We start from the raw sequence: 57,671 nt of genomic DNA, 5'->3' as shown, positions 1-57,671 counted from the left end.
GAATGGTTCAGCAATTAGGATCTGTTGCTGGGAATGTTGTGATTAAAGATCAAGAAACTTTAAATCTGTTTAACCAAGCTTATGGTATTGGATCTGAAGTAGGATTAATGTTGCCATTTAGTCGAAGCCATGAAACAGAAGCCGATGAAATCGGTCTATATTTAATGGCCATTGCAGGCTATGAGCCGATGGAAGCGGCGAACTTATGGAGACGTATGAGCGCACAAAGTGGAGGACAAGCACCACCTGAATTTTTGAGCACGCACCCTGCCAATGAAACACGTATCAGAAACATTGAAGCACACGCTGCTAAAGCAAAAGAAGAAGCCAGAAAATTTGGAGTGACTACTTTTAAAAGTTAATCCATCTCTGTTTTAAAATAAATATCTATTTTTAAAAGCTGTTCTATTCCAAAATTGGAGCGAACAGCTTTTTTTATGTGAAATATTAAAAACAGAATTAAGACCGCTTCGCTTTCAGAATATTGAATCAAGACAGGATCCGATAAATGTTATAGGTTTTAGCTTTTATGGCGACTATTGGAATTTGAGTATAAAAAATAAAAATAAATAATAATTCATAATGGAACCACTTCAAAAAGGAAGCAAAAAATTACTGAATGCCTGGGCGTTTTATGATTGGGCAAATTCAGTATATACGCTGACCATTGCGTCTTCAATTTTTCCGATTTTTTATTCGTCGTTGTTCATTGCTGAAATTAAAAAAGTGGATGCTTTCGGTTTTGAATTTAAAAGCACGGCCCTTATTACCTTTGTGACTGCTTTCACATTTTTGATCGTCGCAATTTCATCGCCTATTTTGTCAGGTATTGCCGATTATGTTGGCAATAAGAAAAGTTTTATGAAGTTTTTCTGCTATTTAGGCGGACTTGGTTGCATTGGATTATATTGGTTTAGCCTCGAGAACATCCATCTTAGCTTGCTGTTTTACTTTATGGGCTTGCTGGGTTATTGGGGTAGTTTGGTTTTTTACAATTCTTATCTTCCGGATATTGCCTTTCCTGAACAACAAGACCGAATTAGCGCCAAAGGCTTTTCAATGGGATATTTTGGAAGCGTGCTTTTATTGATCTTTAATTTGACAATGGTCATGATGCCTGAGTTTTTTGGCTTTGATGTTTCTGTAGCTCCAGATATTTTAGCAACGGGATCAGCAGCCGAAATTGAATTGGCAACAGAAGCAGCTAAAAATGCGGCATCTGTTGAAGCTATGAAAGTGTCCTTTATAACGGTAGGTGTGTGGTGGATTTTATTTAGTCAGTACACTTTTTATATTTTGCCTAAAGGCGTTTCTAATGGGCATAAGGTTACTAAATCCATTGTATTCAACGGCCTAAAAGAGTTGCGAAACGTTTGGTTAGGCTTGACTTCTAATTTAAGGTTGAAACGTTATCTCGCTGCCTTTTTCGTTTTTAGTATGGCGGTGCAAACCATTATGTTGGTGGCCGTTTATTTTGGAGAAGAAGAAATTGCTTGGGTTGATAGTGGTCAAAAAACCATAGGTTTAATTATTAGTATTTTGATCATTCAATTAGTAGCTATTATTGGTGCGGTTTTAACTTCAAAAGCATCGGCTAAGTTTGGAAACATCAATACCTTGATCGCCATCAATATGATCTGGATGGGCTTATGTTTTTATGCCTATTTTATGATTACGCCCATGGACTTTTATATTGCAGCCATTTTCGTTGGTTTTGTGATGGGAGGCGTCCAATCGTTGGCGCGTTCCACCTATTCCAAGTTTTTACCAGAAACAAAGGATACGACTTCCTATTTTAGTTTTTATGATGTCGCCGAAAAAATAGGAATCGTTATTGGCATGGTCATTTTTGCGACTATAGATCAAATTTCGGGTAGTATGCGCAATGCGATTTTATTCTTGTTTGTGTTCTTTTTAGCGGGTATTATATTACTGTTTAGAGTGCCCAAATCAGAGTAACCATTAATAGTCAACTCTGTTTGTGGAATTCTTTTAATCACTAAGCTATGATTTGAAATCTATGATTTAGACTACTTACAATTAGTTGCTTATACTTCCTGAACCCGCCACTTTGGAGTCTTCAGTTTTTGGGTTGCCTCTGTATTTAATATCGCCCGAACCTGTCACACGTGCTTTTAGGTGACCATTGCAAACCACTTTTGCATCTCCTGAACCTGTCACAGAAACATCGACATCAGTAGCATCCAAGTTAAAGCCTTTGTATTCTCCAGAACCAGAAACGCTTACGTTTAACGTGTTAGTCTTTCCTTTTAAATCCAATTCGCCAGAACCATTAACACCAGCTTCTATTGAAGTGACATCTAGGTTTAATTTTACATCGCCAGATCCTGTTACTGAAACTTTGAAACGCGTGGTCGAAATAATGCCTTCATTCCAAACATCTCCTGAACCAGCAAGTGATACAGCACTGATGTCTTCAAAAGGAACCGTAATTTTAATGGTTTTGTTTCTGGAAGTTTGCAAACTGATATTATTTTCTGTTTTAATAGTCAAATTACCATTTTTGACTTCGGTAATAATATAGGGTAATAGATTTTCTTCACCTTCAATTTTAATCTGACCTTCTTTTCCAGAAACTAAAACATAGTCGAAAGATCCTGCAAAATTCACGGTATTATAATCGGAAGTGGTTCTGGTTACGGAAGTGATATTACCATTTCCTTTAATTCTCTTTTGTGCTTGAATAGTGCTTGCAACCAATAATGCTGCAATTAAAACGATTGATTTTTTCATAATAGAGTTTTTTGTCATTTCCGCGAAGGCGGAAATCTTATTTAATTTTAGTCATTTCCGCGTAGACGGAAATCTGTTATTAATTTCTTTTGAAGGTTACACTGCCGTAATCAGAAGTAATTTTAATGAGGTTGTTAGTGTTGGAGTTTCCATAATATCCTTGATAATACTTGTCAGAGGATTGTGTTTTTTGCTTGGTGAATTGAAAGTCTTCAGCACCTCTAAGCGAAGCGTATTCCAATGTGATGTCAAACCTAAATTGGTATCCAGAATCGTAACCGATAGTTACACCAGTATAATCGGAGTCAATAGAGACATTACCAGCATTGGCAGTCATTCGATCAATTTTTATGGAACCATAATCGGCGTTGACTTGGATATTCTTGTAAACCTCTCCGAAACGTGCCGTAAGATAATCGCCTTTACCTTTTACATTATTTGCTTTGTCAATAGTTATGGAGCCATAATCACAGGTATAGCTGACTTCTTCAGCAATTTCTACGACTGACCTTGTGTAATCGGCATTGATTTCCAGGTTTTTTGTTTTTGCAACGGTAAATCCGCTATAATCGGCATTGATTTTTCCACTTTTAATGAATTCAAAATAGCTGTTGTTGGTATAATCAAATGAAATGTAATTATTGTCTGCCAACAATTCTTTGGTCGTAATCTTGCCATAATCACAGCTTATTTTTGCTTGGCCTTCCAATCGATCCAAATTAATGCTTCCGTAATCATTGTTCAAATCGACACTATTGGTTATGGGCAACTTTATTAGGTAATTGATTTCCATATTGACATTGCTGTTTTTACCCCAATTCCACCAAGTGTTGGAATTCTTTTTATTGAATACCGTTTTTGCAGAAACCAGGCTGGATGACGCTTGAAAATCGACCGTGATATCATTCAGTTTTTCTTCTACTTTTTCTAAACTATTACCGTTGGTTTTGATTTTCACTTCAATACTAATCGTGTTTCCCGAATAGGTAATAATATTAATGTTGCCATAACTGTTGTTGATTTTTAATAACGCCTCACGGTTTACGGAGAATTCTTTTTTAATGGTTTTTTCTTTCGTGTGTTTGCCCTGCCATCCAGATTCTGCAAAAGTTAAATGGGAGAGAAGAAGGAATATAACGAGAAAATTGAATTTGATTTTCATGGGTTTTAATTTAAAGGGTCATTTGATTTTGTTTTACTTCTTTGAGTTGCTTTATGTCCTCAATTGTTTTTAAGACGTTTTCCAACAGCTCGATGCGGCTTTGGAAATTACTGATCATGGCATAAATGACGCGTTTGTCATTACCGCTATCTTTTAGGTCAATTTTAAGTCGTTCATAATTTTTTTCTAAGAGTTCCATTTGCTTCAAAGCATCTGAAACCATCATTTCATTCTCTGGACTGCGCTGATCTCTTATTTTGTTCAATTCAGAGGTAATCGCCGCAGTAAAAAAGTCTTTGGTTTGTGATAATTCTGGAGACACACTTGCCAAGCCGTTCTCTTGAGGTTTGTTATGTATGAAAAAGAACAAACCAAAGCATAAAACGATGGATGCTGCAATGGCCAAGAATGGCTTGTAAAAGGTGCGCTTTGGCTTTTTATCACTCACATTGCTGTTAGACTTTAGCCTGCCTAAAAACCGTTGCTCATGTTCATCTTCTGGCATTTCGTTGTCAAATTCATTTTCTAAATTCTTGAAAAGTCTATCTAAGTTGTCTTCTTTCATTTTTTTTCGATTTTTAAAATCCGTCGACAAGCGTTAATTTTTGTCTCAAACTGTCTTTGGCTCTGGAGATCATGGTTCGGCAATTGGCATAACTAATATTCATAATGTCTCCAATTTCTTCATAATCATAGCCTTCAATTAAAAACAGAGTCAAGCCGATCCGGTAATTATCTTTTAAACTTTTCATGCACTGCATGATTTGGGCGGCTCTGAGATTGTTCCATTCATAATCTTCTTCAACACCTTGTTCGTCTTCCACTCTATAAACGACATCATCTAAAGGCACATCTTTGTTTTTTTCATTTTTATGATAATCGTAAATACTATGATTGACGACAATCCGCTTTAACCATGGCCCAAACATCGCCATGTCTTTCAATGTGTCCAGCTTCGTAAAAGCCTTCAAAAATGATTCTTGCATGACGTCTTCGGCCTTAAAACTGTCTTTGACAATTCTAAAACTCGTGTTGTACATGGCTTTGTAATACCTGTTATAAACCTCCATTTGTGCACGTTGGTTACCAGATTTACATTGCTCAAGCAAGACTTCAATATGATGGTGGGTTAGTGACAAAAAACAATTACTTTGATATAAAGATGAAGTTATTTAAACTTTGTTACAGTTTGTAAAAAAATAAAGACAAAAGATACAAGAATATAGAGAAAAGAGTGATGTCAGCAGATAATCGAAGACAGATGACGGAAGACAGATGACCGAAGACAGATGACGGAAGACAGATGACCGAAGACAGATGACCGAAGACAGATGACCGAAGACAGAGGACCGAAGACAGAGGACTGCTGACTGAGACCTGCCGATTGAATACTAAGTCCCACAAACCAATTATGGCATAACTATTGAAAACATAGGATAGGAACCTTGATGATTTGTGAGTTAACCTTCTGGTTGTCAATGTTTGTTTTGATTTTATAGTAACGTTAAAAATAACATTGTGTTAATTTGATGACATAATGACCTTAAATATAATATGAAAGAATCTAATTTTTTAAGTCTTGACAGTTTGTCATTTCAAGAGTTTGATGAAAACTCGGAGTTAATTCCATTGATGACACCCGAAGATGAAGAGCAAATAAATAACGAAGAATTACCAGCAACCTTACCTATTTTACCATTGCGAAATACGGTATTATTTCCAGGGGTTGTCATTCCAATCACTGCCGGAAGAGATAAATCCATTAAGTTGATTAATGAAGCCAATAAGGGCAGCAAAGTCATTGGCGTTGTTTCTCAAAAAGATGGCAGTATCGAAGATCCTGAAGGTAAAGATATTTACACAACGGGTACAGTGGCCAGAATACTTCGTGTCCTTAAAATGCCTGATGGCAATACGACCATTATCATTCAAGGGAAAAAACGATTTGAAATTGATCAGGTCATCACAGAGGAACCTTATATTACAGCAACCGTTAAAGATGTTGAAGAGGCGAAACCTGCTGAAGACAATGAAGAGTTTTCAGCGATTATTGAATCTATAAAAGATTTGGCGCTACAAATTATCAAGGAAAGTCCAAACATTCCATCAGAGGCGAGTTTTGCAATCAAAAATATTGAGAGCAATTCCTTTTTAGTGAACTTTGTATCGTCAAACATGAACCTTTCTGTTGATGAAAAGCAAAAGTTATTAGAAATCAGCAACTTGAAGGAGCGCGCATTGGCGACCTTAAAGTTTATGAACGTCGAATTCCAAAAATTAGCTCTTAAAAACGATATCCAGTCTAAGGTTCAGAGTGATATGAACCAGCAGCAGCGCGAATATTTCTTGCATCAACAAATGAAAACCATTCAAGAAGAATTGGGTGGCGTATCTTACGATGAAGAGATTGATGAAATGAAAGCGCTTTCAAAAACCAAGAAATGGGATGACAAAGTTGATTCACATTTTCAAAAGGAATTGATGAAATTGCAACGGATGAATCCGCAAGTTGCCGAATATTCTATTCAAAGGAATTATCTTGATTTGTTTTTGGAATTGCCATGGAATAAATTCAGCAAGGATAAATTCGATTTAAAAAGAGCACAACGCATCTTAGATCGTGACCATTATGGGTTGGATGATGTAAAGAAAAGAATCATCGAATATCTTGCCGTATTGAAATTGCGCAACGATATGAAATCGCCGATCCTTTGTTTATACGGACCTCCGGGAGTAGGGAAGACGTCTTTAGGAAAATCGATCGCAGAGGCTTTAGGTCGAGAATACATAAGAATGTCCTTAGGTGGTTTGCGTGACGAAGCAGAAATCCGCGGACACAGAAAAACTTATATTGGAGCCATGCCAGGACGTATCCTGCAAAGTTTGAAAAAAGCTGGCACTTCGAATCCTGTGTTTGTATTGGATGAGATTGATAAATTATCCAACAGTAATCAAGGTGATCCATCTTCTGCGATGTTGGAAGTATTGGATCCTGAGCAAAATTCAGATTTTCACGATAACTTTTTGGAGATGGGCTATGACCTTTCCAAAGTCATGTTTATTGCAACGGCAAATAGTTTGAGCAACATTCAGCCAGCTTTATTGGATCGTATGGAAATCATTGATGTGACAGGGTATACCATTGAAGAAAAGGTAGAAATTGCCAAACGTCATTTATTGCCAAAACAATTGAAGGAGCATGGTTTAACCGAAGGGGACTTGAAAATAGCCAAACCACAATTGGAGAAAATTGTGGAAGGGTATACCAGAGAATCTGGCGTGAGAGGACTTGAAAAGCAATTGGCTAAAATGGTGCGCTATGCGGCCAAAAACATTGCCATGGATGAAGTCTACGATAAAAAGGTATCTAATGAAGTTATTATTGAAGTATTGGGTTCTCCACGAATGGAGCGCGACAAATACGAAAATAACAATGTGGCGGGTGTAGTGACAGGGTTGGCCTGGACACGAGTAGGCGGCGATATTCTATTTATTGAATCCATTCTGTCCAAAGGAAAAGGAACCTTGACCATAACAGGCAATTTAGGAACGGTTATGAAAGAATCGGCCACCATTGCCATGGAATTCATCAAATCCAATGCTGCCGAATATGGGATCGACCCCGAAGTTTTCGAGAAATACAATGTACACATTCACGTGCCAGAAGGTGCAACTCCAAAAGATGGGCCAAGCGCTGGTGTCACGATGTTGACCTCATTGGTATCCTTGTTTACACAACGTAAAGTGAAAAATAGTTTAGCCATGACAGGCGAAATTACGTTACGTGGTAAAGTATTGCCAGTTGGTGGTATTAAGGAGAAAATATTGGCAGCCAAACGTGCCCGCATCACAGAAATCTTACTTTCTGAAGATAATAGACGTGACATTGAGGAAATCAAACCTGAGTATTTGAAAGGGTTAAAATTCCATTATGTAACAGATATGAGTGATGTTATTAAAGAAGCACTTTTGGACGAAAAAGTCAAGAACGCTAAAACCTTATAAACGCAACGGCAACAATTTGTTGCCGTTTTTGTTTGATTTAAAAATAAAGCAAACATATCAGCGTTTCAAGTAAGAAATATTACTTTTGTCATTCTATGGCCAAGAGGATTACTGTTTTATTCTTTGTTTTTTCGAACATCTCAGTTTTCGCGCAACTTGGTGGCGAATCCACGTACCAGTTTTTAAACTTGGTATCTTCGCCACGTCAGGCTGCATTAGGAGGAAAAGTCATTACTAATCTCGATTATGATGTGACCAGTGGCCTTTACAATCCAGCAACCATAAATCCTGAAATGGATAATCAATTGGCTTTAAACTACGCTAGTTATTTAGGCGGCATCTCTTATGGTACGGGCGCTTACGCCTATACTTGGGATCGGCACGTGCAAACATTTCATATTGGTATGACCTATATTAATTACGGTAAATTTGATGGATATGATCAAAACGGTGTTTCCACCGGAACATTTACAGGTAATGAAGCGGCGTTGTCATTTGGATATGCATTGCGTATTCCGTATTCTGATTTTTATGTTGGTGTCAGCGGAAAATTGATAACCTCAAAATTGGAGCAATACAATTCCATTGGCGGTGCGATTGATGCTGGAGTCATGTATATTAATGAAGATCTCGATTTTCATGCGGCCATATCTGTTAGGAATTTTGGAATGCAGTTTACGACTTATGCGGATCTGCATGAGAAATTACCACTTGAAGTCAATTTAGGACTTTCTCAAACCTTGCAACATGTGCCATTAAGATGGCATCTTACGTTTGATAATTTACAACAATGGCCCATAGGCTTTTCTAATCCAGCCAGAGCAACCACAGATTTAGATGGTATCCAGACCCAAGAAAAAGTGGGGTTTTTAAATGAAGTCATGCGTCATACGATTATTGGTGCAGAACTTTTTCCTGACCGAGGATTTAATCTGCGGTTGGGATATAATTTTAGACGTTCAGAAGAGCTTCGCATTGTGGATCAACGCAACTTTTCAGGACTTTCCTTTGGAATTGGCATCAAACTCAATACAATGCGTTTCAGTTATACACATGCGCGCTATACGAGTGCATCAAATACTAGTTTTTTTGGACTACAAATAGATTTACGATAATTTAAATAGATTTCCGTTTCCACGGACAATGAATATGAAAAAGATTACGATTGCCATTGATGGCTTTTCATCCACAGGAAAAAGTACGGTCGCCAAACAATTGGCCAAAGCTTTGGGATATGTTTATGTGGATACTGGTGCCATGTATAGGGCGGTGGCCTTGTATGCGATGCAAAACCAACTTATATCAAATGATCATTTTGATGTTGAAAAGTTAGTTTCAGTATTAAATAAGATAAAAATCAGCTTCAAATATAATGACATCTTAGGTTTTGCAGAAGTATATCTGAATGGAAAAAACGTTGAAAAAGAGGTGCGAACTTTGGAAGTATCACAAAGAGTCAGTCAGGTGGCTGAAATTTCTGCAGTACGAAAAATGTTAGTCCAGCAACAAAAGCAAATGGGGCAGGAGAAAGGTGTGGTTATGGATGGTCGTGATATCGGCACTGTAGTTTTTCCTGATGCAGAATTAAAGTTGTTTATGACCGCTTCCACAGAAACAAGAGCCGAAAGACGCTATAAAGAGCTGATTGAAAAAAATGAAAATGTGAGTTATGAAGATGTTTTGCATAATGTCGAATCCCGGGATTTGATTGACTCTACAAGAGAAGATTCTCCATTGGTGAAAGCTGATGATGCTATTGAAATTGATAATTCTAACTTGTCTTTGGATGCGCAGTTTGAGAAACTATTGGTTTTGGCACAAAATAAGATAAGTGAATAATAAGTTGGATTGGATTTCTCTCGCAGAGGCGCTAAGACGCAAGAGTGTTTGTCGTGAAAAGTTTTTTTTGGGTAGTTGTGATGCGTTAATTTGAAGCTTAGTCAGTTTTTTTTCTCTCTGAATCTCTGTGGTATCTTCACGTATCTCTGTGTAACATCACATAGTAATTCGTGTAAATCCGTGAAATCTGTGTCAAAAAACTTGTATTATCAATGTTCCATAGTGTTTTTGTAATTTCATCTATTGAAAAGCTATAACTCAAAGTTCCACAATGAAGTCACAAAGGTTCACAATGGAATTTTTAGAGAATCAGTGAATTTCACCCAAAATCAGTGTCATCAGCGTTCTATCTAAAAATATCAAATAATCAAAATCCAAATTCCAATAGGATTGTTCGAATTAATTCATGCAATAATGAGATCAGTGAATTTCACCCAAAATCAGCGTCATCAGCGTTCCATTCATTATGATTAGGTGTGCAAACCAAACCATTACATATAGAAAAACGACCCAGAAGGTCGTTTTTTCAATTAATAAATATACTGTGATTCTATAAATTCGGAATAATAAGTTCTTGATCAGGATGAATTAAATCCGGATTTTTCAAAATATCTGAATTCGCAGCAAAAATCTTTTGATATTTAGTAGGATCGCCATAATATTGTTTGGCTATTTTACTAAGAGTTTCACCTGATTTTACGGTATGTCTCGCAAAAACGGAAGTGTCTGCCACTTTTATATCTGCTTGAATGTCCGATGGATTCTCACCGCCAACAGCTTTGATTTTATCCCACAAAAGATTCTTTTCATATTGATTCTTTGCAGTTCCCTTTATTTTTAAGACTCCATTCTCTTCTGAGACATCCCCATTTTCAATGTTTAGTTGTTGTCCTAGGTCTAAAACACTTTGATACTTAGATTTTACCATGATATTGAGTTTTTAAGATTAATTATGTGTCTTGTAAATATAATATATTCGCAATCAAAACGATAACACTATCAATTCAAATTTTAACCAATATAAAAAAAACCTAATCCTCATGAATTTAGAGGTTTATATTTTTTGTAAATAAGAAAATTATATTGTATTTTTGCACTCCTTTTAGCGATACCTGTGGAAGATAAAAGGAATGAAACATAAAATTATATAACACTTCTGTGTGTTAGTCGCATAAAACTTCCTAAAACACCCAGAATACAAATTAGTATTCAGCAAATGTCTGAAAAAGAAACAAACCCAGAAGTAGTATCTACAGAAAACACAGTAGAAACTCAAACTACTGAAAAAGCAGCTCCTAAAGTATCAGAAGCGCAAGCAAACCCTGAAAAATTCCTAGCAGAATTCAACTGGCACAATTACGAAGAAGGAATTGAGCAAGTAGATGACAAAAAACTACAGGAATTTGAAAAGTTAGTATCAGAAAATTTCGTGGATACCCTTGATGATGAAGTTGTTGAAGGTGTAGTGATCCATATTACTGATCGTGATGCTATTATTGACATCAACGCAAAATCGGAAGGTGTAATTTCTCTTAACGAGTTCCGTTACAACCCGAATTTAAAAGTTGGCGACAAAGTAGAAGTATTAATTGATGTACGTGAAGATGCTAACGGACAGTTGGTGTTATCTCATCGTAAAGCTAGAGTAATCAAAGCTTGGGATCGTGTAAACAATGCGCATGACACTGGCGAAATCGTAAACGGTTTTGTTAAATGTCGTACAAAAGGTGGTATGATCGTTGACGTTTTTGGTATCGAAGCGTTCTTACCAGGATCACAAATTGATGTGAAACCTATTAGAGATTACGATCAGTACGTTAATAAAACAATGGAATTTAAAGTTGTGAAAATCAACCACGAATTCAAAAACATTGTGGTTTCTCATAAAGCGCTTATTGAAGCGGATATTGAAGAGCAGAAAAAAGAAATCATCAGCCAGTTAGAAAAAGGACAAGTATTAGAAGGTGTTGTTAAAAACATTACTTCTTACGGTGTCTTTATCGATCTTGGTGGTGTAGATGGATTGGTTCACATTACTGACCTTTCTTGGTCACGTATCAACCATCCAAACGAAATTGTTGAATTGGATCAAAAACTTAACGTTGTTATCCTTGATTTTGATGAAGATAAATCAAGAATCCAATTAGGTTTAAAACAATTGAGCAAACATCCTTGGGAAGCTTTAGGCGAAAACGTAAAAGTTGGAGACAAAGTAAAAGGAAAAGTTGTTGTTATTGCTGATTACGGTGCATTTATTGAAGTAGAAGAAGGTGTCGAAGGCTTAGTTCACGTAAGTGAAATGTCTTGGTCAACCCATTTACGTTCTGCTCAAGATTTCGTAAAAGTAGGTGATGAAATTGAAGCGGTTATTTTAACTCTTGATAGAGAAGACCGTAAAATGTCATTAGGTATCAAACAATTGACGCCAGATCCATGGACTGATATTACCAACAAATACCCAGTAGGTTCACGCCATACAGGTATTGTACGTAACTTCACTAACTTTGGTGTGTTTGTAGAATTGGAGGAAGGTATTGACGGATTGATTTATATCTCTGATCTATCTTGGACTAAGAAAATCAAGCATCCAAGTGAGTTCTGTAATGTAGGTGATACATTAGATGTTGTGGTATTGGAATTAGATGTTGACGGACGTAAATTAAGTTTAGGTCATAAACAAACTACTGACAATCCTTGGGACAAATACGAAACTGAATTTGCTCTAGGTACTACGCATACAGCAGAAATTTCTGAAATGGTAGATAAAGGTGCAACTGTTGAGTTTAACGAGGATATCGTTGCTTTCGTACCGGCACGTCATTTAGAAATGGAAGATGGTAAAAAATTGAAAAAAGGTGACACTGCTGAATTCAAAATTATTGAGTTCAATAAAGAATTCAAACGTGTTGTTGCTTCTCATACTGCTATCTTTAAAGAAGAAGAGATTGCTAACGTAAAAGCTGCTGTTGCAAAACAAGAAGCTACTCAAGCAGAAGCAAAACCAACACTTGGTGATGCTAATGATACTTTACAAGCTCTTAAAGACAGAATGGAAGGGAAAATATAATTGAATTCCTGCGCAGGCAGGAATCTATTATAATTCTCAACATAATAAAAGGAAAGCCTTCAACATCACGTTGAGGGCTTTTTTTATTTTAAAAGTCGGCATATCAATAATTTGGCTCAGTTCTGCCAATTCTGATAGAAGAACAATGCAATTAAACTTCAATTTCACAACAAACATCTCCACAACTAAACAAGTGAAAAACCATTGCACACTTGAATTTTTATCCTAAATTTGTAAACCAAATCCGTTTGGAAAACTATGAGCCAAAAAGTTCTACTTAACGCAAAAGAGGTAAACATCATTCTTCATCGATTGGCTTGTCAACTGATTGAAAAACACAACGACTTTTCTAATACCGTTCTTATTGGGATTCAGCCCCGTGGCAAATATTTGGCCAACAGGTTAACCCAAATTTTAAAGGACGACTATAGCATTAAAAACATTCAATTAGGACTCTTGGACATCACTTTTTTTAGGGATGATTTCCGTCGTGGAGAAAAACCTTTGGAAGCCAATACCACTGAAATTAATTTTATTGTCGAGGATAAAAACATTGTCTTTATTGATGATGTGCTTTATACAGGACGAAGTATTCGTGCGGCTTTAACAGCCATTCAATCTTTTGGAAGACCTAATGAAATTGAATTATTGACCTTAATCGACCGACGATTTAGCCGACATTTACCAATTCAGCCCAATTACCGAGGACGCCAGGTAGATGCCATCAATGAAGAAAAAGTGAAAGTGAACTGGGTTGAAAATGGAGGAGAAGATGCTGTTTATTTAGTTAACAATTGACCATGACGAGTGAAGAATTATTTCAAATAGATAAGAAAATCTCCGAAAATGGCGATGAAGTGATCGTGTCTTTTGGAGCTTTTGATGGTTTGGATGAAATTCATCGCGTAGATGCCATGATGTTTGATAATATTTCTGAAGACGTTGGCCGATATGATGGCCATGAAGTAAATATGGAGGATACGGATGGACGTCTTTTTGCCTATGGCAGAAATGCCGAAGAACTATTTAAGTTGATGCAACCAATTTTACTGCAATTTGACTTTTTACAAAAAGCGATGGTGTATTTGCGTTTCAATAATGAAGACGGTTCGCATAGTGAACTTGAGTTTAGATTAGAGGAAGTTGCGTAGGAAGTGGGCAGAGGAAAGAATATAGAAGATAGAAGATAGAATATAGAGGGTAGAATGTAGAGTAAACGAAATAGAAATTGCCTGCCCGTCCGTAGCTTTAGCGAAGGCTGGAAGTCGAAAATGAACTTGAAACCTTGAATTCTGAACCTTGAACTTTAATCGCGTTGAGTAAGAATAAAAAATAGAAATAATCAATAAATAACACCTACAATGAGCGAATTAAGTGTCAATCACTTATTGGGAATAAAATATCTGAATTCACAAGATATTCAACTGATTTTTGAAACTGCTGATCATTTTAAGGAAGTCATTAATAGGCCGATCAAAAAAGTACCTTCGCTTAGAGACATAACCATTGCCAACTTATTTTTTGAGAATTCCACACGTACAAAGTTGTCTTTCGAATTGGCTGAAAAACGACTTTCTGCAGATGTCATTAACTTTTCGGCATCACAGTCGTCCGTAACTAAAGGAGAAACCTTAATTGATACCGTAAACAATATCCTTTCCATGAAAGTAGATATGGTGGTCATGCGACATCCAAATCCTGGCGCTAGTGTGTTTCTGTCACAACACGTTAAGGCTAGTATTATCAATGCTGGAGATGGTGCCCATGAACACCCAACTCAGGCGCTTTTGGATAGTTATTCCATTAGAGAGCGTTTAGGGGAAGTACGTGGAAAAAAAGTAGTCATCGTTGGCGATATTTTGCATAGTCGCGTCGCGCTTTCCAATATATTCGCACTTCAGTTACAGGGCGCTCAAGTCATGGTTTGCGGACCAAAAACGCTATTGCCAAAATACATTGACAAACTCGGTGTGAAAGTAGAAACTGATCTAAAGAAAGCGTTACAATGGTGCGATGTGGCCAATATGCTTCGGGTGCAGAACGAACGTATGGACATGACCTATTTTCCATCTACAAGAGAATATACGCAGCAATATGGTGTGAATAAGGCCTTGCTTAATCAATTGGATAAAGAAATCATCATCATGCATCCAGGACCTATTAATCGTGGTGTGGAAATTACCAGTGATGTGGCAGATTCCAAACAAGCCATAATTTTGGACCAGGTTCAAAATGGCGTAGCGATTAGGATGGCGGTTATTTATTTATTAGCTTCCAAAATCAAACATTAAAACCAAGACTTATGATTTTTGATAAAGACAACAATACAACCCTTATCACACAAGAAAAAAGTACCATTATCGAATTGGTAAAGAAGCTTGAGGCAACTTATCCGAAATTTAAAAATGATAATGTCATCATTAATCTGTCGGTTTTAAATAAAGTGAACTTAGCTGACATCGTTGAATTTCTTGAAATTTCCAACAGACATCGTCATGCCAAACATTCTTTTGTAATTGTGACTGATCAAATCGATTTAGATGAAATGCCAGATGAAATTGCCGTGGTTCCAACGCTTAAGGAAGCTTACGACGTCATTGAAATGGAGGAGATGGAGCGCGATCTTGGTTTTTAAAATAAATTTATGAGTTGAGGAGTTTAGGGTTTAGATGTTTACGAATAAAATACAATTTATTCTCATCTATTTTTGTTCTAAACTTATAACGTCAAACTTCTAAACTTAAAAAATGAAACTTACAATTCTTGGTTGCTTCAGTGCAACACCTCGTAAAGAAGCCAATCCCACAGCTCAGGTTTTGGAAATAAACAACCATCTTTTTTTGATTGATTGTGGTGAAAATACGCAGGTAGAATTGCGCCGGAATCAGATCAAGTTCTCCCGCATTAAGCATATTTTTATTTCCCATTTACACGGCGATCATTATTTTGGGTTGGTCGGATTGATTTCAACCTTTGGATTGTTGACGCGAGAAACTGAATTGCATATCCACTGTCCGAAAGGTCTAAAGGAAGTCATAACCCTTCAAATGAAATTGGCCGATTCCTGGACCAATTACCCGCTTTATTTCCATGAATTAACAAGCAATAATTCCGAACTTATTTTTGAAGATGATAGAGTAGAAGTGTGGACCATTCCGCTAGATCATCGTATCTATACCAACGGATTTCTGTTTAAGGAAAAGGAAGGCGAACGTCATTTGCACATGCCGTCAGTCATCGAAGCCAATATAGATATGGCCTATTATAACAAATTAAAACAAGGCTATGATGTGCTTAATAATGAAGGCGTTCTTATCGATCATAAAAAAGTAACCTTACCGCCTCATCCGCCAAAAAGTTATGCGTTTTGCAGTGACACCGCTTATAAAGAGGATATTGTGCCGCTTATAAAAGACGTGGATGTCTTATATCATGAATCGACTTTCTTAGAAAAACATGTTAATTTGGCACTAAAAACAAAACATTCTACAGCGAAAGAAGCAGCGCTGATTGCCAAAAAAGCCAATGTAAAGACGCTTATTTTAGGTCATTTTTCAACACGTTATGATAATTTGAATGAATTCAAAATAGAAGCGGAAACGATTTTTAAACCCGTTAAATTAGCGAATGATGGCAAGCGTTTTAATTTTGACTAAACTCTTTAAGGTGTTTCACCCAACTAATTGCCTCGTCTAAATCATCACAACGCTTTAAACTGTTTTTTGTAAACTGCTTTTCAATAGAGGCATTGATATAACTAAAATCATTGTAAGCTACTGTGGCCGTGGCAATGATAAAGTCAAATTCTTTATGAAATTTGTGCCATAATTGCGGTTCAATCGAGTAAGATTGTACTCTATTGGAAATGTAGGCGATCTTTAAATTTTCGCCATAATAGTCAAAGGCTGCACCAATAACCTCTAAAATTTTATCCCAATCAAAATGAATACCTTCATCGAGTTCGGAGATTATAAAATTGTTACAGAGATAAAAATTTCCAAACGAAAATTCTATTTTTGAATGTCGTATGAGCTTAAAATATTTACTTTCTTCAAATCGCATTTTAGGGAAATAATGGTTAAATTTATAAGAATTTGACGACCAAAAAAATAAATATCGCCATTAAACATAAAATTATTTGTAATGAATACAGACTTAGGGAATTATAGAAAATCCTATGAAAAACAAGAATTACTGGAAGGGAATATCAGTGATAATCCTATGGAAGTTTTTCAAAAATGGTTTTATGAAGTTGATTCTAATTTTAATGAAGGTGAGACAAATGCCATGACTATTTCTACCGTTGGATTGGATGGTTTTCCTAAAAGTAGGGTAGTGCTCCTTAAGAAATATACCCACGAAGGTTTTATCTTTTACACAAATTACGATAGTGAAAAAGGAAAGGCTATTATCGCCAATCCTAAAGTATGTCTTTCTTTTTTTTGGCCTAAAGCCGAACGTCAAGTGATTATTAAAGGCACGGCAGAAAAAGTGTCGCCAAACATGAGTGATGGGTATTTTGAATCCCGACCTCGAGGAAGTCAATTAGGTGCCATAGTATCCCATCAAAGTGAAGTTGTTAAGAACAGAGAAGTTCTTGAAGACGAACTACATCAGTTGGAAACAGCCTATGAAGGCAAAGAAATTCCGCGACCTGAATATTGGGGAGGTTTTATTGTGAAACCTATTTCCATTGAGTTCTGGCAAGGACGTCCCAATCGATTGCATGACCGAATTAGATTTACTTTGAACGAAGATTTTGATTGGGTTATGGAACGACTTTCACCGTAATGTTAATTGTAATTCGACGATGAACAACATTTGTTGCTTCTTATGATTTTCTGAATTTTTAAAATTCAAGCTAGGTTCTAAGGTGATGTATTGAATATTATCAAGCTTTGTTCATGCCGCTTATCTGACTGTTTTTTTTAAACAGTTAGATAATTCTCTCAGATTTTACTCCATTGACAACATTATTTCCATTTAGAAATACCCCATAGTTCATTTTTCCAAACTCTTGTTTGTCGATGAATCGTATTCATTTAACGACGTAGGACATGGTTTTAGGTTTCTAAAGTGCATTTCATCGATGATTTACATATTAAACCGATAAAACGCGTGCTTTTCATCGATTTTAACATTTATTTAACATCTTTTTCAGGTTAGTCTTTTAATTTAGCTGAACCAAATCGAATAACCTACTTATGAAATCAAGAATCTACCTGCCAATGTTGGCCTTAATGGCTATGTTAATGTTTTCCTGTTCCCGGGATGAGTTGCAAGAAAACAAAATAGATGCAACTGCCTTAGAAAAGGCTCCACCAGCTAAATTGATCGAGATAGAGATTTTGGAGTTAATAAATAATTATAGAATTGAAATGGATTTGGCACCCTTGCATAACTTAAGCATTATTAAATCTGTAGCCTTTACACATACCGATTACATGGTTTCTCTCGATCAGGTAAACCATGATAATTTTTTTCAACGTAAAATTAGTTTAGTAGAAAATGCTGCAGCAACTAAAGTCTCGGAAAATGTGGCCTATGCCTACAGTTCCGCACAATCTGTGGTTAAAGCGTGGTTAAATAGTCCAAGTCATAAGGCAACAATAGAAGGGGATTTTACTGATTTTGATATTTCTGCAGAAATGAATTCACAAGGAAAATGGTATTTCACAAATATTTTTATAAAGCGTTAGCCTGAATTTGAGTTTAAATAAAGTGTTAGTTATTTTGAAAGAAGCCACTCGATTACGAGTGGTTTTTTTTTATTTAAAAATGAATTGTCCTTGATCATGTTGAATTGCTTCAAACCAAATTATGAGTGATTAAACTGATTATCATTTCATGCATAGCTATTGATATCCGTAAAGTAAATTGAGAATAGGACTTTATCCTATGTAACGTAGGTATATTTATACATTTGACTTAAAGGGCCCTCTGAATTCAATTGTTATTACCCAATTGAATCAATCTCCAAACGTGTTTAAAATTCAAACTTGAAAGCATTTCAGCGCCAATACGATTGGTGATGATTTACTTTTAAAAAAAGGGAATAGTTCACTCGCTGAACGTTCCAAAGCCTGTCATTCGATAAATTCAATTCAAAGGAATCAGATTCATAATTCAAACATTTTACACGCCAATTTTATCATTGGGAGTTCTTTTAGAAAAATTATTGCATAAAAAAAAGCAGACCGAATTGGTCTGCTTTTTTAATCTTATTTTATAGATAATTAATCTTTCAATATATAAAAGTAGGATCTTCTGTTCAACTGGTGCTCTTCTGCGGTACATTTAACGCCGTTTGAACATTTGTTGAGCAATTGGGTTTCGCCATAACCGATAGCGCTTTCAATGCGATCTTTGGCAATTCCTCTTGAAAGGATATAATCTCTTGTGGATTTTGCTCTTCTATCAGATAGTTTCAGGTTGTAACTGTCACTTCCTCTACTATCTGTATGTGATTCAATTTTGATGACCATTTCTGGGTGCTCTCTCATGACGTCTACAATATGTTCCAATTCATATTCTGCATCCGTTCTGATATTCCATTTGTCAAAATCGAAGAAAATAGGGTTGATGACAATTTGATTCGCGTCAATTAACGGTGTCAAGTAAAGATCGGCATTGTTAATTTTGCCATCTTCAAAATTAGTCGCTACTTCTTTTAAAGCATCTTTGTAATCTTTTTTGCTACCTAAAACCGTATAGGTCTTGTCACAATCTGCATTAAATTCAAACGCTCCAGTGTCTGATGTTGTCACTGTGGCAACGATCTTTCCAGATTTATTAATCAGCTTCACTTCAACATTAGCTAGAGGTTCGCTGTTTTTAATATTTCTGGCAATTCCTTGGATTAGCTGCTTGCAAGGTTCTGCATTAAACGCGTAAATATCATCATTTCCTTTTCCACCAGGTCGGTTAGAGGAGAGGTAGCCTGTTTTGCTCCCATCATTCATATAGAATGCAAAATCATCATAACTACTGTTATAAGGTGCCCCAAGATTTTGAGGTTCGGCATTTGCATCCAATAGGATATTAGTCTTATAAATATCCAATAAACCTAAATTCAAATACCCATCAGAAGAAAAGTAGAGCGTATTATCCTTAGCAACGAAAGGGAACATTTCACGTCCTTCAGTATTTACTTTTGGACCTAGATTTCTAGGTTCGCTATACTTTCCATTTTCTAAAATGTCAACTTCATAAATATCCGTTTGGCCAAAGCCGCCTTCACGATCGGATACAAAATATAATTTTTTGTTATCTGGACTTAAGGCTGGGTGACCATTGGAAAAGTATTTATCATTAAATGGAAGTTCAACAACGTTTGTCCATTTTTCATTATCTAAAGTAGCTTTATACAATTTTAGATGTGAAGTTCCCTTTCGATCATAATCCAATTTGTTTCTTCTGTCAACATTATCTCTCGTAAAATACATGGTTTGACCATCATTAGTGATCGCAACAGAGGCTTCATGATATGGTGTGTTAATTTTTGAAGAATTGATAAAATCAACATCGCTGTATTCTTTTTTCCCGTCATTATCTTTTACGATGACCTGATAAATATCTAAGAAAGGTTCATCGTTCCAGCCGTATCTCTTTTTCAATTTGACATCTCTGGCAGATGCGAAATAAAGTATGCCATTCGCCATGTAGCCACCAAAATCAGAAAACTCAGTATTGAAAGGCATGTTCTCAAGTTTCACAACCACATTTTCAGTAGATGCCAAGTCTTCATAAAGATCGAGATTGTTAGCGTCAAAATCTTTCACACGACTATCGCCTCCTTGAATATCTTTAAATTTCACCAACCATTTGTCAGCCTCCCTATAGTCTTCAATACTTCTTAAGCTCTGAATATATTTGAAAAGAACCTCAGGATTAATCTTGTTGTATTTGTGAACAGCTTTACCGTACCAAAATGCGGCTTCCTTTGATTTTGAGTTGTTATAGTAACAGTCACCCAAACGTGTGAGGACATGCTCACTACTATCTCCTTTTTTTACAGCTTCTTCATAAAGCTCAGTGGCTTTAACGTAAGAATAGTTATCAAAGAATTTATCTGCCAGCTTTTTTTGAGCAACCATGAATGTGCTACTAAGCGCAAAGAGAAATATAAATAATTTTGTTTTCATAGTCATAAGTTTTAGAAGTATCGAGGCGATTTAATACGTTTGTTCTTAAAGATTTCGAACATTAATAAAATTTCATGTGTCCCACTTGTGTAAGGTCTTAGGTCAGAAAAAGGATATTCGTAGGCATATCCGATTCTTAGCTGTTTTGACACTTGAAAATCAGCAATCCCTCCTAAAGCAGAAGTTCTTTCATCAATTCTGTAAGATCCACCAATCCAAAACACTTCATTAAACAGGAAGTTTGCCGTTAAATCCAAAGATAGTGGTGCACCGTTGGCAGCTTTTACTAAGAATGCCGGTTTAAATTTGGTTGATTCATTTAGGTCAAATACATAGCCTCCCGTGAAATAGTAGCTCAAACGTTCCAATGCTTCAAAATTGTCATCGCCGTTGTAATCGGTATTCAACATTCTTGGAGCAGATAGTCCCAAGTACCATCTGCTACTATGCCAATAGACACCGGCACCAATATTCGGTTTCCATCTGTTTTCATAGCCGTAGATAACAGGATCGTCAAACTCTGCTTCTCGGAAATCTGAATCCAAACTAAATCCGGTAAAACCAGCTTTCAATCCGAATGCCAATTTAGTGTTTTCTCCTGTTTGAATGCTATAAGAAAAGTCAGCATAAACATATTGGAAATTTTGATACCCAAGTTCGTCATTGATGAATGACAATCCTAAACCAATCTTTTCATTGCGCAGTGGTGCGTGTACAGATAGCGTTTGAGTAGTTGGCGCTCCTTCGAGTCCAACCCATTGGCTCCTGTGCAGTCCTACCACACTCAAGGTTTCTCTACTACCAGCATAAGCTGGATTTATGGAGATGGTGTTGTACATATACTGTGTAAACTGAGGTAGTTGTTGAGCAACGCCCACCCAGCTAGTGAACAGTATGAAAACGATGATATTAAACTTTACAAATTTCATAGGTTAAAATTTATTTGGTTGCAACGTAGATAGGTCCTGCGAAAGGTTTCAATCCACTGTTTTTTAGGTTAACGACGTAATAATATGTACCTGATGGTACGTAATTTGAACTTCCTACCGAAGCTTTAGATGCTGTTCCATTCCAATCATTTTGGTAATTCTTGGACTCATAGATCATAGCACCCCAACGGTTGAATATTTGAACTTCATAAGTAAAGCCACAGGTTTCTACTCCAGTTATCGTGAAGAAGTCATTCTTTCCATCAGCATGAGTTGTCACAGCTTTTGAAATGACCACATCCTCAGCACCACATGACAATGGCACACAGTCATCATTTAGGACAATGTTTACTAAGGTTTCAGTAGGGCAATTCTCATCAGCTACAGTGTATTTGAAAGTATAGGTTCTTAAATCCATTTTATAAGGATTAAAAGTACTTCCATCCAATGTTGCATTACCGGTTACCACGCTCCAAGTACCAACTTCCTTATCAACAGTTCCACTCAATAAGCTGAAGAGGTCAAAATCAAAATCATCATCATTACAAAGTTCTGTATTAATGGCAACGATTGGATTAACAATAATAACGTTGATAATTTGCGTGTGAATTGAGATGTTGTCACATAGGTCAGACACTGTCCAGGTTCTGGTAATAACATAATTTTTACTATTATCACCGGCCGTTGATGTTTCGGTAAATGCAACCTCAATATTGTTTGAGCATGCATCCTCAAATACCAATTCAGGAACCATAGGAATGTTATCACATGTTATGGTAATCTCCGCTTCGTATTCAGTTACTAGGTTAGGAGCATTAGTATCTTGAACGTTTATGGTTTGTGATGCTGTTGAAGTATTCCCACAAGCATCAGTAGCCGTCCAAGTTCTTGTTATTGAATAGTTGTTATCACATGCACCAGCAACAGTCACGTCTTCATAAGTCAATGCCACTTCGGAGTCACAAGTATCGGTCGCAGTAGCCGGTGCGAACGCATATGTAGATCCGCATTCCACTGTTGATTCTGCAGGTAATTCACCAAATACTGGAGCAGTTACATCTTGCACTTTTATAATCTGTATGCATTCCATTGTATTGATAACCGTGATTTCATCGTCTGCATATTCTGTAATCGTGTAAGTTCTTGTAACAGTCTGTGAACAGTCTCCGTTATCTGAACTATTTGATGCTGTGATTTTGATGATGCCACATGAAGAATCATCAATGCGTCCATTACCATTGCCTAGAGCTTCAAATTCTTTGATACTATAGGTGGTTTGATTTGGCAAATTACCATAACATTCAACGTTAAGATCAGCAAAAGTGGGGCAAGTAACTTCAAATACATTAAGTTTCACTGTTATTGTCGCTAACTGTGACTCATTAGCAAGAACATCTTTTATAAAATATTGAACAGATGCCTCCGTAAACGTTGCTACTGGTGAAAAGGTTACCACTCCGTTTGCATCTACACTAAAAGTTCCTTGATCGGCGATTACAACTGAAGTTGCTGGCGCCAAAGTTGCAGGATCAATTAATTGAACAGAAGCTATATCAAGAGCGTATGAGCCTTCGCCGTCATTAGTAAGCACATTTATAATAGTGTTCGTATCGACGGTACCACATGTGATATCGTCATTGGCGACAGGAAGCGTAATTTGATTTTGACATCTTGCACCGTCCCCAGGTTGTAATCCTACCATTGCGGAGCTATAGAATGCTGCGGCAACACCACCAGTTTCAGGAGAAGCAATTTTGTAAGTGTTACCTGAAGCGTTATTGGCAATAAATAAATTCCCCATGCTATCCATAAAGGCCGTTCCGAAAGATGAAGTAGTTTCAGCTTCCAATCCGGTAATTATACCCAAATCGGTAACACTGTTGGCTGCAACATTATATCTTAACAATTTTGGTGTTGAAGAACTTGTTACCATATAAATGTTATTATCCAAAACGTTATAAGCTAAATCATTTACGGATGAACTATAATTTACTAAGTTGATGGCAACTAAATAATTTGGATTAGCAGGATTAAGATTTATGGAAACAAATTTAGAACCATTATATAAATAGAGAACACCGTTGTGATCAATATCTCCTGAGCTATAGTATCCTGGGGTAAATGAGCCCGTAATATCCAAATATTCAATGTCTCCAGCATTATCGATTTTCGCGATTTTATTAGTCCTTTGAAGAAGTCCATATAGATAATTGTCTAAAATATTATAACCAATCGCATTAATAAAACGATGTGGAGAACTGGTGTCTTCTACTAACGGATACTTTACTAAATTTTGAACGTTGGTTGCTAAATTAAGAGTGTAAAGTCCAGTGACATAATTATTTTGGTCAGTACCAGTATTAGTTAATATAAAAGCCAATCCGTCGTCACAGTTAAATGGCAACGCTAAACAATCAAAAGGTGCATATCCAGATAGTACGACACTGTTACAACCATTAACATCAGTGATTTCTACATTATAAGTGGCGAGTGAAGCAGCAATCGGACTGGAAACCCAAGTAAATGTTTTGTTTCCATTATCGGTAAATACTCCCGGTGCGCCATTACCATTAGCTTTCAAAGGTGCATTACCATTGAAGATGGCTTTAATGATATATGAAGTTTTATTATCAGTACAAGTGAGTTCTTCTGAACCAACCAGAGAAACACCTCCAGATATTTCAACCGTAACTGCTAATCTCTCGAGACTTTCACAACCTGAACTTGTCGTTTGTGCTGCATAATAAGTCTTTTCTTCAAGTACTGTTGATGAAGGAAGGGCTGTTGTGCTCGTTGCGCTAGCATACCATTTGATAGAAGAGCCCGTTGCTTTCAAAGCAGTAATGGTTAAGGCCTCTGTTGTACAAAATGATTGAATACTGGCACCTGTTGGAGCAGAGGTTGTGTTTAGTGTAACCGTTATTGACGCCTGGTTCGACACCAAACCAACAGTATCTGAAACAGTATAATTTATTGTAGCCTCCGTAAAAGCAACCAGTGGCGTAAAGGTCATAATTCCTTTATTATCAACACTAAATGTCCCTTGTCCTGCAACTGTAACGGTTGTTGCGGCTACATTTGTGATAGGATCAATAAGTTGAACAGAAGCCAAATCTATGGGATAAGTTCCTGATCCATCATTTTGAATCAAATCAATGCTGATTGTTTCATTTTTTATCAAACATGCTTGATCCTTTACGGCATTTGGAGAGATTGATTTATATGGGCAACGGGCACCGTCTCCAGGAGAACCAGTTAAAGAGTTAAAAGGAATTGCGACAAGACCTCCCGAATGAGGTGACGCAATTTTATAAATATTACCAGAAACATTATTAGAAATGTACATATTGCCCACACTGTCCATAAATGCTGTTCCAAATGAATTGGTGCTTTCAGCTGACAATCCAGCTACATTTCCAATTGAAGTCACTGTATTAGTTGCTATATTGAAACGCAAGAGTGTACGACTACTATCACTAGTTATCATATAAATATTGTCATCGATTGGACTGAATGCGATATCATGGAACGTCTTAGAATACCTCAATAAAGTCTTTGCTTCTAAATAATCCGGAGCAGATGGGTTTAAGTTTATAGAAACAAATCTGCCTTGTCCATAAATATAAAGAACACCATTTTTATCGACATCACCTGAACTATAATCTCCAACTCCAAAATCACCGGTAATAGTTAAAAATTCCATTGCACCTGTGGCATCGATTTTAACTGCCGTGTTGGTGCCCTGAAGAATACCATAAATGTAGTTGTCCACAACATTATATCCAATCGCATTGACAAACTGAGAAGACGTTTTGCTGTCTACCAATGGATATTTTATAAGTGTTTGTGTTTTTGTTCCTAAGTTGTATGAGTGTAACCCACTAACATTTCCATTTGGAGAAGTTGTATTAGTAATGATGTAGACTAAACCACTTTCACAATTGAATGGGTCTACCATTGGCCTAGACTTAGGAGTTGACCTATGTTTGGCAGTACTATACTCATTTATTACCGCATCATTGATGTGTAAATAATTTTCAGTATTAACCCTAACACCTTGCTTGGATTGGGTTGCAGGCTTCGATGTGTTCTGTCCTGTGACATCAAACACACTTGCGAATAGCATAAAAAATAATACTAAATTTAATTTTAGTAGCATTGGAGTAAAGATTATCTTCATAGCGTTACGATTGGAGTTTAAATCTTAATAGGTCAACTAAATTAATAGATGACAAAAAACAATTTATTAATATGAAATTTATTTGAGGGAAGGCACTATAAACTAATGCATGTTGGATTAAAAAATTATTTTGATTTAGGGTCATATAATAAATAGGTTGAGACAAATAAAGAGCGATAAAAGCTTCCAATCAAATAAAAATGGCAAATCACATATATAATCGTTAAAAGGCTCTGTCAGTAATGTTTATCGACTAATTCGACCTTTTGAACGAAGGCAAGGATTGAAAAAAAGCGAGGAAAGATTCTCGATCGGTTATTTTTTATCATAAATTAGAGGTATAGAAGGTTAATAGTCAGCGGTTTTAAGACGCAAGTTTAAACTATTATTCTTACATACCCAACACTTTGTCGATAAAATAAGCTTTTAATCGAAGTAAATATGAAAACAATCGTAATGATAAGACATGCAAAATCCTCTTGGGATGATGATGTCAGTGACTTAAATCGCCCATTGAGTCTGAGAGGTTTTTCGGATGCAAATTTAATTTCTAAGGAGTTTAAAGCCTATGATTTTCATCCTGATGCCATCTATTCCAGTCCGGCAATCAGAGCAGCTACAACTTGCAAGGTTTTTATGGAGAATTTAAATCTACCAAAAAGCTTATTGCTTATTGAACAAGAACTCTATGATTTTGGTGGCAATCAGGTGCGTCGGTTCATAAAATCATTGGATGATGACTTGAACAAAATTATGATCTTCGGACATAATCATGCCTTTACATCCTTGGCCAATAGTTTTGGAGATACGTATATTGATAACCTCCCTACGTCAGGTCTTGTCATGATCGACTTTGACGTCAATCATTGGAAAGAGGTAAATGTAGGAAAGACCAAAATGATCCTGACGTCTAAAGATTTTAAATAATATTAGTTTTTTCATTGTGTCAATTTGTACTAAAAAAGAGCATCTTTTAAGTTAACAAACTGCTATATCTTCTATCGTGCCTTTATTTTAAATTATAAATAGAATATATTTGTCAGAGATATAATTCAGCCCCGCTTAATGGTTACAGATATAAATTCCAATACATACATCAATAGGGAGTTAAGCTGGTTACAGTTTAATGAACGAGTTTTGCAAGAAGCTGAAGACGAAACCGTTCCTCTCATAGAGCGTCTTCGTTTTTTGGGTATTTTCTCAAATAATTTAGATGAGTTTTTTAAGGTAAGATATGCCACTGTTAAACGCATTGATCAAGCCGGAAAAACTGGCAAAAGTGAATTGGGTGGAATTTCAGCAAGTGAATTGTTGGAAATTATCACGCTAATTGTCATTAAGCAGCAAAGTGATAGTCTTGAGATTTTAGCGGCCATACAAAAACGATTGGAAGATGAAAATATTCATATGGTCAACGAAACTCAAATTGATGACATCCACCATCGTTTTATTAAAAACTATTTCATCCAGTACGTAAGTCCAGCATTGGTTACCATCATTTTGAGCGATCTGGTAAAACTACCTACCTTAAAAGATCATGCGGCCTATTTGGCGGTGAAAATGGTATTCACTAATCAAAAAAAACAGTTCGCACTTATTGAGATTCCTAAAACAATGGATCGGTTTGTCGTGCTGCCAAAAAAAGGCAAGGACAATTATATCATCATGTTGGACGATTTATTGCGTTATTGTCTAAATGATATTTTCAACATATTTGAGTACGAATCTATCTCAGCACACATGATCAAAATTACACGTGATGGCGAACTGGATTTTGAGAGCGATTTGAGTAAAAGCTTTATCGAGAAAATTTCTGACAGTGTGAAACATCGTCAAATTGGAGAACCTGTACGATTTGTGTATGACAAAACGATAGATGAAGAAACCTTGTTATTACTCATGAATATGATGGGCATCGACTCCAAGGATAGCGTTATTCCTGGAGGGCGTTATCATAACCGACGTGATTATATGGATTTTCCAAGTTTGGGGCGAACCGATTTATTGTATGAAAAGATAAAACCTTTACCGGTAAAAGGATTGAGTTTAGAAACAAGTATCTTTAATAATATCGCCAAAAAGGATTATTTACTGCATACACCTTATCACACTTTTTCCTACGTGGTCAAGTTTTTAAGGGAAGCCGCCTTGGACCCGAAGGTAAAAACTATTAAGATCACAATTTATCGACTGGCGCAAATTTCGCATGTAGCCAGCTCGTTGATCAATGCTGCTAAAAACGGCAAAAAAGTAACGGTTTCCATTGAGTTGCAAGCGCGATTTGATGAGCAAGCCAATATTGATTATGCCGAACAAATGGAATCGGACGGTGTGAATCTTCTTTTTGGTGTGAAAGGCCTTAAGGTGCACAGCAAGATGTGTGTTATTGAACGCGAAGAAAACAATAAAATAAAACACTATGGATTTATAAGTACCGGCAACTTCAACGAATCCACAGCCACGCTGTATACCGATTATACCTTATTCACCTCCGATCCACGGATTTTGAAAGATGTGGTTAAAGTTTTCGACTTTTTTGAAACCAATTATAAAATCTTCAGGTATAAACATATTATTGTATCGCCTCATTATACCAAAACAAAATTGTATAAACTCATTGACAATGAAATTCTCAATGTCCAAAGTGGAAAACCAGCATTTATTAAACTGAAACTCAATAGTGTTTCTAGTTATATGATGATTGATAAGCTTTATGAGGCCAGTAGAGCAGGCGTGAAAATTCAGATGATCGTTAGAGGTATCTGTTGCTTGGTGCCTGGAATAAAAGGAATGAGCGAAAATATTGAGGTCATCAGCATTATCGATAAGTTTTTGGAGCATACCAGATTGTTGGTGTTTTGCAATAATAATGATCCCAAAGTTTTTATTTCTTCAGCAGATTGGATGTCAAGAAATATAGAAAATAGGGTAGAAGTGACCTGTCCTATCTATGATAAAGATATCAAAAATGAACTTTTGGATGTTTTTGAGATTTCCTGGAATGACAATGTTAAAGCACGTTTATTGTGTGGTAACCATGAAAATAAATACAAACACAATAATTTGCCAAAAGTCAGATCGCAATTTGCTATGTACGATTATTATGCTAATAAACTGCAAAACTAAACTATGCTAACAATTAAAAAATACGCGGCAATTGACATTGGATCTAACGCGATACGCTTGCTTATTTCTAATATCATTGAACAAAAAGGAAAGCCCACCCTTTTTAAAAAGAGTGCATTGGTTCGTGTGCCCATTCGTTTGGGAGCAGATGTGTTTTTAAACCAAAAAATTTCTATAGAAAATGAAATGCGCATGATTGATACCATGAACGCGTTCAGGTTACTCATGAAATCGCATAAGGTAGTTGTTTATAAAGCCTGTGCAACATCTGCAATGCGCGAAGCGGAAAACGGACAGGAAATTGTAAAACTCATCAAAAAACAAACGAAAATAAAGATTGACATCATTGATGGCGAAGAAGAAGCGGCAATTATTGCGGCTACTGATTTGAACAGCTTTATCGATAGAGGTAAAACTTATTTATATGTGGACGTAGGTGGTGGAAGCAGTGAATTTTCTGTGATTCATCAAGGAACAACCATAGCTTCAAAATCCATTAAGATTGGTACTGTAAGATTGTTGAATGATATGGTTCAAAAAGAAACTTGGTTAGAGTTGCAAACGTGGATCAAGCAAAACACCAAAGATTTTGAGAAAATTGACTTGTTAGGCTCTGGTGGAAACATCAATAAAATTTTTAAAATTTCCGGAAAAGCCATGGGAAAACCTTTAACGTATTTCTATTTGACCTCCTATTACAATATGTTACAATCGTACAGTTATGAAGAACGAATTACAGAATTGGATTTAAATCAAGATAGGGCGGACGTTATTATTCCAGCAACCAGAATTTATCTTTCAGCCATGAAATGGAGTAATGCCAAGTACATTTATGTTCCTAAAATTGGACTATCTGATGGGATTGTTAAAAGTGTTTATTTTGGTACGGTTTCAAGTGTAAGCTTGGTATAAACTAGCCGTTTATCTTCTTTATACTGTTACATACCTAATATATCTTTGAAATGATTAATTTCAATATATATTCACAACCTCAAATAAGAAACTATGAAAAAAATATTTACTCTTTTACTTTTTGCAGGTATTACCACCTTTTCATTTTCTCAAGACACTAAGTACGGCGTGCACTTTGCGGCCAACGTTTCCAACATGGATTATGATGTCGATGGGATTGTCGCCAATCCGCATAGACTCGGATTTGTATTTGGTGCCTTTGTAGATTTTGGCCTGACCGAAACCTTAGCGGTAATGACTGAATTGCAATATTCTCCTGAAGGAGCAAATTTACAGTATTATAAAACGGATTATCTCAACTTACCAGTCATCTTGAATTACAATATTTTCGGTGGATTTAAAGTTGGTGTTGGCCCGCAGGTAGGATTAAAAATTCATAAGAAAGATGACGGATTTAAGAATTTCGCATTCTCAGGTGTTGGATTTGCCGAATATATGATTACCGACGAGATTGGAATCGATTTCCGTTATTTATATGGAATTTCAAATGTGTTTGACGAGGATTTAAATATTAAAGCCAAACAAGGTGTCATGCAATTTGGTTTTACATACAGGCTGTAATAGCGTTGAAAATTATTTAAAAAAGTAAAGCTCCGAAATTATCGGAGCTTTACTTTTTCATTGAAAATGTTAGTTACTAAGATCATAGCATTCTAACCATGAATGGTTTCTTTGACACTTAAATTTTTCATGATTTCTGCTTCAAAATCAAGCAATTCATTCCATTTTTGATCCACTTCTTTTCGATCGCCATATTGTCTGGCAAAGCCTAAAAACATCGTATAATGATTGGCTTCACTGACCATTAATTTTCTGTAGAATTCAGCCAGCTCTTTATCCTTTAATTCTTCTGAAAGCAATCGGAAACGTTCACAACTTCTAGCTTCAATAAGTGCAGCGTAAAGGAGTCTGTGGACCAATTGTGTTGTTCTGCTACCACCCTTTGGGAAAAACGTTAGTAATTGAATGACATAATCATCTTTTCGATCTCTCCCAAGCGTCCAACCATTTTCGAGGATGCGATCATGTACCATTTTAAAATGACTGATTTCCTCTTTGACCAAAGCCACCATTTCCTGTACCAGCTCCGTATATTCAGGAAAGCTAACAATCAAAGAAATAGCTGTGCTTGTCGCTTTTTGTTCGCAATAGGCATGATCTGTTAAAATATCTTCTATATTTTTTTCAACGATATTGACCCAACGTGGATCAGTAGGTAATTTAAGTCCGAGCATGTTTTTTAAATTTTTAAAATTTCTTCTTTTGTCATTTTGACGAAGCAAAAATCACGTTATTTTTATTTTTTCTTTAAATATGTTCTTCTATTAAGTTAAGCGTTTGTTGACCATTGGCATCAATAGACATTCTGTAGAATTTATAAGCCTTATTTTTAGGATTGATAAAGGAAATATCCAATTTGATATCGTTTGCAGTTGAAAGTTCCTGATTTACCCAAGTATGTTGTAAAGTCGCGCTGTCCCAAAATGGTTCAGCGTTAATCGTTTTAAATTGTTTAGCAGAAATGTGCATGCTAAAAATATCTTTAGAGGCATTAGAAATACTTATTTCAGATGCAAATACCCGTTGGTAATTGGTCTTTTTATAAATGGCGTCTGTAGCATCTGAAACAAGAATTTGTTCATCTAAAAGCGAATAGTTCTTGATGTTAACCTTTATGTGGTTGGAAATAATGGTATCCGTGACGATTTCAACATAGGCTTCTGGTTGGTAGGTGACCATTTCAATAGGACTACTTTTTAAGTTGAGTTTAGCTATAGCACGTTCTAAAGCTTCCTTTTTGGTTTGCCTGCCATCACAACTCAAGCAAACTACTGAAATTAAAGCAACTACAAAAAGGACGTTTTTCATGTATAAGTGATGATTTTGTCCTGATACTTCAGAACGGGTAGATGATGGTTTGACGTTAAACATCCAATCCAAATGTAATTCTCAAAAGCTCAATATTTGGATTTTTCTCTTTTAACTTCTCATATTTATCCATCGATGAAAAGGCGTATTGCTTGGCAATTTCCTCATTGACATGGATATGTAAAGATAAGTTAAAATTCCGAAGCGTTGTTCTGAGATGTTCCATCAATGGGAATTGCGCGCGCTCCAGTTCTATCTTCAATGATTCATTTGGGAATGAGACATGGATTTCAACCCCCTTTAAAACGGGCTTGCTCATTTCCAACATCGACACCATGATCTTTTCTCCTTTTGTATTTAAGGAGTTGATGTAGGTTTCCCAAGCTTTTGAAAAGGCTTCAGGAGTAAAATCATCTGATGGCAAATCATTAGGATCAATAACAACCTCCATTTGTTTGATCAAATGTTCTCTTTTAGCTTTAATACTTTTTAAGGAAAGCCCCGAGGTACGATTGGCATCCGGTTTTAAATCAATTTTAGGCGTGCTTTGTTGGCTATACGGATTTGGGATTTCCGTTTTTTTAGGTTCAGCATTTATCTGTGCTGGTTCAGCGACCGCAGGCGTGCTAACAATCTCCTCTTGCTTCGGAAGTGTTACAGGCACAGGTGTGATTCCTTTTTTCTTAAAGTAAGATGCTGGAATTATGTAATGTTTGCTATTTTTTTTTTCTCCATCAAAAGTGATAGAGGCAAGTTGCATTAAGGTGAGTTCAACAAGTAGGCGTTGATTTTTACTGCTTTTATATTTGAGATCACAGTCGTTAGCGAGCTCGATGCCTTTCAGCAGAAAATCATAAGACGTCTTTCTGCACTGTTCCATATATTTCACTTTGGTATCATCGCCAACTTCAAGAAGTTCTATGGTCTGTTCATTTTGACACACCATTAAATCTCTAAAATGAGAAGCCAAACCTGCTATATAATGATGGCCATCAAAACCTTTTGATAAGGTTTCATTAAACAGAACGAGTAACTCAGGAATTTTATTCTCTAAAATAAGGTCCGTGCTCGTAAAATATGTTTCGTAATCAAGAACATTCAAGTTTTCTGTTACTGCCTGTCTGGTAAGGTTTTTACCAGAAAAACTAACCACTCTATCAAAAATGGATAAAGCATCACGCATGGCACCATCCGCCTTTTGAGCGATAATATGGAGGGCATCGTCTTCAGCGTCTATCCCTTGTTCTTGTGCAATATATTGCAAATAGTTTTTGGCGTCCTTTACCGTAATACGCTTAAAATCAAAAATCTGACAACGCGATAGGATGGTTGGAATGATTTTATGTTTTTCAGTAGTTGCCAAAATGAAAATACAATGCTTTGGTGGCTCTTCCAAGGTTTTTAAGAACGCATTAAAAGCAGCTTGAGAGAGCATGTGCACCTCATCAATAATATAAACTTTGTATTTCCCTACTTGTGGTGGAATTCTAACTTGATCCGTTAAGTTCCGGATATCATCAACCGAGTTGTTAGATGCCGCATCGAGTTCAAAAATATTGAAAGCAAAATCTTCATCTTCCTTTTCTGTACCGTCACTATTGATCATTTTAGCCATGATACGCGCGCAAGTGGTTTTTCCAACACCACGCGGACCAGTAAACAGTAAGGCTTGAGCTAAATGATTGTGTTCAATGGCATTCAACAAAGTATTGGTAATAGCCTGCTGGCCCACAACATCCTTAAAGGTTTGTGGTCTGTATTTGCGTGCCGATACTACGAATTGTTCCATTGGTTATGCTAGATTCAAGTTCGGGTCTAACTGACCTCTAACTGAAAGGAACAAAGTTATAAATTCGGCACCAATAAAGGAATTACAAACGGAGATTTTAGTATTAGTTATCAACAAAGGGCGTAATAAGTTGTAAGCGCCCTGAGTATTGGACTGAAAAAGATGGATTTTTAATAATATGAAAAATTTAGGTGCTTAAAACGCTAAGTACTTAAATCTTTAAAGTAATTTTGCGCCCAAGTAAATCGCCTTATCGCTGTCCCGATTTTTCGGGGTGGAGGAAAGTCCGAACACCGTAGTGCAACATAATGGTTAATGGCCATCGGTCGTGAGATCAGGACAAGTGCAACAGAAAGAATGTACAGGTCATGCTGTAGTGAAAGCAGGTAAACTCTATGTGGTGCAATGTCATGTATACCAACGTTTAAGGGCGGCACGCTCGATTGTTGGAGGGTAGACAGCTAAAGTGTGCTGGTAACAGTACACTCAGATAAATGATAAGGGCATTTTTATTTTTGGGATTCATTTTCCAAAATAAAAATGTACAGAATTCGGCTTATAGATCTACTTAAACAAACAAGCTCTTTGGTACTTCCAAGGAGCTTTGTGTTTTTATATCTAAATAAAGGTAAGAAGAGGTAAAATTAAATTTCTCCCAGATCTAGCTGATGTACCCAGCATAGATTATATCTTAAAGAAAAACTCCGCATATCTCTGTGCTTTCCTCTGTGCATCTCTGTGTAATAACTTCTACTCAGCTTTTTCAAAAAAGCTAAAGATACTTCCGCCATAATTTTTAGAATAACTGAAGTAAGGCAGTTTTGAAAGATCCAACTGCTTGGCATGTTCCACAATTAGAAGTCCCTCATCTTTCAGTAATCCATTTTGAAATACCAATTCAGGAATTTTAGAAAACAACTCTAAACTAAAAGCATAAGGAGGATCAGCGAATATAATATCCACTTGAAGTTTCGCTGATTCTAAAAATTTAAAAACATCACTTTTTATGGTAGTGATCGGCATTTCAAATTCTTCAGCAGTTTTATTGATAAATTTAATACAGCCGAAATCTTCATCCACACACGTAATGCTTTTTGTGCCTCGTGAAGCAAATTCATAACTAATGCTGCCAGTACCAGCAAATAAGTCCAATACTGAAATCTCATCAAAATAAAAATTATTATTCACGATGTTGAAAAGTGCTTCCTTGGACATGTCGGTCGTTGGACGAACGGGTAAATTTTTTGGCGCGGAGATGCGTCTTCCTTTAAATTCGCCTGAGATAATTCGCATTAATTAAAACTGTTTAAAATAAGTGAGTACTGATGCTTTGAGTTGATCTCAAGGGTATCGTTGTAAGAATATGTTTTAGAAGGTTCATCGAATTCCACATTTCTAATATAGGTGTACAGCAATTGGTAAAATGGGTCATCCTTCATAATATTACCAGTTAACTTAACCGTAAAGTTTTCAGGATTTAATTTCAGTTGCTCAACGCTGAAAAGTACAAAATAGATGAAATCTTCTTTTGTGAAATATTCAAAAGTATTGTAAAGTTGAAATTTACCTTTTTTAACCACAACCATTTCAAAATGGAAGGGTTCGACGTTAATGTACATTTTATCGCCAGTAGCACCTTCTTCCGCTTTCAAAATTTGTTCTAACAAAATCGTTGACGCATGCTTATATTCAAATTCCCCATAAACCTCAAAAAGATAATTGTTGATGTTCATATACGGCACAAATACATTGACGCTGTCATTAGCTTCAATTTTATCGTGGGAAATAAAATCAGTTCTGATAATTTTCGAACTGAATTTCAGATAATCCGCAGCATTATTTTCTTCATAAAATTCTTCTGGAACTAAATTAGAAAGTTCATTTTGAAAAAGCACCACAATATTTTCGAAAGGTTGGGAGAGGAGTGGCTCTGAGGAAAGGACGCCTTTTAATTCTTCCAAAACTGTTTCAGGCACGAATTTGTTTTTAAAGTCGATGCGCTTTAAATACTCAATTTCAGAATCAGAACGGTTAAGGATACAAAAAGAAAGTCCACTCAAACTAATTTGAATGGACAGTTCTTTTATTATATGTGAATTCAAATTACTAGTCTTTTGAATAGTTTTTAGGCCAGTTTCCGTTGGTTTTAACTTCATTCATGGATCCTACAGACAGTGTAGGTCCATTAACGCCATCAACCGAAACGACTTGTTTTTCTTTAGCGATAAGATTCTCATCTTCACCATCAAGAATAATTGCTTTGTCAACGCTTGCTTCAAACACAGGAATTTTGTCTAAGAAACCTGCTTTCAAATCGAATTTCGCACCTGGTTTTCCTACAGGAACATTCATCATTGTTTTATAACGCGTATCAGCTCCAAATAAAGAATCTTTAACCGGTACAAAAGCCAAGGTGTCAACAATTACAATTTCTTTTGTAGTCACAACACCATGAAAACGCTTTGTTGCTTCGGCATCAAAAACAGTGGAGTCTCTACGTTGCGTGATTGTAAACTTCCCAGTTTCAATAAACTTTACTAATTCATCAAAGTTATCTGTAAATTTACCGTTCACTTGTTTGTATGCTAACTCTGCATCTCTAATATCTTTTAATTTTTCAATAACTACAGAATAGCGTTTTTCCTTAAGTTCATTGAATTGGATCTCTCCGTAAACTGACATGAAGGTTTGATAGCCAAGAAAAGCAATTATTGCCCAAAGTACAATGTGTAAAATTGGCTTAAAGTTTTTAGGTACAAATTTGTCAATCACCCATACGATTCCAATCGTAAGAAGGACGACAATTACAATAGCAAGAATTACTGTTAGCATAGTTTGTGAGTTTATTTTTTATAATTGGTCTATCGCAAATCTACAATTTTTTTTTATTCACGAAAACCAAACCTAATAAAAAAGCTGAAATTAAAAAATGTATTTGTTATAAATTGTTTCAGGTCTTCAAAAATATGGTCATTAAGTTCCATCAAAACCTTATAAGCCTTACCTTTCCACTTTTAGAAATACGACTCCAATGCCGATGAACACCTCTGAATTTTATAAGCTTTTAAAACAAAAATTTCCGTTTGAACCCACTTTAAAACAGAATATAGTGCTGGATCAGCTCTCAAATTTCGTTTTTGACACCAGTTCAAATCAATTATATCTCTTAAAGGGATTTGCAGGGACTGGAAAAACCAGTATTATCGGCACCTTGGTTTCCAATTTATGGCACATCAAAAAAAGTGCAGTATTAATGGCACCGACAGGACGCGCAGCGAAGGTAATTTCTAATTATTCGGGAAAGGAAGCGTTTACCATTCACAAGAAAATTTATTTCCCCAAAAAGGATAAAGGTGGTGGCGTCAAGTTTGTGATGCAACCCAATAAACATCGGGATACTATTTTTATAGTTGATGAAGCGTCTATGATTCCGGATACACCTTCAGATTCCAGTTTATTCGAAAATGGGTCCTTATTAGATGATTTGATGCAATACGTTTATTCAGGTCATAATTGCAAATTATTACTTATAGGCGATAAAGCGCAGTTGCCACCTGTCAAATCTGATTTAAGTCCGGCATTGGACAGCATGCAACTCAATCTTAATTACAACAAAAACGTCATTTCCATGGAGTTGGACGAAGTTGTACGGCAAGAACAGGATTCTGGAATTTTGATGAACGCTACCCATCTTCGAGAAGTTTTGGAAGGTGAATTTTTTGAGTCTTTCAAATTTGATCTTAACGGCTATTCAGATATTGTGCGATTAGTGGATGGCTATGAAATTATGGATGCCATAAATGACGGCTATTCCGACCAAGGCCATGAGGAAACGGCCATTATTGTAAGAAGCAACAAACGGGCTAACCTTTATAATAAGCAAATTAGAGAACGCATTTTAAACAATGAGAATGAACTCACAGTCGGCGATTTTTTAATGGTGGTCAAGAATAATTATTTCTGGGTCAAACCAACTTCCGAAGCCGGATTTATTGCCAATGGCGATATCATTCAGGTTTTGGAGATTTTTAGCATTCAGGATTTATACGGATTTCGATTTGCGGAAGTGAAAGTGCAAATGGTGGATTATCCAAAAATGGCACCTTTTGAAACCGTTTTGCTTTTGGATACCATTGAAGCCGAATCGCCTTCATTGCCTTATGAGGAGTCTAATAGGTTGTATCAAGAAGTTCAAAAAGACTATGAAGATGAAACCTCTAATTATAGAAAGTTTTTAAAAATCAAGAACAACAAGCATTTTAACGCCTTACAAGTCAAGTTTTCTTATGCTATTACCTGTCATAAATCACAAGGTGGACAGTGGCATACGGTTTTTGTAGAACAGCCTTATTTGCCCAACGGCATTGACAAGGATTATTTGAGATGGCTTTATACCGCCATAACCAGAGCAAAAGAGAAGTTGTATCTGATAGGTTTTCCTGAGGAGTTTTTTGAAAATCCATAGAAAGCACTTAAATCCGTAAAGAGAAATTTTAATTTATAAGCTAAACTTCAGTTTACGATCCACGACTTAACAACTAACAACAAAAATGGAAACCATCATCAGCATCTGCCTCGGCATAGGACTGGCTGCTTCAGTTGGGTTTAGAGTGTTCTTGCCCTTATTTGCGCTCAGTTTGGCTTCTTATTTTAACGTATGGGAACTTAACGCCTCATGGCTTTGGATAGGAAGTCTGTCAGCTGTCATTACTTTTGGTGTGGCCACTTTAATTGAAATTCTTGGGTATTATATTCCTTTCGTCGATAACTTATTGGATACGATTGCCATTCCGTTAGCAACCCTTGCCGGAACCGCAATCATGGTTTCTACAATGGTCGATTTAAGCCCCATAATCACTTGGACATTGGCCATTATCGCTGGAGGCGGAACCGCTGCCACCATAAAAAGTGCTGCAGGAGCATCTCGCATTACCTCAACAGTTTCAACCGCAGGATTTGGAAATCCGTTAGTATCAACCATTGAAACAGGTGCTTCCATCATCATTTCCTTCTTTGCCATTTTTTTGCCAATTGTTGCAGTGCTCTTGGTTATATGTGTTTTGTTCATCATTTTTAAACTTTATAAAAAGATTAGACATTCCAAATCGTAAATACCTTAAATAGTTTTAATTTTGGATAGATTTTTTTTGAACCACTATGAAGATAATTTCAATGATTCCGGCGCGTTACAGTGCCACACGTTTTCCAGCTAAACTGATGCAGGATTTGGCGGGTAAAACCGTTATTCTCAGAACTTACGAAGCTACCGTCGCTACAAATTTGTTTGATGAAGTGTATGTGGTGACCGATAGTGCCATCATTTATGATGAAATTGTGAACAATGGCGGTAAAGCCATCATGAGTATAAAAGATCACCAGTCGGGCAGTGATCGTATTGCTGAAGCGGTTGAGAATTTGGATGTTGATATTGTTGTGAATGTACAAGGTGATGAGCCTTTTACTGAACGCGAAAGTTTAGAGAAGCTTTTGAACGCTTTTAAAAGTGATCATCAGAAAGAAATCGATTTGGCCTCCTTAATGGTGGAAATTCATGATTGGGACGAAATCAGCAATCCAAACACGGTAAAAGTCATTGTGGACCAGAATAATTTCGCACTTTATTTTTCAAGAAGTGTCATTCCATATCCAAGAGATAAGGAAGCTGGCGCACGTTATTTTAAGCACAAAGGGATTTACGCGTTTAGGAAACAAGCACTGCTTGATTTTTATAAGTTACCAATGCAGTTCATTGAGGCTTCTGAAAAGATAGAATGTATTCGTTATTTAGAATATGGCAAGCGTATTAAAATGATTGAAACCAATGTTGAAGGTGTCGAAATAGATACTCCAGAAGATTTGGAACGCGCAAAACGTTTATGGAAATAGATTATAGTAACATTAAAGTGATTGGCTTTGATGCCGATGATACCCTTTGGGTCAATGAAACCTATTTTAGGGATGCTGAACTTGAATTCTCAAAGTTGATGGCGCCTTATGAAACGGCAAATACTATTGATCAGGAGTTATTTAAAAGACAAATAGAAAATCTGCCCTTGTATGGCTACGGAATTAAAGGTTTTATTCTGTCAATGGTTGAAATAGCCTTAGAACTGTCGAACAATTCTATCAGTAATAAAACAATTGATGCGATCCTGAATATTGGCAAGGACATGCTCAGTAAGCCTGTTGATCTTTTGGAAGGGGTTGAGGAAGTGTTGATCACATTATCTCAAGATTACCGATTGATCGTTGTGACCAAAGGTGATTTATTGGATCAGGAGCGAAAATTGGAAAAATCTAAAATAACCCATTATTTTCATCATATAGAAGTCGTCAGTGATAAACAGGAAGCTAATTATTCCAAATTATTGAACCATTTGGATATTAAACCTTCTGAATTTCTAATGATAGGAAACTCATTGAAATCAGATATTTTACCTTTAATAAACATAAAAGCAAATGCTATTCATGTGCCATTTCATACCACATGGATGCATGAACATGTCGTTGCCACTGAAAAAGACAACAAAAAATATAAAACCATAACTAGTTTATTGGAGGTTCTTCCATTATTGAACAAAAATCAAAAAACTAGAGTTTAAGACTTTAAAAAATGACTTATAGAAATTACCCAATGGTGTCCAGGGTTGTTTTTGGACGCGGCAGTTTTAATCAATTAGGTGATATTATAGAGCCAAAACGATTAAATGCCAGAGCACCATTTATTTATTTGGTAGATGATGTTTTCAAAGGAAATGCTTGGTTAACCTCGAGAATTTCTTTGGCTTATGCCGATCAATTAATTTTTATTTCAGCAAATCACGAACCAACAACCTCTCAGGTTGATGACTTGGTCGAGCAGATTATTTTAGAACATAAGGACAGACCTTCAGGTATTATTGGCATTGGAGGAGGAACACTTATGGATTTAGCAAAAGCTGTCGCCATTATGCTCACTAATTCTGGCCATTCTAAAGATTACCAAGGTTGGGATTTAGTAAAAACACCGGCCATTTATCATGTTGGCGTGCCCACTATTTCTGGAACAGGCGCCGAAGTATCACGAACAACTGTACTGACAGGGCCTGAAAAGAAACTGGGCATCAATTCAGATTACACGCCTTTTGATCAGGTTGTTTTAGATCCAGAATTGACCCAAAGTGTTACTAAGGACCAATGGTTTTATACGGGAATGGATTGTTTTATCCATTGTGTGGAATCCTTAAATGGCACCTTCTTAAATGCCTTTAGTCAGAGTTATGGCGAAAAGGCTTTCGACTTATGCAAGGAAATATTTATTGATGGAAACGGTTCAAAAGAAGAATTACAGGACAAATTAATGATGGCTTCTTGGCATGGCGGTATGAGTATCGCCTACTCTCAAGTAGGTGTGGCGCATGCCCTGAGTTACGGTCTTGGCTATCTTTTAGGAACCAAACATGGCATAGGAAATTGCATTGTTTTTGATCATTTGGAAGAATTTTATCCAGAAGGGGTCGCCTTATTTAAAAAGATGAAAGAAATCCATAATATCGAAATTCCTCAAGGCATTTGTTCGCAGCTCGAAGATTATGAATTTGACATTATGATTGATGTGGCTTTAAGTTTGGAGCCACTTTGGGAAAATGCCATTGGTAAAAACTGGAAACAGTCCATTACAAGAGAAAGATTGAAGGCTTTATATCAAAAAATGTAGGATGAGATGGTTATACGAATTTATCTACTTTAAGATCTTAGGGTGGAAAGTAGTTGGGAATGTCACTATGTCAAAAGACACCATTAAAAAGGCGGTTGTCATTGCGGCACCTCATACCAGTTGGCATGATTTTTATATTGCAGTGTTGATGCGTCGGGTTATTGGAATCAAATCCAATTTTGTGGCAAAAAAAGAACTTTTTAAATGGCCTTTAAGCTATTATTTTAAAGTCATTGGAGGCGCACCTTTAGATAGACGTCCTGGTCAGAACAAAGTAGAAGCCATTGCTAAGCTATTTGAAGGCAAGGAGGAGTTCCGCTTGGCCTTGTCTCCCGAAGGCACCAGAAAGAAAGTACACGAGTGGAAAACTGGGTTTTACTATATCGCAAAAAAAGCAAATGTGCCGATCATCATGTTTACTTTCGATTTTGAGCACAAACAAAACAAGATTGCAGAACCTTTTTATCCTACCGATAATATGGAAGCCGATTTTGAGTATATGCGTTCGTTTTTTGCGGGAGTCAAAGGGAAAGTCCCAAAACTTTCATAATATTTATTTCATTTTCAGGACAATGTCATCATAATTTAACCTCTGGCATACAATTTGACAAGGGACGAATGCAGATGACTAGTGAAACATACAGTAAACATTTTTTTGTCCCTAAAGAGAAACATTAGTAACCTTGCAACACAAAAGCTATCTTTTTTTAAAGGTAGCTTTTTATTTTATAAGGATTGAGAGCAGACTAGAATTGATCGGTCAGCTTTTAAAATATGAAGTGTAAACTTTATATTGATTGTGAAAACATTGCTATGAGAAAGAGGAAGGCCAACAAGAAATTGTTGGCCTTTTATGATGCTATTAACAGTTAGAGAACTGATGTCGTTTTGGATAAGGTTCTCGGTTCCTAAATATTAGATATTAAAGAGTTTTTACTTGCTTAGATCGCTCCATACTTTCTGTTTTTTTTGTTCTTTAAAAACTCTTTAGATTCTCTAAATATGTTTATTGACATTTAAGTTTTAAAATGGAAGATCTGTTTATTTTTTTAAACTTATAAAAGCAACCCTTTTTAGGTGCAGTAAAATCATTTATAACTATCTTTAATTGAGTTAAATAAAGTATTATTTTGAAGCTATTACTGTTTTTTATTTTTGCATTTATTTTAGGTTTCGAATTGGAAGCCCAAGATATGGTAAGTCTTGATTATTTTTTAAATCAAGCGGAAGTGAATACGCCAACTTTAAAGGAAAACAGAAATCTGTTAAAAATCGGAGAGCTTCAGAATGCCATTATCCAAGCTCAGAATAAGGCCTTTCAGGTGAATGTGACTTCCGATGTTTTGGTTGCGCCCTTTTTCAATAGCAACGGTAAAGCTATTGACGTCACAACGACACCATCAGCTAATGCTATTGGATATGATGTTAGCATCACAAATGGTGGCCTGTATTCTGCACAAATAAATGTGATGAAAAACCTATTTAATCAGGCCATTACTGATCGTCTCTTATTTCAAAATAAGTTACAGAATAATTCAATTTTACTTACTTCGGAAGAACTGAAACACAATCTCACTAAAACTATTACGGACGCATATATTGTCGCCTATCAGTTGCAATTGCAGGAGAGTTTTACAAAAGATATCTTAAAGGATCTTGAAAATCGGTTGCAAGTGGTTGAATTGATGGTAAAACGCGCTGTGTTGATGGAGAGTGATTATTTGTTGCTCCAGTTGGATATTGATAGCAAAAAGCTGGAATTGCAACAAATTCAAAATAGTCTCAAAGTGGCCATCAATCAACTCTACATCTTGAGTAGTGTGCCTGTGGGAAATACCGAAAGCTTGGACGTTCCAACTATAACTGCCATCACAAATCCCAATTCTTTATTTTATCAAAAGAAATTCGAAAACGACAGTTTGCAACTGCTCGCCAATCAAAATGTCTTTGAAAGTCGGTATAAGCCGCAAGTATCGGCCTATGCCAATACCGGTTTAAATGCGAGTGAAATTCCAAACATCTACCGAAAGATTGGCGCTAGTGCAGGTATCCGATTGACAATTCCTATCTATGATGGGAACCAACGAAAATACAATGCACAGCAAAGCCTTCTAAAGGAGGAAAGTCTTGCGTTTTATAAAGAGAATTCTAAAATCCAAATGAAGAATAATTTGGAAAGTATCCGTCAGCAGATCAATCAAAATGAAATAACGCTGCTGTTGTTGGAAAAGCAACTAAAAAAACAGGAAAACATCCTTGAGATCTATAAAGGGAAATTAGTTCAAGGGCAAGTCTCCATTGTAGATTACTTAACAGTGATTCAGAATTACAAACTGAACGTTTATACCAAACTTCAAATGCAAACCAATCGCTGGTTATTGCTGAGCCAGTATAATTATATAAACTGGTAATTATGAAAGTACCCGGCCTAAAAATTTTCATCATCTGCATTTTGTTTGTTAATGCTTTTAGCTGTAAAAAGTCGAGTGATACCATTCTTGAAAAAAAAGCACCTATTAATGTGACCACGGTCAAAGTAGCGCAAAATGACATGAAGGAATATTTGACCTTTAACGGCGTGACTTTATATCAAAAAAAAGAAAATATACGGGCTCATGTTACCGGTTATATCTCTTGGATGAACTATAAGATAGGAGATAAAATAAATAGTGGACAAACTTTTGCATCGGTTAGAACCAAGGAGCAAGATGCCTTAAAAGAGGCGGTTAAAATCGATAGTTCCTTGGAGAAATTCGTGAATCCCATTACCATAAGGAGCAACGCCACAGGCGTGATTTCTGTGCTTAGTGTGACCCAAAATGATTATGTGGCCGAAGGCGATATATTGGCCACCGTAGTACGGCCAAAATCCTTAGTGGTTCAGTTAAATGTGCCCTATGAATATGAAGATGCCGTAAAGATTGGATCAATGTGCGAAATCATTTTACAAAATGAAGTAACAATTAAAGCGAAAATCACAGGAATGTTACCTACTATAGATCCTGTTGCACAATCGCAAGTTTTTTTAATTGCCTTGCCTGATGGAAATCTTCCTGAAAATCTAAATGTTCAGGTGCGTATTATATATAAAGAAGCTGCTCAAGCCATGACCATTCCTAAAACGGCATTACAAACTAATGAGTTGCTCACAGACTATTGGGTGCTGAAAGTGGTCAACGATTCTATGGCCATAAAGCAAACTGTGACCACGCTTTTAAGAAACGATTCTATTGTGCAAGTCCAATCGGCAGGGTTAAAAGTCAATGATGTTGTGATCACAAAAGGTGGTTATCAAATGCAGGATTCAACGATTGTAAACATTCAAAAGCAATGAGAAACCTGCACGCTACCTATAAATATCCATTGCTTGCCATTGGCGTTCTTATACTTTTGGGCGGCGTTTTTACATACAAAAACTTAAAGACTGGCCTATTTCCGGATATTACGTTTCCGAAGATTAAAGTGATTGCCGATGCGGGGCAACAACCGGTGGATAAAATGATGACGACGGTGACCATTCCGTTGGAAAACATCATTCGTCGTACAGAGGGATTACAGTACATTCGTAGTACCACCTCTCGTGGAAGTTGCGAGATTTCTGTTTATCTGGATTGGAATGTTGATATCAATACGGCCAAATCACAAATAGAATCTTTCATCAATGAATCGCGAAGCAGTGTGTTGCCAAACACGGTTTTTTCGGTCGAAAAAATGAATCCTTCCATTTTGCCGGTTATGGGGTATTCTTTGGAAGGCGATGGTTTATCGCAAGTCGATCTAAAAAAGATTGCCAAATATCAAATCAAACCTTATCTGGCCGCAACGCCCGGTGTTTCTGATATTGCAGTGATAGGAGGTAAGGACAAGGAGTATCAAGTGGTGTTGCGGCCCGATGTTATTAAGTCTTTGGGGATTTCGATTACGACCATTCAAAATGCCATTGTGAATTCCAATCTGTTGCAATCCAATGGCTACATCACAGAATTCAATCGCATGTATCTGACGCTCACTGATAATGCGGTAGATGATCTGGAGGATTTGCAGAATCTGGTTATTATTAATAGCCCTAATCGATTGATTCGACTCAAGGATATTGCATCTATTGAAGTTAATGAGGTCAAAGAATACGTGAAAATCCTTGCCAATGGTAAGAATGTGCCACTGATTGCTGTCATAAAACAGCCGAACGCCAATCTAATAGAGGTCAATAATACCATTGAACATAAGGTGGCTGAGTTACAGAAAACCCTTCCCAAAGGGGTCACTTTAAAACTCTATTATAAACAAGCCGATTTTGTCAATACGAGTATTGCTAGTATCAAAGATGTCTTATGGATTGGATTGGTATTGGCGCTTGTAGTCGTCATTATATTTCTCCGCTCTTTTTCTGCCAGTTTGGTTGTTTTGTTTACCATACCCGTATCCTTGTCATTGACATTGATTTTATTGGATGCCATAGGTTATACCTTCAACATTATGACCTTGGGCGCTATTGCCGCCGCCATCGGCCTCATGATAGATGATGTGGTCATCATTATTGAACAAATTCATAAAATAAGAGAAGAAAATCCGAAACAGTCCATAACTTGGGTTTCACATGAAGCCATTGTTTATCTATTTCCTGCCATGGTAGGATCGTCATTGAGTACCTTGGTTATTTTTATTCCTTTTGTGCTGATGACAGGTGTTGCCGGCGCCTATTTTAAAGTGATGGCATTTAGTATGATAATTGCACTGGCCGCCTCGTTTTTGGCCACCTGGTTAATTGTGCCAGTGCTGTCCATTATTTTTACACGAAATAAAACGTTGGAACATAAACATGAGCCCAAAACCAAATGGATTCACAGTGTTTTGGAAAAACCAATCATTGGCATTCTTTTTTTTGGACTCTGTGTTCTTGTTCTCATCATCGTTCCCTCGCGTTTGCCCTCTGGTTTTCTTCCTGAAATGGATGAAGGTAGCATCGTTTTGGATTACTATAGTCCTGCCGGCACAACCCTTGAAGAAACCGATAGAATGCTCCAAATTGTGAACGGTGTTTTAGATACACAGTCAGAAGTAGAGGCGTATTCCGCCAGATTAGGAACGCAAATGGGTTTTTTTATTACGGAGCCCAACCGTGGTGATTATTTAATAAAACTGAAAGACAAACGAAACAAAACCACCACGAAAGTTTCTGACGAAATAAGAAAACGTGTTGAAGAGGCCGTTCCACAACTCACTATTGATTTTGGACAGGTGATTGGCGATATGCTTGGCGATTTGATGAGCTCGGTACAGCCTATTGAGGTCAAGGTTTTTGGGGATGATGTGACAATTTTGGAGTTACTTTCGAAAAAAATTGCGACAGAACTCGAAACAGTAGCAGGTACTGCCGATGTCAACGATGGCGTCATTGTTGCCGGGCCAACTGTCTCTATTATTCCAAATGTTCCAGTGTTATCACAATTGGGCTTGACCGTTGCCGATTTTCAATTACAAATTCAGACCCAAATTGAAGGTACTGTGGTGAGTACCATGATAGACAAAGAACAAATAGTGAATATTCGACTTATCTATCCGGATGCTTATAAAACCTCGGTTGAAAATTTAAAAAACACCTCTATTTTATTGCCAAGTGGCGCCAGCGTTCCTATCAATGTTGTGGCTTCAATTGAAATGGGAAAAGGCGTGGCAGAAATTAATCGTGAAAATCAAAAATCGATGGGCGTTATTACTGCCCGATTGAATAATCGCGATTTAGGTTCAACTTTAAAAGACGTACAAAGTCACTTGAACAAAAACATATCCCTTCCGGCAGGTTATACCATAGAATATGGTGGTGCGTATCAAGATCAACAAAAAGCATTTAAAGAATTAATGATGATTTTGATTTCGGCAGTTTTGTTAGTGTTCATTGTTATTTTGTTTCTGTTTAGAAAGATAAAAATAGCGCTGGCCATTATCGTTATTGCAGTTTTAGGTGTTGCAGGATGTTTGTTGAGTCTATATATTACCGGAACGCCATTAAATGTTGGTAGTTATACGGGCATCATCATGATTGTTGGAATCATTGGCGAAAATTCAATTTTCACGTACCGGCAATATCAAGAAGGTGACGCGTCCTTATCACATATTGAAAGAATTGAATACGCCATAGCTGCCCGTCTGCGTCCAAAGCTAATGACTGCATTTGCAGCTATTATGGCCCTTTTACCTTTAGCTTTGGGCATAGGCGCCGGGGCACAATTGCATCAGCCACTCGCTATTGCCGTAATTGGAGGATTGATCTTTGCCTTACCTCTTTTGCTCGTTGTGTTACCAACAATTTTAAAATTGATAAAAGAATAGAAGGTATGAACTATGGATTGTTTTTTATTTCCGTGAGGTTGAATCTTAAAAAATTTAAATATTTTTTAACATCTTGATGAAATGGGTATGAACCATGGTGTTCTCATCTGTAGCTACTTTAGAAATTTTTGAGCATCCAATATTAAATTTATTATTTGAAACTTATAGAGGTAATTATAGACACATGAAATATTTAATAGCCGAAGATGAAATAGATTTACAACAATCCATCGCTACGTATTTAACACGTGATGGCAATGTTTGTGAGGTTGCTTCAGATTATGATGAAGCCTTTGATAAAATTCATATGTATGATTACGATGTCATCATATTAGATATTTGCCTTATTTCAGGCAGTGGCCTTGATATTTTGAAAGTACTCAAGAAAGAAAAGAAAACTGCTGGTGTTATTATTATTTCAGCAAACAATTCGTTAAGTGATAAATAAGAGGGATTGGATCTTGGCGCTGATGATTATTTGACCAAGCCATTTCATCTTGCAGAACTTAACTCCCGCATCACTGCGATACTTCGTCGGGGGAAATTTGGAGGTAATGACTTTATTGAATTTCATGAAATAAGCATTGATACCAAATCTAGAACTGCCTATGTCAATGGAAAGTCAATTGCACTTACGCGAAAGGAATATGATTTGTTAGTGTTTTTTATTTCAAACAAAGGCCGTGTGCTTTCCAAAGAAATCATTGCAGAACATTTGTGGAGCGACCATAGTGATGTATTGGATAATTTCGACTTTATATACGTGCACATCAATAATTTACGAAAGAAATTAACTGCAGAAGGTGCCAAGTATATAAAAACGGCTTATGGCAGTGGCTATAAATTTGTTGAAGACCAAGCATAAGTGGCAAAAAAGACCAAACTCATATGGAAAACCTCTAAGACCTTTATTTTGACAGGGCTCGTTCTAACTATCCTTAGTTGCATATCGCATTATTTCTACACAAAAAACTTGCTCAAAAAGGAGGTGGAGGAGGCGCTGTATTCAGCTGAAGCACGAGTTAGTATTGCCTTGAAAAATGAAGGAGTAATCTATTCGTTGCCACCAGTTACAGAGATTAAAAAAGTAAACGCTTTAAAACAGGAAGTGTTAAAGGACACACTTATGTATGACCCTTCTCAAGACGAAATGAAACTTTTTAGGGAACTCTCAACCTATAAAAAAATTAACGAGGAATACTACCATATCACCATTCGAACCTTGGTTGTAGAATCTGAGGATATTTTATTGGCCATTGTTATTTCAAACATCAGCATTTTTGTGTTGGCTTTTATATTTCTTTTCTACTATAATACTTCTAGAAATTTAGAGTTATGGAAACCGTTCTTTGATAATTTAGAAGTAATGAAAAAATTTTCATTAACCTCAAAGGAACCTATACGCTTAGCAGATAGTGATGTGTTGGAGTTTTCGGATTTGAAAAGTCAAATAGAACTATTAACCAGTAAAGTCAAGGTGGATTATGAGGGCTTAAAACAGTTTACAGAAAATGTTTCTCATGAAATTCAAACGCCTCTGGCCATTATTCAGGCAAAAATAGATAACATCATTAATGAACATGCCATCAGTGATAAGCAGTTTGACCAAATAACTTCCATTCAAATGGATATCCAACGTTTGAAACAACTCAATAAAAAAATCATAACACTTACTAAAATAGATAATAATCAGTTCGTGAAATTAGAAAACGTTAACCTTACCGAATTAATAAACAAAAAGATTGAGGATTTTAAGGAATTGGAAATAAATAACCTGTTTTATAATTCTGAAACGGAACTATCTGTAGTGATGGATCCGTTTTTGGCTGACATTTTAGTGATTCATCTTATATCAAACGCTATTAGATATACAAATAGAGAGGAGCGTATCGCTATTATTACCAATGACAATACGCTGTTGATTTCCAATAGTGGCAAACAGGAATTAATACAACCAGAAAAACTTTTTGTGCGTTTGTATAGGGAAGGAAATCATAAGCAATCCTCAGGTTTAGGACTTGCTATTGTAAACAAAATATGTGAGTACTATGGGTTTACGCCAACCTATCGTTTTCAGTCTTCAATAAGAAATGGCTTTGGACAGCACATATTCCAAATAAAATTTAATAAATAACTTTGAGATCGCAACTTTATATGCTCCTCATCGCATTGGATACTCTTACGATAGATCCATTTTTTTATAGCCATGGCTGGTTATATTTTTTAGTGTTTAACCAGTAATATAGCTCATATGAGATTTTATTAAGAATAGATTATTTCCTCCTCGCAGTTTGTGAAATTGCCCTTCTTGTCCCGCTAAAATTATCTGATTTAATTTCAGTGGATTCTAACAATGGTGTCATTTATTTTCAATAAATTGGTTTGTAGTGAATTATGAGGTTTTCACCTCAAAGTTGGTAAGAGCAATAACTAAAACATAAATGAATCTAAAGCCGGAATTATCTATCGTTTTGCCGATTTATAACCCAATTTTAAATTGGGTAAATCTTTTAGATGATTCTATTAAAGTCATAAACATACTATTTATTAAAACATCATTTAAAATTATAATGGTAGATGATGGTTTAACAAGTGATTTAGAAGCTGGAAAAAATTATCTAAGAAATAGGTATGATAATGTTGAAATAGTTTCATACCCTGAGAATTAAGGAAAAGGTTTTGCTGTTAGAACGGGTTTGAAAAATGCAAATTCAAAGTATTATATATATTCAGATTGGGATTTTCCTTTTGGAGAGCAAGCTGTTTATCATGTTTTTGAAGCTTTGAAAATTCAAAAAAATGATGTTATCATAAGTAATAGAACATATGATTATCATGGAAGTTTACCCTTATTTAGACGCATATTATCATTTAGCTTAAGATGCTCCAATTTTTTAATCTTAGGCTTTAATCGTATCGACACCCAAGCCGGTTTAAAAGGATTTAATGAAAAAAGGAAGAATTGCTTTTTTAACCACAAAAATTGATAGTTTTAATTTTGAACTCGAATTCCTTAAAGAAGTAAAAAAACAAAAACTCACTATAAAAAGCTTAAACGTCCATCCAAGAGAAGATATTCAATTCACAAATTTTAGACTCAAAACAATATTAAATGAATTCGTTAATTTTGTATCCATAATTGGAATCAAATCAAGAACAATAAATTACTGATAACCTTGGATTTAGAGGAATTTGATTTGCCAATTGAATATCATCTAACAATAACTAAAAAAAGACAACTTGAGGTCACGACCGAAGGTTTAATAGCAGTGTTAGCACTTTTAAAGGCGCATTGAGTGATTGCTACGTTTTTCACAACTGCGTACTACGCAGAAAATAATTCTGAGCTTATAAAAAAATTGTGGATGAAGGCCACGAACTTGCCTCGCATCTTTGCTATCATTCTGACTATAATCCGGACCATGTTTTATCTTCAAAACAAAAGCTTGAAGAGATTTCAGGTACTAAAATCGTTGGAATTCGAAGCCCAAGACTTAAGACATTAGATTCTCATCTTATAAAGGAAGCAGGCTATCATTACGATTCCTCTTTAAATCCTACATATATCCCTAACAGATATAATAATTTCAATAAGTCTCGAAAAATAGTTAAGCATATTGGAATTATTATAGTCCCTTTTTCAGTAGCTACCCTGTTCAGGATTCCTTTGTTTTGGTTAAGTTTTAAAAATATGGCTTTAAAGATATACCTGTTTTTTTGTTTAAAAGCTTTAAAAAAAGATGGGTACTTACATTTATATTTTCACCCTTGGGAATTTGCAGATCTCAATGAATTTGATATTCCTGTTTATATAAAGAAAATCTCAGGAGATAAAATGTGCTACAAGTTTGACACATTTCTGCAAAAAATTAAGAAAGAAGGTGATTTTACGACAATCAGAGGATTCTTAACAGATATCAAAATTTAAGTTCCCGTTTGGATTTGTCTACTCAAAATGGGATTGTAATTAATTGAATTCCAAACAGAAGTCGAGACTCTAATTTTGATAAACTAAGCCGCAAGTAGTTCATTGCCTTCAATGATTTGTTGTTCCATAATAATAATAATAATAATAATAATAACTGGCCTTTAAAAACCCTTTAGAATTCCTTTAATCTATCTTTAGAATTGAGTTATACATTTACGAAAAGATTAATTTAAAAAAGGATAAAAGATGAAAACATTAAAAATTATTTTAGGAACATTTCTGGTCTGTGTCATGTTTGCTTTTACATCAAGCGATCCGTTGCCACAAAAAGTAAAAGAGGCCTTCACAAAGAAATTCCCAACAGCAACCAAAGTAACATGGGATAAAGAAAATGCCACCGAATGGGAAGCTGAGTTCAAAATGAATAACACGAAATATTCTGCAAATTTTAGGGAAGATGGGACTTGGAAAGAAACCGAACATCAAATAAGTGTAAAGGACATTCCACAAAACATTAAGTCTTCTTTATTGAGTGCATATCCAGGTTACAAAATTGAAGAAGCCGAAATATCTGAGACCCAAGAGGGAATGTTGTATGAGTTTATGATCGAAAAAGGGAAGAGCGAGATGGAAATTGCCATCAATCCAGAGGGTAAGATTGAAAAAACTAAATTAAAAAATAAAATGATGATGAGAATGATTGAGCGATTTTTTAAGTGATTGATTTAGAATGATAAACTCCTGAAATGCTATTGTGTTTCGGGATTTTTGTTGACCTTAGATCGGGCTTTAATTTTCCTCTAGATTTGCAGATTGTTTTTGACCATAATTAATCCTAATCAGTGTTTTTTAAGGACATCTAAATTGTTTCCTTCTCGCTTTTCTTATGCACAAATTGTTGGCGAATTAGTGGCGATGAAGGACTCAACGCTTACCGTTTTTGTTAAGAGAGACTCCTTAAATGCGTTGGTATGATATTCATAATGAGGATTTAATAGGTTTTAATTTTTCTAAAGATTTAAATTCTATATTTGATTAAAATAAAAAAATGGCGATCATTGCGTAGGAGAAATGCTTTAACGAAAAATCACTTTATATTAACGAAAGTAATGCGCAAGCAATTAATCATTATACCACTTACGACTGTATTTCTAGTGTTCAATTGCTATACGATTAACGCTCAAAAGTCAGGGGTCGAAACTGCAGGAGATATTGGTTTTTTTGTGGTTCCTGTCGCTGCATTAACAGTTACTTTATTTAAGGAAGATAGGCAGGGAACCTGGCAATTTACTAAGGGGTTTTTACTGAATCAAGCTCTTACCTATGTATTAAAAGTATCCATAAATAAACCACGACCTCATGATCAAGGTGATTATGCTTTTCCTTCGGGCCATACCTCCACAACCTTTCAGGGCGCTTCATTTATTCACAAGCGCTACGGATTTAAATATAGTATTCCTGCATATGCCATAGCGGGATTTACGGCTTTTAGCAGGCTCGATGCCCAAAGGCATGATGGTTGGGATATTTTGGCCGGCGCAGTTGTTGGGATCGGAAGCACTTTGCTTTTTACAAACGAATATCAACTAGAGCATTTGGAGCTCACTTTTGGCACCATTGAAGGTGATTATCTATTAGGTTTTAGGTATATATTCTAATAGAATTAATGATTATGGACTGGATTCTAATTTGGTACCATTATATCGATTATTTATCTCTAAAAACACCCTTTATCATCTCTATTAGGTTTTTAATCAGAAGTAATTCATTGATATAACTTTATTGATTACATTCATTTCAAAATTTCAAATGTGTTGAAACGAATATTAAAATGGGTTTCCTTACTTATATTAAGTGTCATGCTTTTAACCATGGCAATATATTTCTACACCCACTCCGATACAAAAATTGCTGATGATACAAAAACAGTTTATATAACAAAGGATCAAAACAGTTTTAAACTTTATAGAAATGGTGCTCCTTTTAAGATTAGAGGTGCTTCTGGTCATCATTATCTAAATTCTTTATCTGAAATTGGCGCCAATACTATTCGTGTTTACGACTCAATTAGTGAAGCCCTACTTGATGAGGCTCATCAAAATAATTTAGCAGTAATAATTGATATTCCTCTACCTAAATATAATAAGGAGTACAATTTTTATTCTGATGAAAAAAAGACTAATGAACTAAAGGATAGTATCAAGACAGTGGTGAACAAGTATAAAAAACATCCAGCGCTTTTGTTTTGGAACTTAGGGAATGAACTTGATTATCCATTGGTGTTTAGAAAGAATGCTTTTATAAACACGTTCAATGAGCTCATTGATATGATACATAAGGAAGATCCAAATCATCCCGTAGGCACATGTTTGATTCCATCAAGAACGCAAACCCTAAGCATTCATTTACATTCTCCACAATTAGATGTGATCGGTTTTAATGCCTTTGGAAATCTTAAAATGATAAAGCCACTAATGAAAAAAATTGCAATTGTAACTAATGTGCTGCCTTATTATATAAGTGAATATGGCAGCAATGGACCATGGGAAGAAACCATGACGCCATGGTTGGTTCCTATAGAGCAAACAAGTACAAAAAAAGCAGAGCAATATGTTGAACTGTATAATGCAAATATTCTTAAAGACGAAGCATCATTAGGGGATTTAGCGTTTTTCTGGGGACAAAAACAAGAACACACGCATACCTGGTTTAGTGTTTTTGATGAAGATGGAAGAAAATCACAGGTCTTCTATAGTTTAAAATCGCTTTGGGGTGCTCCAAAAAACGAAAATGATTGGCCACCACAAATTAAATATATGCTTATAGATAACCAAGGCGCAAATGATACATTGATTTATAGTGCCAATGAAATTAAAACCGCTAAGATTATAATGGAAAGTCCATTGGACACAACCTATCAATTTAAGTGGGAGGTTTTTAATGAAGGGTGGAACTATAATCAAACGGAAAACGAGAGGCAACCAAAAAAACTATCCATACGTATTATTGAAAAGAAGGCAAATTCCTTAACATTTAATATACCCGACAAAGAAGGTCCTTTTAGGATTTTTGCCTATGTATACGATGGAAAAGGAAATTTCGCTACAGCAAACATCCCCTTTTATGTTTTAAAGAAATGACCGACCATAACATTATAAAAAGCCCAAGTAAAAAGGAACTCCTTATTCTCCGTTCAATTATTGTGATTGCACTGTTGAGTTTGCTTAACTTCTTTTATTGGTTTATTCAGCCCGAATTGATTGAAACCCCATTTTTATTCGTTTTACTGACCGCTGTAATTCTATTTGATACCTTACGAATTGTATATATATGGTATCATTACTGGAATATTAGCATTCCTAAAAAACCCATATCTAAGAAACAATTTACGGTAGATGTTCTTACTACGTATTTCCCTGGCGAACCTTATGAAATGACTACCCAGACGCTTTTAGCCATAAAAAAAATGGGTTACCCTCACACAACTTTTTTATGCGATGAAGCTAATGATGCTTTTTTAAAGAATTTTTGTAAGGAAAATGATATTATCCATGTCACAAGAACTAATAGGATCAACGCAAAAGCGGGCAATATTAACAATGCTTTATTACAAGCCACTGGAGATTTATGCCTTATTTTAGATCCTGATCACATTCCGAAATCCAATTTTTTGGAAGAAATTATTCCGTATTTTGATGAAGATGCCATAGGGTTCGTACAAACAGTTCAGGCTTATTATAATGTCGATGAATCTTACGTTGCGGAAGGCGCAGCGCAACAAACCTTTCATTTTTATGGACCTATGATGATGTCCATGAATTCATATGGAACAGTTAATGCCATTGGTGCCAATTGTATTTTCAGACGCAAGGCTTTAGACTCAATTGGCGGACATGCGGCGGGATTATCTGAGGATATGCATACAGCCATGCAATTGCATGCTAAAGGATGGAAATCTATATATGTGCCTGAAGTTTTTACAAAAGGATTGGTTCCTGCATCTTTAACGGCGTACTATAAGCAGCAATTAAAATGGTCAAGAGGTACCTTAGAATTATTGGTTTCAGTGTATCCCAAACTTTTTAAAAAATTTAGTTGGAGACAAAAATTACATTATGGTATATTGCCTCTTCATTACCTATCAGGTCTATTCTTTCTGATAGGTTTTTTAATTCCCATTTTATCGTTATTTAATGCTTCCCTGCCCTGGAAAGGAAATGTTATAAGGTTTGGACTTATTTATATGCCCGTATTAATTTCTATAATATGCATTAGAGTGTATGTGCAAAAATGGGTGATGTATAAAAGTGAACGTGGCATACATTTACAGGGTGGATTATTATTAATGTGTACCTGGTGGATCTTTCTGTTAGGTTTTATATATACTATCATCAGAAAAAAAGTGCCTTACCTACCAACGCCCAAAGATGATAAAGAGGTAACTAGTTTCAAAATAGTAATACCCAACTTAATTATTGGCATCATATCAATAATTGCTGTTTTTTATGGCCTGTATCTGGATTTTACACCATTTTCAATAGTCATGTCTGGCTTTGCGTTGCTCAATGCCTTTTTCATGTTTTATACTTTGGTTTATGCCTATAGTGAAAATAAATCTGTTGAATCAGCCACGGCTCATCATCATATCGTTTATACTAATGCAATGAGAAATGGAGTTTTTAACTTTTTCAACAAATCCGCACTCATTTTAACTTTGTTTTTTGTGATCAGTTGTGCTGGCCTTCAATATTATGGAGACTATGTAAAGTGGGGAGGAGTTACCCCAGAAAAAAATGTGATAAATACTATCAATTATGTAGGTGTTTTCGCTCCTAAAGAAGATAGTGGTCTAACAGATATGGTTGATGTTGATAAACTATCCACAATGGTTGATAATGAATTCAATCTAATTTCGCTGTACGTAGCATGGGATAAATATTTTGAAAATAGTTTTCCCGATGACTTAATCGCAACTATCTATGATCAAAAATCCATGCCAGTAATCACTTGGGAACCTTGGTTAAACACATTTGGTAGCGAAATAAATGGTCAGCACGTTTACGACCTTATAGAAAATGGTTATTTCGACAATTATTTTGTACGTTTTGCAAATAAGCTTAGAGAAATAAATAAACCTATTTTCTTAAGATTTGCCCACGAATTTGACAATCCTTTTTATCCTTGGTATATGTACGGAAATACTGCGCCAGAAAAGTTTAAATCGGCATGGATCCATACCTATGAAATTTTTAAGAAAGAGGGGGCAGACAATGTTATATGGATATGGAACCCGTGGAAATCAAAAAATATAAATTCCTATTATCCTGGTAAAGCCTATGTAGATTGGATCGGAGTTAATATTTTAAATTATGGAAAATTAAATGCGGATGGTAAGTGGCAAGAATTTGATTCTTTGTACATGCCATTTCATAATAAATTTAAAAAACTTCCTTCGACACCTGTAATCATTTCTGAATTTGGTTCATTAAAAAATGATTCCAATGAAATTTCCTCAAACTGGATAGATAATGCAGTCACCTCCATTGAAACTGATTTTAAGGAAATAAAATCAATTATATATTTTAATAGTAAATATGATAATAATTGGCCATCTGGCGAAAAATACAATGATTATTTAGATTGGTCCATAACTTCAAAACAAACTACAATTAACATGTTTGCTAAGAAGGATGTACCGGATTATATTCCAAAGCCACTACCCCAAGGTAAGACCACAATCCCGGAGATTAATACAAATGAGGTAAAGATGCCTTACATAAGAGGAATCAATCTTAAACAAGGGCATAATTGGGAAAATGATTACCATGTTTTAAATAGGAAGAAATTAATTTCTGATTTTAAAAACCTTAAAAGTCTAGGA

At 35.9% G+C, this 57,671-nt stretch carries 48 protein-coding genes, 1 other RNA gene and 1 pseudogene (2 of these 50 running past the window's edge); 35 read left to right on the top strand and 15 right to left on the bottom strand.

From position 1 onward, the window contains the following. Together ACOH2D_RS00955 and ACOH2D_RS00950 are read left to right on the top strand one after the other, a co-directional pair. Positions 1-362: the 3' portion of a M48 family metallopeptidase gene (locus ACOH2D_RS00955; protein WP_348035872.1), read on the top strand. 457 nt of this gene lie to the left of the window's left edge; the window shows 362 of its 819 coding nt (coding positions 458-819); the start codon falls outside the window, past its left edge; it ends in the stop codon at positions 360-362. A 220-nt stretch (positions 363-582) separates the two neighbouring features. Then, on the top strand, positions 583-1,959 hold the full coding sequence (locus tag ACOH2D_RS00950; RefSeq protein ID WP_449534111.1) for an MFS transporter: 1,377 nt from the start codon (positions 583-585) through the stop codon (positions 1,957-1,959). Positions 1,960-2,040: 81 nt separating this feature from the next. On the opposite strand, the gene ACOH2D_RS00945 is transcribed toward ACOH2D_RS00950, so the two are convergent. The 4 genes from ACOH2D_RS00945 to ACOH2D_RS00930 all read right to left on the bottom strand — a co-directional run bounded on the left by ACOH2D_RS00945 (position 2,041) and on the right by ACOH2D_RS00930 (position 5,055). Next, positions 2,041-2,754 (bottom strand): head GIN domain-containing protein, encoded by a 714-nt coding sequence (locus tag ACOH2D_RS00945; RefSeq protein ID WP_348035874.1) that lies wholly within the window; start codon positions 2,752-2,754, stop codon positions 2,041-2,043. A gap of 79 nt (positions 2,755-2,833) precedes the next feature. After that, positions 2,834-3,916 (bottom strand): hypothetical protein, encoded by a 1,083-nt coding sequence (locus tag ACOH2D_RS00940; protein ID WP_348035875.1) that lies wholly within the window; start codon positions 3,914-3,916, stop codon positions 2,834-2,836. Positions 3,917-3,926: 10 nt separating this feature from the next. After that, positions 3,927-4,481: a hypothetical protein gene (locus tag ACOH2D_RS00935; protein ID WP_449534110.1), complete on the bottom strand. Its 555-nt coding sequence runs from the start codon at positions 4,479-4,481 to the stop codon at positions 3,927-3,929. A 13-nt stretch (positions 4,482-4,494) separates the two neighbouring features. Continuing rightward, a complete protein-coding gene (locus ACOH2D_RS00930; RefSeq protein WP_348035877.1) occupies positions 4,495-5,055 on the bottom strand; it encodes an RNA polymerase sigma factor in 561 nt (186 codons plus the stop codon). A gap of 415 nt (positions 5,056-5,470) precedes the next feature. On the opposite strand from ACOH2D_RS00930, the gene lon reads away from it, so the two are divergent. From lon to cmk, 3 genes are all read left to right on the top strand, one after another. Next, positions 5,471-7,921 carry an endopeptidase La gene (gene lon / locus ACOH2D_RS00925; protein WP_348035878.1) on the top strand — a complete coding sequence of 817 codons (2,451 nt, stop codon included), beginning with the start codon at positions 5,471-5,473 and terminating at the stop codon, positions 7,919-7,921. A 95-nt stretch (positions 7,922-8,016) separates the two neighbouring features. Next, a complete protein-coding gene (gene porQ, locus ACOH2D_RS00920) occupies positions 8,017-9,036 on the top strand; it encodes a type IX secretion system protein PorQ (RefSeq protein ID WP_449534109.1) in 1,020 nt (339 codons plus the stop codon). A 34-nt stretch (positions 9,037-9,070) separates the two neighbouring features. Next, entirely contained in the window at positions 9,071-9,760 is a 690-nt protein-coding gene (gene cmk / locus ACOH2D_RS00915; protein ID WP_348035880.1) for a (d)CMP kinase, read from the top strand. A gap of 550 nt (positions 9,761-10,310) precedes the next feature. Here the strand turns inward: cmk and ACOH2D_RS00910 are convergent. Further along, on the bottom strand, positions 10,311-10,688 hold the full coding sequence (locus tag ACOH2D_RS00910; protein WP_348035881.1) for a LysM peptidoglycan-binding domain-containing protein: 378 nt from the start codon (positions 10,686-10,688) through the stop codon (positions 10,311-10,313). Positions 10,689-10,976: 288 nt separating this feature from the next. Between ACOH2D_RS00910 and rpsA the strand changes: the two genes are divergently transcribed. The 6 genes from rpsA to ACOH2D_RS00880 all read left to right on the top strand — a co-directional run bounded on the left by rpsA (position 10,977) and on the right by ACOH2D_RS00880 (position 16,483). Beyond that, positions 10,977-12,827, top strand: coding sequence for a 30S ribosomal protein S1 (gene rpsA / locus ACOH2D_RS00905; RefSeq protein ID WP_348035882.1), 1,851 nt, complete (start codon positions 10,977-10,979; stop codon positions 12,825-12,827). 258 nt (positions 12,828-13,085) lie between these two features. Further along, on the top strand, positions 13,086-13,625 hold the full coding sequence (gene pyrR / locus ACOH2D_RS00900; RefSeq protein WP_348035883.1) for a bifunctional pyr operon transcriptional regulator/uracil phosphoribosyltransferase PyrR: 540 nt from the start codon (positions 13,086-13,088) through the stop codon (positions 13,623-13,625). A gap of 2 nt (positions 13,626-13,627) precedes the next feature. After that, positions 13,628-13,978 (top strand): hypothetical protein, encoded by a 351-nt coding sequence (locus ACOH2D_RS00895; protein WP_348035884.1) that lies wholly within the window; start codon positions 13,628-13,630, stop codon positions 13,976-13,978. Between the two features lie 210 nt (positions 13,979-14,188). Further along, positions 14,189-15,118: an aspartate carbamoyltransferase catalytic subunit gene (locus ACOH2D_RS00890; RefSeq protein WP_348035885.1), complete on the top strand. Its 930-nt coding sequence runs from the start codon at positions 14,189-14,191 to the stop codon at positions 15,116-15,118. 11 nt (positions 15,119-15,129) lie between these two features. Beyond that, complete coding sequence (locus ACOH2D_RS00885) at positions 15,130-15,462, top strand: ribonuclease Z (RefSeq protein WP_348035886.1); 333 nt, start codon at positions 15,130-15,132, stop codon at positions 15,460-15,462. A 112-nt stretch (positions 15,463-15,574) separates the two neighbouring features. Beyond that, positions 15,575-16,483: a ribonuclease Z gene (locus ACOH2D_RS00880; RefSeq protein ID WP_348035887.1), complete on the top strand. Its 909-nt coding sequence runs from the start codon at positions 15,575-15,577 to the stop codon at positions 16,481-16,483. Here ACOH2D_RS00880 and ACOH2D_RS00875 read toward each other — a convergent pair. After that, positions 16,470-16,889, bottom strand: coding sequence for a hypothetical protein (locus tag ACOH2D_RS00875; RefSeq protein WP_348035888.1), 420 nt, complete (start codon positions 16,887-16,889; stop codon positions 16,470-16,472). The genes ACOH2D_RS00880 and ACOH2D_RS00875 overlap by 14 nt on opposite strands. An 81-nt stretch (positions 16,890-16,970) precedes the next feature. Here ACOH2D_RS00875 and pdxH point away from each other — a divergent pair, with 81 nt between their 5' ends. Then, on the top strand, positions 16,971-17,618 hold the full coding sequence (pdxH, locus tag ACOH2D_RS00870) for a pyridoxamine 5'-phosphate oxidase (RefSeq protein WP_449534108.1): 648 nt from the start codon (positions 16,971-16,973) through the stop codon (positions 17,616-17,618). Positions 17,619-18,031: 413 nt separating this feature from the next. Further along, a complete protein-coding gene (locus ACOH2D_RS00865) occupies positions 18,032-18,526 on the top strand; it encodes a CAP domain-containing protein (protein ID WP_449534107.1) in 495 nt (164 codons plus the stop codon). A 537-nt stretch (positions 18,527-19,063) separates the two neighbouring features. Here ACOH2D_RS00865 and ACOH2D_RS00860 read toward each other — a convergent pair. From ACOH2D_RS00860 to ACOH2D_RS00850, 3 genes are read right to left on the bottom strand one after another with little or no spacing between them, the layout of a single operon-like run. Next, the gene (locus ACOH2D_RS00860; RefSeq protein WP_449534106.1) at positions 19,064-20,971 is read right to left on the bottom strand and encodes an OmpA family protein; all 1,908 of its coding nucleotides are present in this window, start codon (positions 20,969-20,971) and stop codon (positions 19,064-19,066) included. Between the two features lie 11 nt (positions 20,972-20,982). Beyond that, positions 20,983-21,900, bottom strand: coding sequence for a PorP/SprF family type IX secretion system membrane protein (locus ACOH2D_RS00855; protein WP_348035894.1), 918 nt, complete (start codon positions 21,898-21,900; stop codon positions 20,983-20,985). Between the two features lie 10 nt (positions 21,901-21,910). Then, entirely contained in the window at positions 21,911-26,059 is a 4,149-nt protein-coding gene (locus ACOH2D_RS00850; protein ID WP_449534105.1) for a DUF6923 family protein, read from the bottom strand. Between the two features lie 462 nt (positions 26,060-26,521). Here ACOH2D_RS00850 and ACOH2D_RS00845 point away from each other — a divergent pair, with 462 nt between their 5' ends. The 4 genes from ACOH2D_RS00845 (at position 26,522) to ACOH2D_RS00830 (ending at position 30,739) form a co-directional block, all read left to right on the top strand. Continuing rightward, positions 26,522-27,007, top strand: a complete 486-nt coding sequence (locus ACOH2D_RS00845; RefSeq protein WP_348035896.1) for a SixA phosphatase family protein — start codon at positions 26,522-26,524, stop codon at positions 27,005-27,007. Between the two features lie 138 nt (positions 27,008-27,145). Further along, positions 27,146-29,206 carry a polyphosphate kinase 1 gene (ppk1, locus tag ACOH2D_RS00840; RefSeq protein ID WP_348035897.1) on the top strand — a complete coding sequence of 687 codons (2,061 nt, stop codon included), beginning with the start codon at positions 27,146-27,148 and terminating at the stop codon, positions 29,204-29,206. Positions 29,207-29,209: 3 nt separating this feature from the next. Continuing rightward, positions 29,210-30,118 carry a Ppx/GppA phosphatase family protein gene (locus ACOH2D_RS00835; RefSeq protein WP_348035898.1) on the top strand — a complete coding sequence of 303 codons (909 nt, stop codon included), beginning with the start codon at positions 29,210-29,212 and terminating at the stop codon, positions 30,116-30,118. A 93-nt stretch (positions 30,119-30,211) separates the two neighbouring features. Beyond that, on the top strand, positions 30,212-30,739 hold the full coding sequence (locus tag ACOH2D_RS00830) for an outer membrane beta-barrel protein (RefSeq protein WP_348035899.1): 528 nt from the start codon (positions 30,212-30,214) through the stop codon (positions 30,737-30,739). Between the two features lie 92 nt (positions 30,740-30,831). On the opposite strand, the gene ACOH2D_RS00825 is transcribed toward ACOH2D_RS00830, so the two are convergent. The 3 genes from ACOH2D_RS00825 to dnaX all read right to left on the bottom strand — a co-directional run bounded on the left by ACOH2D_RS00825 (position 30,832) and on the right by dnaX (position 33,836). Then, positions 30,832-31,413 (bottom strand): MiaE family protein, encoded by a 582-nt coding sequence (locus ACOH2D_RS00825; protein ID WP_348035900.1) that lies wholly within the window; start codon positions 31,411-31,413, stop codon positions 30,832-30,834. Between the two features lie 73 nt (positions 31,414-31,486). Beyond that, entirely contained in the window at positions 31,487-32,047 is a 561-nt protein-coding gene (locus ACOH2D_RS00820; RefSeq protein WP_449534104.1) for a hypothetical protein, read from the bottom strand. 55 nt (positions 32,048-32,102) lie between these two features. Continuing rightward, positions 32,103-33,836 (bottom strand): DNA polymerase III subunit gamma/tau, encoded by a 1,734-nt coding sequence (dnaX, locus tag ACOH2D_RS00815; RefSeq protein WP_449534103.1) that lies wholly within the window; start codon positions 33,834-33,836, stop codon positions 32,103-32,105. Between the two features lie 237 nt (positions 33,837-34,073). Between dnaX and rnpB the strand changes: the two genes are divergently transcribed. Then, positions 34,074-34,411: RNase P RNA component class A (rnpB, locus tag ACOH2D_RS00810), an RNA gene on the top strand. A gap of 175 nt (positions 34,412-34,586) precedes the next feature. On the opposite strand, the gene rsmD is transcribed toward rnpB, so the two are convergent. From rsmD to ACOH2D_RS00795, 3 genes are read right to left on the bottom strand one after another with little or no spacing between them, the layout of a single operon-like run. After that, complete coding sequence (rsmD, locus tag ACOH2D_RS00805) at positions 34,587-35,129, bottom strand: 16S rRNA (guanine(966)-N(2))-methyltransferase RsmD (RefSeq protein WP_449534102.1); 543 nt, start codon at positions 35,127-35,129, stop codon at positions 34,587-34,589. Further along, complete coding sequence (locus ACOH2D_RS00800; RefSeq protein ID WP_449534101.1) at positions 35,129-35,938, bottom strand: DUF3822 family protein; 810 nt, start codon at positions 35,936-35,938, stop codon at positions 35,129-35,131. Before ACOH2D_RS00800 ends, rsmD begins: the two co-directional genes overlap by 1 nt. Before the next feature lie 4 nt (positions 35,939-35,942). Continuing rightward, positions 35,943-36,668 carry a hypothetical protein gene (locus ACOH2D_RS00795; RefSeq protein ID WP_348035905.1) on the bottom strand — a complete coding sequence of 242 codons (726 nt, stop codon included), beginning with the start codon at positions 36,666-36,668 and terminating at the stop codon, positions 35,943-35,945. A 205-nt stretch (positions 36,669-36,873) separates the two neighbouring features. Between ACOH2D_RS00795 and ACOH2D_RS00790 the strand changes: the two genes are divergently transcribed. From ACOH2D_RS00790 to ACOH2D_RS00710, 17 genes and pseudogenes are all read left to right on the top strand, one after another. Continuing rightward, on the top strand, positions 36,874-38,301 hold the full coding sequence (locus ACOH2D_RS00790) for an ATP-dependent DNA helicase (RefSeq protein WP_449534148.1): 1,428 nt from the start codon (positions 36,874-36,876) through the stop codon (positions 38,299-38,301). An 85-nt stretch (positions 38,302-38,386) separates the two neighbouring features. Continuing rightward, positions 38,387-38,947 carry a DUF4126 domain-containing protein gene (locus ACOH2D_RS00785; RefSeq protein ID WP_449534100.1) on the top strand — a complete coding sequence of 187 codons (561 nt, stop codon included), beginning with the start codon at positions 38,387-38,389 and terminating at the stop codon, positions 38,945-38,947. Between the two features lie 46 nt (positions 38,948-38,993). Further along, positions 38,994-39,722 (top strand): 3-deoxy-manno-octulosonate cytidylyltransferase, encoded by a 729-nt coding sequence (kdsB, locus tag ACOH2D_RS00780; RefSeq protein ID WP_449534099.1) that lies wholly within the window; start codon positions 38,994-38,996, stop codon positions 39,720-39,722. Next, positions 39,713-40,438, top strand: a complete 726-nt coding sequence (locus ACOH2D_RS00775; RefSeq protein ID WP_449534098.1) for an HAD family hydrolase — start codon at positions 39,713-39,715, stop codon at positions 40,436-40,438. Before kdsB ends, ACOH2D_RS00775 begins: the two co-directional genes overlap by 10 nt. Positions 40,439-40,449: 11 nt before the next feature. Further along, positions 40,450-41,532, top strand: a complete 1,083-nt coding sequence (locus tag ACOH2D_RS00770; protein WP_348035910.1) for an iron-containing alcohol dehydrogenase family protein — start codon at positions 40,450-40,452, stop codon at positions 41,530-41,532. 1 nt (position 41,533) lies between these two features. Beyond that, positions 41,534-42,082, top strand: coding sequence for a 1-acyl-sn-glycerol-3-phosphate acyltransferase (locus ACOH2D_RS00765; protein ID WP_348035911.1), 549 nt, complete (start codon positions 41,534-41,536; stop codon positions 42,080-42,082). 580 nt (positions 42,083-42,662) lie between these two features. Continuing rightward, on the top strand, positions 42,663-43,943 hold the full coding sequence (locus ACOH2D_RS00760; RefSeq protein ID WP_449534097.1) for a TolC family protein: 1,281 nt from the start codon (positions 42,663-42,665) through the stop codon (positions 43,941-43,943). A 2-nt stretch (positions 43,944-43,945) separates the two neighbouring features. Further along, complete coding sequence (locus ACOH2D_RS00755) at positions 43,946-44,866, top strand: efflux RND transporter periplasmic adaptor subunit (protein ID WP_449534096.1); 921 nt, start codon at positions 43,946-43,948, stop codon at positions 44,864-44,866. Next, a complete protein-coding gene (locus ACOH2D_RS00750; protein WP_449534095.1) occupies positions 44,863-47,862 on the top strand; it encodes an efflux RND transporter permease subunit in 3,000 nt (999 codons plus the stop codon). The genes ACOH2D_RS00755 and ACOH2D_RS00750 overlap by 4 nt, the downstream gene beginning before the upstream one ends. Positions 47,863-48,046: 184 nt before the next feature. Continuing rightward, positions 48,047-48,727: pseudogene (locus tag ACOH2D_RS00745) on the top strand (response regulator transcription factor). Continuing rightward, a complete protein-coding gene (locus ACOH2D_RS00740) occupies positions 48,728-49,996 on the top strand; it encodes a sensor histidine kinase (RefSeq protein ID WP_449534094.1) in 1,269 nt (422 codons plus the stop codon). It begins immediately after the preceding pseudogene. Between the two features lie 307 nt (positions 49,997-50,303). Then, a complete protein-coding gene (locus ACOH2D_RS00735; RefSeq protein WP_348035482.1) occupies positions 50,304-50,531 on the top strand; it encodes a hypothetical protein in 228 nt (75 codons plus the stop codon). Positions 50,532-51,223: 692 nt separating this feature from the next. Then, complete coding sequence (locus ACOH2D_RS00730; protein WP_348035480.1) at positions 51,224-51,790, top strand: polysaccharide deacetylase family protein; 567 nt, start codon at positions 51,224-51,226, stop codon at positions 51,788-51,790. Between the two features lie 246 nt (positions 51,791-52,036). Beyond that, entirely contained in the window at positions 52,037-52,510 is a 474-nt protein-coding gene (locus tag ACOH2D_RS00725) for a PepSY-like domain-containing protein (RefSeq protein WP_449534093.1), read from the top strand. A 389-nt stretch (positions 52,511-52,899) separates the two neighbouring features. Next, a complete protein-coding gene (locus ACOH2D_RS00720) occupies positions 52,900-53,448 on the top strand; it encodes a phosphatase PAP2 family protein (RefSeq protein ID WP_449534092.1) in 549 nt (182 codons plus the stop codon). A 213-nt stretch (positions 53,449-53,661) separates the two neighbouring features. Next, positions 53,662-54,930, top strand: coding sequence for a glycoside hydrolase family 2 TIM barrel-domain containing protein (locus tag ACOH2D_RS00715; RefSeq protein WP_348035475.1), 1,269 nt, complete (start codon positions 53,662-53,664; stop codon positions 54,928-54,930). After that, positions 54,927-57,671, top strand: the 5' portion of a protein-coding gene (locus tag ACOH2D_RS00710; protein WP_449534091.1) for a glycosyltransferase family 2 protein. It continues 1,017 nt past the right edge of the window; 2,745 of the gene's 3,762 nt are visible here — the first part of the coding sequence; it begins with the start codon at positions 54,927-54,929; its stop codon lies beyond the right edge, outside the window. The genes ACOH2D_RS00715 and ACOH2D_RS00710 overlap by 4 nt, the downstream gene beginning before the upstream one ends.

The organism is Gelidibacter sp. (assembly GCF_053579655.1).
Note: the sequence above shows the minus strand (reverse complement) of the source record. Positions and strands in the feature narration are given on the sequence as shown.

What these genes read in the sequence shown, in the direction of transcription:
- ACOH2D_RS00720 (WP_449534092.1), top strand. Translation starts at nt 52,900, where the DNA reads ATGCGCAAGCAATTAATCATTATACCACTTACGACTGTATTTCTAGTG.
- ACOH2D_RS00850 (WP_449534105.1), bottom strand. Translation starts at nt 26,059, where the DNA reads ATGCTACTAAAATTAAATTTAGTATTATTTTTTATGCTATTCGCAAGT.
- ACOH2D_RS00715 (WP_348035475.1), top strand. Translation starts at nt 53,662, where the DNA reads ATGGCAATATATTTCTACACCCACTCCGATACAAAAATTGCTGATGAT.
- ACOH2D_RS00895 (WP_348035884.1), top strand. Translation starts at nt 13,628, where the DNA reads ATGACGAGTGAAGAATTATTTCAAATAGATAAGAAAATCTCCGAAAAT.
- ACOH2D_RS00735 (WP_348035482.1), top strand. Translation starts at nt 50,304, where the DNA reads ATGAATCTAAAGCCGGAATTATCTATCGTTTTGCCGATTTATAACCCA.
- pyrR (WP_348035883.1), top strand. Translation starts at nt 13,086, where the DNA reads ATGAGCCAAAAAGTTCTACTTAACGCAAAAGAGGTAAACATCATTCTT.
- rsmD (WP_449534102.1), bottom strand. Translation starts at nt 35,129, where the DNA reads ATGCGAATTATCTCAGGCGAATTTAAAGGAAGACGCATCTCCGCGCCA.
- ACOH2D_RS00825 (WP_348035900.1), bottom strand. Translation starts at nt 31,413, where the DNA reads ATGCTCGGACTTAAATTACCTACTGATCCACGTTGGGTCAATATCGTT.
- ACOH2D_RS00865 (WP_449534107.1), top strand. Translation starts at nt 18,032, where the DNA reads ATGAAATCAAGAATCTACCTGCCAATGTTGGCCTTAATGGCTATGTTA.
- ACOH2D_RS00950 (WP_449534111.1), top strand. Translation starts at nt 583, where the DNA reads ATGGAACCACTTCAAAAAGGAAGCAAAAAATTACTGAATGCCTGGGCG.
- ACOH2D_RS00790 (WP_449534148.1), top strand. Translation starts at nt 36,874, where the DNA reads ATGAACACCTCTGAATTTTATAAGCTTTTAAAACAAAAATTTCCGTTT.
- ppk1 (WP_348035897.1), top strand. Translation starts at nt 27,146, where the DNA reads ATGGTTACAGATATAAATTCCAATACATACATCAATAGGGAGTTAAGC.
- ACOH2D_RS00860 (WP_449534106.1), bottom strand. Translation starts at nt 20,971, where the DNA reads ATGAAAACAAAATTATTTATATTTCTCTTTGCGCTTAGTAGCACATTC.
- pdxH (WP_449534108.1), top strand. Translation starts at nt 16,971, where the DNA reads ATGAATACAGACTTAGGGAATTATAGAAAATCCTATGAAAAACAAGAA.
- ACOH2D_RS00795 (WP_348035905.1), bottom strand. Translation starts at nt 36,668, where the DNA reads ATGCTAACAGTAATTCTTGCTATTGTAATTGTCGTCCTTCTTACGATT.
- ACOH2D_RS00940 (WP_348035875.1), bottom strand. Translation starts at nt 3,916, where the DNA reads ATGAAAATCAAATTCAATTTTCTCGTTATATTCCTTCTTCTCTCCCAT.
- ACOH2D_RS00890 (WP_348035885.1), top strand. Translation starts at nt 14,189, where the DNA reads ATGAGCGAATTAAGTGTCAATCACTTATTGGGAATAAAATATCTGAAT.
- ACOH2D_RS00775 (WP_449534098.1), top strand. Translation starts at nt 39,713, where the DNA reads ATGGAAATAGATTATAGTAACATTAAAGTGATTGGCTTTGATGCCGAT.
- ACOH2D_RS00885 (WP_348035886.1), top strand. Translation starts at nt 15,130, where the DNA reads ATGATTTTTGATAAAGACAACAATACAACCCTTATCACACAAGAAAAA.
- ACOH2D_RS00835 (WP_348035898.1), top strand. Translation starts at nt 29,210, where the DNA reads ATGCTAACAATTAAAAAATACGCGGCAATTGACATTGGATCTAACGCG.
- ACOH2D_RS00770 (WP_348035910.1), top strand. Translation starts at nt 40,450, where the DNA reads ATGACTTATAGAAATTACCCAATGGTGTCCAGGGTTGTTTTTGGACGC.
- cmk (WP_348035880.1), top strand. Translation starts at nt 9,071, where the DNA reads ATGAAAAAGATTACGATTGCCATTGATGGCTTTTCATCCACAGGAAAA.
- kdsB (WP_449534099.1), top strand. Translation starts at nt 38,994, where the DNA reads ATGAAGATAATTTCAATGATTCCGGCGCGTTACAGTGCCACACGTTTT.
- ACOH2D_RS00845 (WP_348035896.1), top strand. Translation starts at nt 26,522, where the DNA reads ATGAAAACAATCGTAATGATAAGACATGCAAAATCCTCTTGGGATGAT.
- ACOH2D_RS00725 (WP_449534093.1), top strand. Translation starts at nt 52,037, where the DNA reads ATGAAAACATTAAAAATTATTTTAGGAACATTTCTGGTCTGTGTCATG.
- ACOH2D_RS00910 (WP_348035881.1), bottom strand. Translation starts at nt 10,688, where the DNA reads ATGGTAAAATCTAAGTATCAAAGTGTTTTAGACCTAGGACAACAACTA.
- dnaX (WP_449534103.1), bottom strand. Translation starts at nt 33,836, where the DNA reads ATGGAACAATTCGTAGTATCGGCACGCAAATACAGACCACAAACCTTT.
- ACOH2D_RS00750 (WP_449534095.1), top strand. Translation starts at nt 44,863, where the DNA reads ATGAGAAACCTGCACGCTACCTATAAATATCCATTGCTTGCCATTGGC.
- ACOH2D_RS00785 (WP_449534100.1), top strand. Translation starts at nt 38,387, where the DNA reads ATGGAAACCATCATCAGCATCTGCCTCGGCATAGGACTGGCTGCTTCA.
- ACOH2D_RS00765 (WP_348035911.1), top strand. Translation starts at nt 41,534, where the DNA reads ATGAGATGGTTATACGAATTTATCTACTTTAAGATCTTAGGGTGGAAA.
- ACOH2D_RS00880 (WP_348035887.1), top strand. Translation starts at nt 15,575, where the DNA reads ATGAAACTTACAATTCTTGGTTGCTTCAGTGCAACACCTCGTAAAGAA.
- lon (WP_348035878.1), top strand. Translation starts at nt 5,471, where the DNA reads ATGAAAGAATCTAATTTTTTAAGTCTTGACAGTTTGTCATTTCAAGAG.
- ACOH2D_RS00945 (WP_348035874.1), bottom strand. Translation starts at nt 2,754, where the DNA reads ATGAAAAAATCAATCGTTTTAATTGCAGCATTATTGGTTGCAAGCACT.
- ACOH2D_RS00855 (WP_348035894.1), bottom strand. Translation starts at nt 21,900, where the DNA reads ATGAAATTTGTAAAGTTTAATATCATCGTTTTCATACTGTTCACTAGC.
- ACOH2D_RS00830 (WP_348035899.1), top strand. Translation starts at nt 30,212, where the DNA reads ATGAAAAAAATATTTACTCTTTTACTTTTTGCAGGTATTACCACCTTT.
- ACOH2D_RS00875 (WP_348035888.1), bottom strand. Translation starts at nt 16,889, where the DNA reads ATGCGATTTGAAGAAAGTAAATATTTTAAGCTCATACGACATTCAAAA.
- ACOH2D_RS00820 (WP_449534104.1), bottom strand. Translation starts at nt 32,047, where the DNA reads ATGAAAAACGTCCTTTTTGTAGTTGCTTTAATTTCAGTAGTTTGCTTG.
- ACOH2D_RS00935 (WP_449534110.1), bottom strand. Translation starts at nt 4,481, where the DNA reads ATGAAAGAAGACAACTTAGATAGACTTTTCAAGAATTTAGAAAATGAA.
- porQ (WP_449534109.1), top strand. Translation starts at nt 8,017, where the DNA reads ATGGCCAAGAGGATTACTGTTTTATTCTTTGTTTTTTCGAACATCTCA.
- ACOH2D_RS00755 (WP_449534096.1), top strand. Translation starts at nt 43,946, where the DNA reads ATGAAAGTACCCGGCCTAAAAATTTTCATCATCTGCATTTTGTTTGTT.
- rpsA (WP_348035882.1), top strand. Translation starts at nt 10,977, where the DNA reads ATGTCTGAAAAAGAAACAAACCCAGAAGTAGTATCTACAGAAAACACA.